Origin of the sequence: Clostridium sp. (assembly GCF_047718555.1) — a bacterium.
Classification (GTDB): domain Bacteria; phylum Bacillota; class Clostridia; order Clostridiales; family Clostridiaceae; genus Clostridium_I.
This window is the reverse complement of the sequence record NZ_JBDNRK010000022.1, coordinates 1-56,820: the sequence shown is the minus strand read 5'-3', so window position 1 is coordinate 56,820 and position 56,820 is coordinate 1. Positions and strand designations below refer to the sequence as shown.

71 protein-coding genes and 1 pseudogene (1 of these 72 only partly in view) are annotated in these 56,820 nt (G+C 28.6%); 63 read left to right on the top strand and 9 right to left on the bottom strand.

Features of this window, described 5'->3' with window-relative positions; genetic code table 11:
- The 9 genes from ABF633_RS10715 to pyrR all read left to right on the top strand — a co-directional run.
- Positions 1 to 367, top strand: the 3' portion of a protein-coding gene (locus ABF633_RS10715; RefSeq protein WP_415523699.1) for a YggS family pyridoxal phosphate-dependent enzyme. Its footprint begins 296 nt before the window's first position; only the last 367 of its 663 coding nucleotides appear in the window; its start codon lies off the left edge, out of view; it ends in the stop codon at positions 365 to 367.
- A gap of 19 nt (positions 368 to 386) precedes the next feature.
- Positions 387 to 845 (top strand): cell division protein SepF, encoded by a 459-nt coding sequence (locus ABF633_RS10710; RefSeq protein ID WP_415523698.1) that lies wholly within the window; start codon positions 387 to 389, stop codon positions 843 to 845.
- A gap of 77 nt (positions 846 to 922) precedes the next feature.
- Positions 923 to 1,693, top strand: a complete 771-nt coding sequence (locus ABF633_RS10705) for an RNA-binding protein (protein ID WP_415523697.1) — start codon at positions 923 to 925, stop codon at positions 1,691 to 1,693.
- 14 nt (positions 1,694 to 1,707) lie between these two features.
- Complete coding sequence (locus ABF633_RS10700; RefSeq protein ID WP_415523696.1) at positions 1,708 to 2,319, top strand: DivIVA domain-containing protein; 612 nt, start codon at positions 1,708 to 1,710, stop codon at positions 2,317 to 2,319.
- Positions 2,320 to 2,372: 53 nt separating this feature from the next.
- Positions 2,373 to 3,062: a 5'-methylthioadenosine/adenosylhomocysteine nucleosidase gene (locus ABF633_RS10695; RefSeq protein WP_415523695.1), complete on the top strand. Its 690-nt coding sequence runs from the start codon at positions 2,373 to 2,375 to the stop codon at positions 3,060 to 3,062.
- A 150-nt stretch (positions 3,063 to 3,212) separates the two neighbouring features.
- Entirely contained in the window at positions 3,213 to 3,824 is a 612-nt protein-coding gene (locus ABF633_RS10690; protein WP_415523694.1) for a TraR/DksA C4-type zinc finger protein, read from the top strand.
- A 142-nt stretch (positions 3,825 to 3,966) separates the two neighbouring features.
- The gene (gene lspA, locus ABF633_RS10685; RefSeq protein ID WP_415523693.1) at positions 3,967 to 4,425 is read left to right on the top strand and encodes a signal peptidase II; all 459 of its coding nucleotides are present in this window, start codon (positions 3,967 to 3,969) and stop codon (positions 4,423 to 4,425) included.
- Positions 4,412 to 5,329 (top strand): RluA family pseudouridine synthase, encoded by a 918-nt coding sequence (locus tag ABF633_RS10680; RefSeq protein ID WP_415523692.1) that lies wholly within the window; start codon positions 4,412 to 4,414, stop codon positions 5,327 to 5,329. Before lspA ends, ABF633_RS10680 begins: the two co-directional genes overlap by 14 nt.
- Positions 5,330 to 5,563: 234 nt before the next feature.
- Entirely contained in the window at positions 5,564 to 6,097 is a 534-nt protein-coding gene (pyrR, locus tag ABF633_RS10675) for a bifunctional pyr operon transcriptional regulator/uracil phosphoribosyltransferase PyrR (protein ID WP_415523691.1), read from the top strand.
- 176 nt (positions 6,098 to 6,273) lie between these two features.
- Here the strand turns inward: pyrR and ABF633_RS10670 are convergent, their stop codons facing one another.
- Positions 6,274 to 8,004: an Rqc2 family fibronectin-binding protein gene (locus ABF633_RS10670; RefSeq protein WP_415523708.1), complete on the bottom strand. Its 1,731-nt coding sequence runs from the start codon at positions 8,002 to 8,004 to the stop codon at positions 6,274 to 6,276.
- 479 nt (positions 8,005 to 8,483) lie between these two features.
- Here ABF633_RS10670 and ABF633_RS10665 point away from each other — a divergent pair, with 479 nt between their 5' ends.
- The 8 genes from ABF633_RS10665 (at position 8,484) to ABF633_RS10630 (ending at position 16,186) form a co-directional block, all read left to right on the top strand.
- Positions 8,484 to 9,569 (top strand): hypothetical protein, encoded by a 1,086-nt coding sequence (locus ABF633_RS10665; protein WP_415523690.1) that lies wholly within the window; start codon positions 8,484 to 8,486, stop codon positions 9,567 to 9,569.
- A gap of 146 nt (positions 9,570 to 9,715) precedes the next feature.
- Positions 9,716 to 10,297 carry an anthranilate synthase component II gene (locus ABF633_RS10660; protein ID WP_415523688.1) on the top strand — a complete coding sequence of 194 codons (582 nt, stop codon included), beginning with the start codon at positions 9,716 to 9,718 and terminating at the stop codon, positions 10,295 to 10,297.
- A 9-nt stretch (positions 10,298 to 10,306) separates the two neighbouring features.
- The gene (pabB, locus tag ABF633_RS10655) at positions 10,307 to 11,665 is read left to right on the top strand and encodes an aminodeoxychorismate synthase component I (protein WP_415523687.1); all 1,359 of its coding nucleotides are present in this window, start codon (positions 10,307 to 10,309) and stop codon (positions 11,663 to 11,665) included.
- Between the two features lie 88 nt (positions 11,666 to 11,753).
- A complete protein-coding gene (locus tag ABF633_RS10650; protein ID WP_415523686.1) occupies positions 11,754 to 12,539 on the top strand; it encodes an aminotransferase class IV in 786 nt (261 codons plus the stop codon).
- A 145-nt stretch (positions 12,540 to 12,684) separates the two neighbouring features.
- Positions 12,685 to 13,497 carry an ABC transporter permease gene (locus ABF633_RS10645; RefSeq protein WP_415523685.1) on the top strand — a complete coding sequence of 271 codons (813 nt, stop codon included), beginning with the start codon at positions 12,685 to 12,687 and terminating at the stop codon, positions 13,495 to 13,497.
- A 14-nt stretch (positions 13,498 to 13,511) separates the two neighbouring features.
- Complete coding sequence (locus ABF633_RS10640; RefSeq protein ID WP_415523683.1) at positions 13,512 to 14,348, top strand: ABC transporter ATP-binding protein; 837 nt, start codon at positions 13,512 to 13,514, stop codon at positions 14,346 to 14,348.
- Positions 14,320 to 15,030 (top strand): ABC transporter permease, encoded by a 711-nt coding sequence (locus tag ABF633_RS10635; protein WP_415523682.1) that lies wholly within the window; start codon positions 14,320 to 14,322, stop codon positions 15,028 to 15,030. The genes ABF633_RS10640 and ABF633_RS10635 overlap by 29 nt, the downstream gene beginning before the upstream one ends.
- Before the next feature lie 187 nt (positions 15,031 to 15,217).
- A complete protein-coding gene (locus ABF633_RS10630; protein WP_415523681.1) occupies positions 15,218 to 16,186 on the top strand; it encodes a metalloregulator ArsR/SmtB family transcription factor in 969 nt (322 codons plus the stop codon).
- Between the two features lie 256 nt (positions 16,187 to 16,442).
- On the opposite strand, the gene ABF633_RS10625 is transcribed toward ABF633_RS10630, so the two are convergent.
- Complete coding sequence (locus tag ABF633_RS10625) at positions 16,443 to 17,606, bottom strand: iron-containing alcohol dehydrogenase (RefSeq protein ID WP_415523680.1); 1,164 nt, start codon at positions 17,604 to 17,606, stop codon at positions 16,443 to 16,445.
- A 315-nt stretch (positions 17,607 to 17,921) separates the two neighbouring features.
- Here ABF633_RS10625 and ABF633_RS10620 point away from each other — a divergent pair, with 315 nt between their 5' ends.
- From ABF633_RS10620 to ABF633_RS10430, 39 genes and pseudogenes are all read left to right on the top strand, one after another.
- Positions 17,922 to 19,412 carry a GspE/PulE family protein gene (locus ABF633_RS10620; RefSeq protein WP_415523679.1) on the top strand — a complete coding sequence of 497 codons (1,491 nt, stop codon included), beginning with the start codon at positions 17,922 to 17,924 and terminating at the stop codon, positions 19,410 to 19,412.
- The gene (locus ABF633_RS10615) at positions 19,399 to 20,595 is read left to right on the top strand and encodes a type II secretion system F family protein (RefSeq protein ID WP_415523678.1); all 1,197 of its coding nucleotides are present in this window, start codon (positions 19,399 to 19,401) and stop codon (positions 20,593 to 20,595) included. Before ABF633_RS10620 ends, ABF633_RS10615 begins: the two co-directional genes overlap by 14 nt.
- A 182-nt stretch (positions 20,596 to 20,777) precedes the next feature.
- Entirely contained in the window at positions 20,778 to 21,155 is a 378-nt protein-coding gene (locus ABF633_RS10610; RefSeq protein WP_415523677.1) for a prepilin-type N-terminal cleavage/methylation domain-containing protein, read from the top strand.
- A gap of 82 nt (positions 21,156 to 21,237) precedes the next feature.
- A complete protein-coding gene (locus ABF633_RS10605; protein WP_415523676.1) occupies positions 21,238 to 21,699 on the top strand; it encodes a prepilin-type N-terminal cleavage/methylation domain-containing protein in 462 nt (153 codons plus the stop codon).
- Positions 21,680 to 22,129: a type II secretion system protein J gene (locus ABF633_RS10600; protein ID WP_415523675.1), complete on the top strand. Its 450-nt coding sequence runs from the start codon at positions 21,680 to 21,682 to the stop codon at positions 22,127 to 22,129. The genes ABF633_RS10605 and ABF633_RS10600 overlap by 20 nt, the downstream gene beginning before the upstream one ends.
- A 100-nt stretch (positions 22,130 to 22,229) precedes the next feature.
- A complete protein-coding gene (locus ABF633_RS10595) occupies positions 22,230 to 22,688 on the top strand; it encodes a type II secretion system protein (protein ID WP_415523707.1) in 459 nt (152 codons plus the stop codon).
- Positions 22,661 to 23,104, top strand: a complete 444-nt coding sequence (locus ABF633_RS10590; RefSeq protein WP_415523674.1) for a hypothetical protein — start codon at positions 22,661 to 22,663, stop codon at positions 23,102 to 23,104. Before ABF633_RS10595 ends, ABF633_RS10590 begins: the two co-directional genes overlap by 28 nt.
- A 28-nt stretch (positions 23,105 to 23,132) precedes the next feature.
- Entirely contained in the window at positions 23,133 to 23,870 is a 738-nt protein-coding gene (locus ABF633_RS10585) for a hypothetical protein (protein ID WP_415523673.1), read from the top strand.
- A gap of 44 nt (positions 23,871 to 23,914) precedes the next feature.
- Positions 23,915 to 24,376 (top strand): hypothetical protein, encoded by a 462-nt coding sequence (locus tag ABF633_RS10580; protein ID WP_415523671.1) that lies wholly within the window; start codon positions 23,915 to 23,917, stop codon positions 24,374 to 24,376.
- On the top strand, positions 24,373 to 24,795 hold the full coding sequence (locus ABF633_RS10575) for a hypothetical protein (RefSeq protein WP_415523669.1): 423 nt from the start codon (positions 24,373 to 24,375) through the stop codon (positions 24,793 to 24,795). The genes ABF633_RS10580 and ABF633_RS10575 overlap by 4 nt, the downstream gene beginning before the upstream one ends.
- A 137-nt stretch (positions 24,796 to 24,932) precedes the next feature.
- Positions 24,933 to 26,000, top strand: coding sequence for a M24 family metallopeptidase (locus ABF633_RS10570; protein WP_415523668.1), 1,068 nt, complete (start codon positions 24,933 to 24,935; stop codon positions 25,998 to 26,000).
- Between the two features lie 76 nt (positions 26,001 to 26,076).
- Complete coding sequence (gene efp, locus ABF633_RS10565) at positions 26,077 to 26,637, top strand: elongation factor P (protein WP_415523667.1); 561 nt, start codon at positions 26,077 to 26,079, stop codon at positions 26,635 to 26,637.
- Positions 26,638 to 26,763: 126 nt separating this feature from the next.
- Positions 26,764 to 27,693 carry a stage III sporulation protein AA gene (spoIIIAA, locus tag ABF633_RS10560; RefSeq protein WP_415523666.1) on the top strand — a complete coding sequence of 310 codons (930 nt, stop codon included), beginning with the start codon at positions 26,764 to 26,766 and terminating at the stop codon, positions 27,691 to 27,693.
- On the top strand, positions 27,686 to 28,201 hold the full coding sequence (gene spoIIIAB, locus ABF633_RS10555; RefSeq protein WP_415523664.1) for a stage III sporulation protein SpoIIIAB: 516 nt from the start codon (positions 27,686 to 27,688) through the stop codon (positions 28,199 to 28,201). The genes spoIIIAA and spoIIIAB overlap by 8 nt, the downstream gene beginning before the upstream one ends.
- A 12-nt stretch (positions 28,202 to 28,213) precedes the next feature.
- Positions 28,214 to 28,411 (top strand): stage III sporulation protein AC, encoded by a 198-nt coding sequence (gene spoIIIAC / locus ABF633_RS10550; protein ID WP_415523663.1) that lies wholly within the window; start codon positions 28,214 to 28,216, stop codon positions 28,409 to 28,411.
- Positions 28,412 to 28,420: 9 nt separating this feature from the next.
- Complete coding sequence (spoIIIAD, locus tag ABF633_RS10545) at positions 28,421 to 28,804, top strand: stage III sporulation protein AD (RefSeq protein WP_415523662.1); 384 nt, start codon at positions 28,421 to 28,423, stop codon at positions 28,802 to 28,804.
- A 12-nt stretch (positions 28,805 to 28,816) separates the two neighbouring features.
- Positions 28,817 to 29,965, top strand: coding sequence for a stage III sporulation protein AE (gene spoIIIAE, locus ABF633_RS10540; RefSeq protein WP_415523706.1), 1,149 nt, complete (start codon positions 28,817 to 28,819; stop codon positions 29,963 to 29,965).
- A gap of 15 nt (positions 29,966 to 29,980) precedes the next feature.
- The gene (gene spoIIIAF, locus ABF633_RS10535) at positions 29,981 to 30,574 is read left to right on the top strand and encodes a stage III sporulation protein AF (RefSeq protein WP_415523661.1); all 594 of its coding nucleotides are present in this window, start codon (positions 29,981 to 29,983) and stop codon (positions 30,572 to 30,574) included.
- Positions 30,575 to 30,731: 157 nt separating this feature from the next.
- Positions 30,732 to 31,355 (top strand): stage III sporulation protein AG, encoded by a 624-nt coding sequence (spoIIIAG, locus tag ABF633_RS10530; protein WP_415523660.1) that lies wholly within the window; start codon positions 30,732 to 30,734, stop codon positions 31,353 to 31,355.
- A 215-nt stretch (positions 31,356 to 31,570) separates the two neighbouring features.
- Positions 31,571 to 32,116, top strand: a complete 546-nt coding sequence (locus ABF633_RS10525; RefSeq protein ID WP_415523659.1) for a SpoIIIAH-like family protein — start codon at positions 31,571 to 31,573, stop codon at positions 32,114 to 32,116.
- Between the two features lie 143 nt (positions 32,117 to 32,259).
- The gene (locus ABF633_RS10520) at positions 32,260 to 32,649 is read left to right on the top strand and encodes an Asp23/Gls24 family envelope stress response protein (protein ID WP_415523658.1); all 390 of its coding nucleotides are present in this window, start codon (positions 32,260 to 32,262) and stop codon (positions 32,647 to 32,649) included.
- A 151-nt stretch (positions 32,650 to 32,800) separates the two neighbouring features.
- On the top strand, positions 32,801 to 33,202 hold the full coding sequence (gene nusB / locus ABF633_RS10515; protein WP_415523657.1) for a transcription antitermination factor NusB: 402 nt from the start codon (positions 32,801 to 32,803) through the stop codon (positions 33,200 to 33,202).
- A gap of 245 nt (positions 33,203 to 33,447) precedes the next feature.
- Entirely contained in the window at positions 33,448 to 34,296 is an 849-nt protein-coding gene (locus ABF633_RS10510; RefSeq protein ID WP_415523656.1) for a bifunctional 5,10-methylenetetrahydrofolate dehydrogenase/5,10-methenyltetrahydrofolate cyclohydrolase, read from the top strand.
- Complete coding sequence (gene xseA, locus ABF633_RS10505; protein WP_415523655.1) at positions 34,286 to 35,491, top strand: exodeoxyribonuclease VII large subunit; 1,206 nt, start codon at positions 34,286 to 34,288, stop codon at positions 35,489 to 35,491. The genes ABF633_RS10510 and xseA overlap by 11 nt, the downstream gene beginning before the upstream one ends.
- Positions 35,492 to 35,554: 63 nt before the next feature.
- A complete protein-coding gene (locus ABF633_RS10500; protein WP_415523654.1) occupies positions 35,555 to 35,776 on the top strand; it encodes an exodeoxyribonuclease VII small subunit in 222 nt (73 codons plus the stop codon).
- 2 nt (positions 35,777 to 35,778) lie between these two features.
- The gene (locus ABF633_RS10495) at positions 35,779 to 36,648 is read left to right on the top strand and encodes a polyprenyl synthetase family protein (protein WP_415523653.1); all 870 of its coding nucleotides are present in this window, start codon (positions 35,779 to 35,781) and stop codon (positions 36,646 to 36,648) included.
- Positions 36,649 to 37,478: 830 nt separating this feature from the next.
- Positions 37,479 to 38,036 carry a CNNM domain-containing protein gene (locus ABF633_RS10490; protein WP_415523652.1) on the top strand — a complete coding sequence of 186 codons (558 nt, stop codon included), beginning with the start codon at positions 37,479 to 37,481 and terminating at the stop codon, positions 38,034 to 38,036.
- A 2-nt stretch (positions 38,037 to 38,038) separates the two neighbouring features.
- Positions 38,039 to 39,901 carry a 1-deoxy-D-xylulose-5-phosphate synthase gene (gene dxs / locus ABF633_RS10485; protein WP_415523651.1) on the top strand — a complete coding sequence of 621 codons (1,863 nt, stop codon included), beginning with the start codon at positions 38,039 to 38,041 and terminating at the stop codon, positions 39,899 to 39,901.
- Positions 39,902 to 39,915: 14 nt separating this feature from the next.
- A complete protein-coding gene (locus ABF633_RS10480) occupies positions 39,916 to 40,728 on the top strand; it encodes a TlyA family RNA methyltransferase (RefSeq protein ID WP_415523650.1) in 813 nt (270 codons plus the stop codon).
- Between the two features lie 12 nt (positions 40,729 to 40,740).
- Positions 40,741 to 41,595: an NAD(+)/NADH kinase gene (locus ABF633_RS10475; RefSeq protein WP_415523649.1), complete on the top strand. Its 855-nt coding sequence runs from the start codon at positions 40,741 to 40,743 to the stop codon at positions 41,593 to 41,595.
- A complete protein-coding gene (locus ABF633_RS10470; protein ID WP_015615956.1) occupies positions 41,592 to 42,050 on the top strand; it encodes an arginine repressor in 459 nt (152 codons plus the stop codon). Before ABF633_RS10475 ends, ABF633_RS10470 begins: the two co-directional genes overlap by 4 nt.
- A gap of 11 nt (positions 42,051 to 42,061) precedes the next feature.
- Positions 42,062 to 43,768 (top strand): DNA repair protein RecN, encoded by a 1,707-nt coding sequence (gene recN, locus ABF633_RS10465; RefSeq protein ID WP_415523648.1) that lies wholly within the window; start codon positions 42,062 to 42,064, stop codon positions 43,766 to 43,768.
- Positions 43,769 to 43,930: 162 nt separating this feature from the next.
- Positions 43,931 to 45,154, top strand: coding sequence for a SpoIVB peptidase (spoIVB, locus tag ABF633_RS10460; RefSeq protein ID WP_415523647.1), 1,224 nt, complete (start codon positions 43,931 to 43,933; stop codon positions 45,152 to 45,154).
- Positions 45,155 to 45,560: 406 nt separating this feature from the next.
- A complete protein-coding gene (gene spo0A / locus ABF633_RS10455) occupies positions 45,561 to 46,385 on the top strand; it encodes a sporulation transcription factor Spo0A (protein ID WP_415523646.1) in 825 nt (274 codons plus the stop codon).
- A gap of 104 nt (positions 46,386 to 46,489) precedes the next feature.
- Entirely contained in the window at positions 46,490 to 46,645 is a 156-nt protein-coding gene (locus ABF633_RS10450; RefSeq protein WP_415523645.1) for a site-specific integrase, read from the top strand.
- A pseudogene (locus tag ABF633_RS10445) lies at positions 46,609 to 46,824 on the top strand (site-specific integrase); the annotation flags it as partial. The gene ABF633_RS10450 and the pseudogene ABF633_RS10445, both read left to right, overlap by 37 nt.
- Before the next feature lie 114 nt (positions 46,825 to 46,938).
- Positions 46,939 to 47,472 carry a MarR family winged helix-turn-helix transcriptional regulator gene (locus tag ABF633_RS10440; RefSeq protein ID WP_415523644.1) on the top strand — a complete coding sequence of 178 codons (534 nt, stop codon included), beginning with the start codon at positions 46,939 to 46,941 and terminating at the stop codon, positions 47,470 to 47,472.
- 143 nt (positions 47,473 to 47,615) lie between these two features.
- A complete protein-coding gene (locus ABF633_RS10435; protein WP_415523643.1) occupies positions 47,616 to 48,434 on the top strand; it encodes an alpha/beta fold hydrolase in 819 nt (272 codons plus the stop codon).
- A gap of 134 nt (positions 48,435 to 48,568) precedes the next feature.
- Entirely contained in the window at positions 48,569 to 48,988 is a 420-nt protein-coding gene (locus tag ABF633_RS10430) for a hypothetical protein (RefSeq protein ID WP_415523642.1), read from the top strand.
- Between the two features lie 156 nt (positions 48,989 to 49,144).
- Here ABF633_RS10430 and ABF633_RS10425 read toward each other — a convergent pair whose 3' ends face one another.
- From ABF633_RS10425 to ABF633_RS10405, 5 genes are all read right to left on the bottom strand, one after another.
- A complete protein-coding gene (locus ABF633_RS10425) occupies positions 49,145 to 49,537 on the bottom strand; it encodes a hypothetical protein (RefSeq protein WP_415523641.1) in 393 nt (130 codons plus the stop codon).
- 280 nt (positions 49,538 to 49,817) lie between these two features.
- A complete protein-coding gene (locus ABF633_RS10420; RefSeq protein ID WP_415523640.1) occupies positions 49,818 to 50,237 on the bottom strand; it encodes a hypothetical protein in 420 nt (139 codons plus the stop codon).
- 4 nt (positions 50,238 to 50,241) lie between these two features.
- Positions 50,242 to 50,439, bottom strand: coding sequence for a helix-turn-helix transcriptional regulator (locus ABF633_RS10415; RefSeq protein ID WP_415523639.1), 198 nt, complete (start codon positions 50,437 to 50,439; stop codon positions 50,242 to 50,244).
- A 324-nt stretch (positions 50,440 to 50,763) separates the two neighbouring features.
- Positions 50,764 to 51,333 carry a DJ-1/PfpI family protein gene (locus ABF633_RS10410; RefSeq protein WP_415523638.1) on the bottom strand — a complete coding sequence of 190 codons (570 nt, stop codon included), beginning with the start codon at positions 51,331 to 51,333 and terminating at the stop codon, positions 50,764 to 50,766.
- Positions 51,334 to 51,441: 108 nt separating this feature from the next.
- Positions 51,442 to 52,032, bottom strand: coding sequence for a YdcF family protein (locus ABF633_RS10405; RefSeq protein WP_415523637.1), 591 nt, complete (start codon positions 52,030 to 52,032; stop codon positions 51,442 to 51,444).
- Between the two features lie 224 nt (positions 52,033 to 52,256).
- On the opposite strand from ABF633_RS10405, the gene ABF633_RS10400 reads away from it, so the two are divergent.
- The 3 genes from ABF633_RS10400 to ABF633_RS10390 are packed head-to-tail and all read left to right on the top strand — an operon-like array spanning position 52,257 to position 53,126.
- Positions 52,257 to 52,535: a site-specific integrase gene (locus ABF633_RS10400; protein ID WP_415523636.1), complete on the top strand. Its 279-nt coding sequence runs from the start codon at positions 52,257 to 52,259 to the stop codon at positions 52,533 to 52,535.
- Positions 52,532 to 52,963, top strand: a complete 432-nt coding sequence (locus ABF633_RS10395) for a tyrosine-type recombinase/integrase (protein WP_415523705.1) — start codon at positions 52,532 to 52,534, stop codon at positions 52,961 to 52,963. Before ABF633_RS10400 ends, ABF633_RS10395 begins: the two co-directional genes overlap by 4 nt.
- Before the next feature lie 19 nt (positions 52,964 to 52,982).
- Positions 52,983 to 53,126: a hypothetical protein gene (locus ABF633_RS10390; RefSeq protein WP_415523635.1), complete on the top strand. Its 144-nt coding sequence runs from the start codon at positions 52,983 to 52,985 to the stop codon at positions 53,124 to 53,126.
- 698 nt (positions 53,127 to 53,824) lie between these two features.
- Here the strand turns inward: ABF633_RS10390 and ABF633_RS10385 are convergent.
- On the bottom strand, positions 53,825 to 53,995 hold the full coding sequence (locus ABF633_RS10385; protein ID WP_415523634.1) for a hypothetical protein: 171 nt from the start codon (positions 53,993 to 53,995) through the stop codon (positions 53,825 to 53,827).
- 278 nt (positions 53,996 to 54,273) lie between these two features.
- On the opposite strand from ABF633_RS10385, the gene ABF633_RS10380 reads away from it, so the two are divergent.
- The 3 genes from ABF633_RS10380 to ABF633_RS10370 all read left to right on the top strand — a co-directional run bounded on the left by ABF633_RS10380 (position 54,274) and on the right by ABF633_RS10370 (position 55,392).
- On the top strand, positions 54,274 to 54,504 hold the full coding sequence (locus ABF633_RS10380; RefSeq protein ID WP_415523633.1) for a hypothetical protein: 231 nt from the start codon (positions 54,274 to 54,276) through the stop codon (positions 54,502 to 54,504).
- A gap of 79 nt (positions 54,505 to 54,583) precedes the next feature.
- Positions 54,584 to 54,778 (top strand): helix-turn-helix transcriptional regulator, encoded by a 195-nt coding sequence (locus ABF633_RS10375; protein WP_415523632.1) that lies wholly within the window; start codon positions 54,584 to 54,586, stop codon positions 54,776 to 54,778.
- Between the two features lie 131 nt (positions 54,779 to 54,909).
- Positions 54,910 to 55,392 (top strand): hypothetical protein, encoded by a 483-nt coding sequence (locus ABF633_RS10370; protein WP_415523631.1) that lies wholly within the window; start codon positions 54,910 to 54,912, stop codon positions 55,390 to 55,392.
- A gap of 334 nt (positions 55,393 to 55,726) precedes the next feature.
- Here ABF633_RS10370 and ABF633_RS10365 read toward each other — a convergent pair whose 3' ends face one another.
- Positions 55,727 to 56,221 (bottom strand): hypothetical protein, encoded by a 495-nt coding sequence (locus ABF633_RS10365; protein WP_415523630.1) that lies wholly within the window; start codon positions 56,219 to 56,221, stop codon positions 55,727 to 55,729.
- A 178-nt stretch (positions 56,222 to 56,399) separates the two neighbouring features.
- Between ABF633_RS10365 and ABF633_RS10360 the strand changes: the two genes are divergently transcribed.
- Positions 56,400 to 56,702: a hypothetical protein gene (locus tag ABF633_RS10360; RefSeq protein ID WP_415523629.1), complete on the top strand. Its 303-nt coding sequence runs from the start codon at positions 56,400 to 56,402 to the stop codon at positions 56,700 to 56,702.
- Positions 56,703 to 56,820: the final 118 nt, after the last annotated feature.

Below are 56,820 nucleotides of genomic sequence, written 5' to 3'. Positions count from 1 at the left end.
AAGATATGCAGCTGGTAATTTAATAGCAAATGTACTGGTTCAGATAAATATTGGAAGGGAAACATCAAAAACCGGTATATTTAAAGAGGATTTACCTGAAATTTTAGAGGAATGCGAGAAATGCAATAATTTAAGAGTTAAAGGTCTTATGGCTGTAATTCCAAAAGGATCAGAAGAAGAATGCAGAAGGTATTTTACTGAAATGAGACATATATGGAATAGCTTAAAGGAAAAGAATTATAATAATATTTCCATGGAGTATCTGTCTATGGGAATGACTCATGATTATAAAATTGCTTTAGAAGAAGGAGCCAATGTGATTAGAGTTGGTGAAGGCATATTTGGTAAAAGAAACTATAATAAATAATAAATAGGAGGAGAACAAAATGGCAAAAATGTTTAATAAAATTATGGGTATTATTGGTCTTGATGATGGAAGCATAGAAGAGGAATTTGAGGATCAGGAGGATATGAAGCTTCCGAGAGAAGAGGATGAAGAAGTGAATGAGCCAATACTAAGTAGTAAGAAAAGTAATAAAGTTGTAAACATTCATACAGCTTCTTCTGTAAGAGTTGTTATTTCAAGACCTAAGGATTATGATGAAGCAACCTCTATATGTGATGAATTGAAAAATAGAAGGATTATAGTGGTGAATGTCAGTGATTTAGAGCCTAAAACAGCTCAAAGACTACTTGATTTTATGGGTGGTGCTAGTTACGTACTTAGTGGTGAATTGCAGGAAGTAGAAAAAAATGTATACATATTATCACCTTCAAATGTGGAAGTTTCTAATGAATTACAAACTGAACTTTCAGGAAAAAGTATGTTCATGTGGAATAAATAAGGCATATGATTTAAAATAGACTAGCATACTGACTAGTTATTTATTTGAATGTGCCGAATGTAGATTGAAGAGAGAAAATGAATAAAAATGAATTTTTAAATAATATTTTCAGCGAAGATAAATTAACTTTGTCCAATATTTTTGACAAAATTAATCTTGCAATTAAAATAAGAAAAACAGTATATACCAACGAATTTTATACTCCTGATATTTGCAATGGTGTGTGCAGATTAGCAGGTTCTTTAGGTTTGCAAATTACACAATATGGTATTTTTGAAGATTGTGAAAGAAATATGTTGGCCTTTTCTGAACAAGAAGTTGATTATTTTCCATTAGAACTTATTAAGATAGAAAATAAATCAAAATTTAATAATTTAAGCCACAGAGACTATTTGGGAGCCATAATGTCCATAGGTATTAATAGAAATAAGTTTGGAGATTTAATTGTAGTAGATAATTCCTGCTTTGTTGCAGTTAGCAAGGATATATCAAGTTATATGATAAATAATCTGTCTTCCATAGGAAAATGTTCTTGTGATATTTATGAGTTAGAATCTGTAGGTTCTAATATACCAAAGATAAAATTTGAGGAATTTACTGTTATAGTCTCTTCTCTCAGATTGGATTGCTTAGTAAGTTCCATATGCAATATATCTCGAAGTAAAGCAGTTGAGCTAATAAGTAGAGGTAATATATTACTGAATTATGCATTAGAAAAAGAAAAAGATTATGATATTGCTTTTGGGACTACTATAACTATAAGAGGATATGGTAAATATAAATTAGTGAACGATATTGGTGTTACTGCTAAAAATAGAATAAAAGTCCTTATAAAAAAATTTGTTTAATCGGGGTGGTAAAGATGAGATTAACTTCAATGGATATAAACAATAAAGAATTTAAAAAGGTATTAAGAGGATATGATCAGGATGAAGTGGATGAATTTTTGGATAAAATAGGAGATAACTATGAAGAAATATATAAGGAAAATTCTTCACTAAAAGAAAAAGTATCTATTCTCAATGAAAAAATTGATCATTATTTAAAAATCGAGGATACTATTCAAAATACCCTTCTTTTGGCACAAAATGCTGCGGAACAAGCTAAGCAGTCTGCAAAAAAAGAGGCGGACTTAGTGGTGAGAAATGCAAATGACACCGCACAGAGAATAATAGATAAAGCCAATAGTGAAGTACTTAGAATAAGTGATGATTACGAAACTATTAAACAAGAATTTATAAAGTTCAGAGCAAAATATAGGAATTTTATGAACACTCAACTGGATATGTTTAATGATTTAGAAATGGATTTTGAAAAAAATTATAATGTAATCAATACAGAGCAGGTTAAAGAAAAGGAAATAGAAGAGTATGATGATAAACATTTATCCACTGAATTAAAGGCTTTAGATGACAAAGAAGAAAATTTTAATGATGATTTGAATGAAATAAAGAGTTTTTTTGTAAAAGAGTAAAAAAATCTCACCTATAAAGTGGGATTTTTGTTGATTAGTTTAGGAGGTTTACTATGACAATTGGAATAATTGGAGCAATGGATGAAGAAGTGGAATTACTTTTAAAAAAGATAAAGCTTAAGAGAAAAGAAAATAAAGCATCTATGGAATTTAATTTTGGCGAACTGTATCAGAAAGATTTAGTAATAGTAAGATGTGGCATTGGAAAGGTTAATGCTGCTGTATGCAGTCAAATACTAATTGATGATTTTAATGTAGATGCTGTAATAAATGTTGGAATAGCTGGAGGAATAGGAAAAGATATTTTCCCAGGAGATATAGTTATTGCAGAAAATCTAGTGCAATATGATATGGATACTTCTGCTTTTGGTGATAAGATAGGTCAAATACCTAGACTTGATACCTATGATTTTAAATGTGATAGTAAGCTTATTGAGCTGGCTAAAAAGGCTTGTGAAAGCTTTGAAAAAAACTTTTTTACAGGAAGAATAGCTACAGGAGATCAATTTGTGGCAGATATAGAAAAAATTAAATGGTTAAATGAGGATTTTGGTGCAGTTGCCTGTGAAATGGAAGGCGGAAGTATTGCACAAGTTTGCTATTTAAATAAGGTACCTTTTGTAGTGATAAGGTCTATATCAGATAATGCAAATAATGGTGCACATATGGATTTTGAAAAATTTACACCTATAGCAGTGAAAAATTCTACATATATACTAGAAAATATGATAAAAATAATGTAATAAAATGTTTTTCATTTGGCAGAATAACTTATAGGAGAACTTAAAAACCTATTGATTTTGAGTTTTCTTAATATCAGGCATCTTTAAGAAAATATTGCAAGATATTTAATCTGTTACTTATTTTGAGATGACTTAAAGGGAGTTGTTATTATGCAAATGGAGGAACTTCAGCATTTTAGAAAAAAGCTTATAAATGAAAGGGAAAAGGTTAATGATCTTTTGGAGTTAATGGTTAAAAATGAGACTATAGATTCAAAAAGTGAAATCTCTTCTGAATTGTCCTATTATGATAATCATCCATCGGATATAGCAACTGAAATTCAGGATATAGAAAAGGGTATGGCTTTTAGAGAAAATGAAAAATCTATAATCAGAAGAATAGATGATGCACTGACAAGAATTGAAGATGGAAGCTATGGAAGATGTAAATCCTGTGGCAAAGTCATAGATACGGGGAGACTTGAATTTATGCCCTATGCAGAAAATTGTGTAAAATGCGAAAGCAAAATTAATAGTTTAAAACAAAGGGAAATACATGATAGACCTGTGGAAGAGAAGGTTATAGGGCATCCTTTTGGAAAAGGCCATGGGCATAAATTTCATAGTTCAGAATTTGATTTAGAAGACAGCTATGAAAGTGTGGAAGTATTTAATAAAATGGAAAACATAGTGGAATTTTATGATTACGAAGATCAGCAAGGATACGTGGAAGCTATAGAAAAAATAAGTAATAATCAGTATAAAAGTCAACTACCAGATTAATAAGTTTATAAGTATGATTCATTGATGGCGGGAATAATTCCCGCCTAATTTAGGCAGTTAAGGAGAGAAATAACTAGTAAATGTATGGAAAGCTGTTATTTTTTTATATGCCTTATTAGAGTAGAGATAAGGTGGGATAAATGTGGAGATAATTATAATTATAATAGTAAATATAATTGATAGATTAAGTAAGATCTGGGCATTAAAAACTCTAAAAGACAACAATGATGTAGTTATCATTAAAAATATATTTAGCTTGTCTTATTTAGAAAACAGGGGTGCCGCCTGGGGTATATTCCAGGGAAAAACTAATTTTTTATTAGTAATAACTGTAGCTGTAGTTATAGGAATAATATATTTTATATTTAAATACAAACCTAAAAATAAGCTTATGAGAATAAGTTTAAGTTTTATAATTGGCGGTGCTCTTGGCAATATGTATGACAGATTGGTGAATAAATACGTAGTGGATTTTATATATTTTCACTACAAGGATGTTTACAGTTTTCCAACTTTTAATGTAGCTGATATGTCTGTGGTAGTAGGAACTATACTGCTTGCATTATGTCTATTTAAGGATGATAATAATGGAATACTTTAATTTTAAAGTAGAAGAGGATGAAGAGAATACAAGATTAGATGTATTTGTTAGTACAAAGTTTCAAGACAAGTCAAGAAGTTATATACAGGGGATAATTGAAGAGGGCGGCGTTCAGGTAAATAGCAAATGCAAAAAGAGCAATTACAAATTGAAAATTAATGATGAGGTATGTATTAACATTCCTGAAAATAAAGAACTAGACGTAGCAGCAGAAAATATAGAGCTTGATATATTGTATGAAGATAGTGATGTGATAGTTATAAATAAGCCTCAGGGGATGGTAGTACACCCAGCGCCAGGTAATTATACAGGTACTTTGGTTAATGCTTTATTATATCATTGTAAGGACTTATCGGGAATAAATGGAGTAAACAGACCAGGAATAGTTCATAGAATAGATAAGGACACCTCAGGGGTATTGGTGGTGGCTAAAAATGATAGAGCTCATAAATTTTTAGCAGAACAATTAAAAGAACATACAATGACAAGAATATATTTAGCATTAGTAGAAGGATTAATAAAAGTTGATGAAGGTACTGTGGATTTACCTCTTGGCAGGCATCCGGTGGAACGAATTAAAATCAGTGTAGTGAAGGATGGGAGAAATGCAGTTACCCATTATAAAGTTATAGAAAGATTTAAAAATAATACATTAATTCAGTGCAGGTTAGAAACCGGAAGAACTCATCAAATTAGAGTACATATGGCACATATTGGTCATCCTCTTGTGGGAGATGCTGTCTATGGATATAAAAAACAAAGATTTAATCTAAAAGGACAAATGCTTCATGCAAAGGAATTAGGATTTATTCATCCTTCTAATGGAAAATATATGGAATTTGAAAGTGCTTTACCTATTTATTTTACTAGAATTATAGATATTTTAAAAAATGAATTGAAATAAAAAATATTGTATGATATTATGTCTTTATTCTCAATCAATGAATAGCCTTTAAATGTACCCGAGAGGTCATAAGGATATTATTAGTTCCATTTAATTGATAATTTTCCTTAACCGTTTTTTGGTTAAGGTTTTTTAATTTTAACAGTAGAATTCATAAATTACAGATATGAGTATAATATTTCTATATTTGTTTATAAAAATATTTTATTGATAATCCAAAGGGGAGAATAATGTATGAAGCTTAAGGCCGTATTATTAGATGAAAAAGCTATTAAGAGAACTTTAACTAGAATTTCTCATGAAATTATTGAAAAAAATAAAGGTACCGCAGATATGATTTTAATTGGTATAAAGAGAAGAGGAGTTCCCTTAGCAGAAAGAATTGCAGAGATTATAGAAGGAATAGAGGGTAACGCTATACCTGTAGCTAGTGTGGATATAACTTTATACAGAGATGACCTTAAGAATGATAATAAAACTGTGGTTAATACAGAGGAATTAAAATTAGACATAAAAAATAAAAAGATTATATTGGTAGATGATGTACTTCATACAGGAAGAACTGCTAGGGCAGCCATAGATGCTATTATAGATTGTGGAAGACCTAAGATGATTCAGCTTGCTGCATTAATAGACAGGGGACATAGGGAATTACCAATAAGAGCGGATTATGTAGGAAAGAATGTTCCAACCTCTAATAGCGAAGTTATAGCAGTTAGAGTTTCAGAATTAGATGGTAAAGATTCTGTAGGCATATACGAACTGTAAATTTAAGTGGAATTGAAACATTATTATATATTATCTGCACAAATGCAAAATTAAATGAACATATTGGATTTTTTTAGATAGCAAAAATGGATAAAATGAAAAAGAATTTGTAATAATAAGGACACTATGAAAATAATCCCAATTCATAGTGTCCTTATTATTTTATTATCAACAACTTACTTGTGTTGATCAAGTTTTTTAGGCATAATATTGATAGTTTTATTTGTCAGATATATAACCATACCAGGTTTAGCACCTGAAGGCTTTTTTACATTTTTAACCTCTGTATAGTCTACAGCTACATTATTAGAATGCTTTGCTTTACTGTAATAAGCGGCAAGTCCAGCAGCTTCCTCTAGAGTTTTATCAGATATAGGACCATAATTTTTAATAATTACATGAGAACCAGGTATATTTTTAGTGTGCATCCAAATATCTCTCTTATCTGCAAATTTTAATGTAAGATAGTCATTTTGAAAATTATTTTTTCCAACATAAATGTCTATACCATCACTGGATACAAAATGATAAGGTTTTGAAGCCTTTGGCGATTTCTTGTTATTTTTTTTATTGAATTTTATATATCCTGTTTCAATAAGTTCTTTTTTTATTTCTTCAATTTCATTATAGTCCTCACAGTTTTTAATATTAGTAAATACAGATTGAAGATATTCAATTTCCTTAGAATTTGCTTCTAATTGTATTTTTGCCATTTTTTCTGTGGTTTTAAGCTTATTGTATTTTTTAAAGTAAATTTGAATATTTTCGGAGGGACTTTTATTTTCATTTAATTTTATAGTTATGTTTTCAAGTGCCTCACTGTAATAATTTTGCAAAGTTATATTTTTATCTCCCTTTTTTATAGCATATATGTTAGCAGTAAGTAATTCTCCATATAATTTATATTTGTCCTTACTTTCACATTCTATTAATTTCTGATTTAGTATTTCATCCTTTTTTAGACATCTATCTAAATTGGTGTTAACAATTCTTTGAAGGTCTATACTGTGGTTATTTAGTCTATCAGCTCTATCCTTTTCAAAATAAAAGTTTTCTAATAATTCCGATGAAGAGAAGTATTCTGTCTCATCCATAGCATTTAAATTGGTTAACTTTACACAGGAAAATTCTTTTATAATATCGTTTTGAGAATAAGTATTATAGGAAAATTTACAGTTCTTTAGATCTGTAAAAAAATTATTTATGCATTCATAAGCTTTATTAGAGGTAATATTGTCTAGTTCTATATTTGAGTGAAATCTAAACATAATCTCTCTTGAAAGAGGCTTGCTTACGCCAATAAAGACTTTAGAACACATATTTTCGTCAATAGAAATATTATTATTAGATAGATAAGCTAAAAAGTCCTCCTTTGAGAAATTAAAGGGATTCAGTCTTTCACTTTTAGGAGGATATATATACTCAATTCCAGGATAAAGGGATCTAAATCTGTTTATCTCAGGAGTGATATGTTTTATACTGTCCATGATAATATTGTCTCTTGCCCTTACTAAAGTTATATTACTGTGCCTGCCCATTATTTCTACAATTAAGGAATATATGCTATTAAAACCTAAATCATCAACGCTTTCAAAGTCAAAAATTAGTATTCTATCTGTTGATATCTGTCTTATATCAACTATTCTTGCATTCAAAAGATATTTTCTAAGTACCATACAAAACATAGGGGGAGTAAGAGGGTTTTGTTTACTGTTTTTAGTAATATGTATTTTAGGGTAGCTGGAGCTAGCACTTATTAAAAGTCTATAATTTTTATTATCAATTCCTCTTATAAGAAAATTTAATTCATCCTTTTCTGGTTGATTTATTTTGCTTATTCTACTGCCAATAAACTTGTTCTTAAGTTCGCATAGAATGCTATATATGTATATTCCATCTAGTGCCATTAAAATCATTCCTTCCATGTAAGGCATATTCGAATAAATAATCAATAAGTATACCAGTCTATCTTGTATCATACTGCATTAACAGAATGCTGTAATATATCACTATCATTATACAAAATATACGTCCTATTTTGTACTTGCTATTTATTCTCACATGTCTAGATATAGTAAAATTCTTTATTTCAGTAAAATATTATAAAAAATTGTATACATTAAGCATAAAATTTATTATTATTATTTTGTGAAAAAGAAAATTAATTATTAGTTTAAGATTAATTTAATTAATCTTAACCTTTTTAGTATAGCATTAATGTTGAGCATATTCAAATAAAACAAAGTGTTCTTTTTGCTGATGTTTAGTAATGTAAATTAAATAAAATAAATATAATGTGAGGGAGTGATATTTTAATTTGTAAAGATAAAGAATGAAGATAATATGATCTTATATTAATTATTTTTGAAGGAGCAACTGAGGTTACATGAAAATTTTAAAAAAATCTATAATGTTTGTTTTTATTGCAATTTTTATGTTGGAATTTACTGCTTGTGATGGCGGGAATAAAAAAGGTAATACAGAGAGAAGTGGTAATACAGAAGAGAGTATAAAATTTAGTGAAATAATGGCGCTATCTAAAGAAGAAACAGGAGAAAAAATTTATAGTATAAATGATAAAGCTCTTAAAGAAGCAGGAGTTATAAATAATATTTCAAATATTATTTATAATACAAATGATAACGTGACAATGTATACTAATATTATTTCTCAGGGAACTAATATTACAAAAAATTATATTAGTATTGTTTTCAAAGGAAAGAAAGATAATATGAAAGATGAGTACTCATATGCGGATTTACGTTTGTCACCTGATGGTAAAAGAGTTGCTCTTAGAAGTTTTTCACAGGATTCTCCTTTTGCTGCTGAGGGTTTAAGTGTTTACAGTACTTCTACAGGGAAGAAAATTGATTTCGATAAGGATGTAATAGTATCTGGAGACTTATATAGATGGGACTCTGAAAATAATTTATTATATTATGGAGTTCAATCAGGAGAAAAGGATTATGGTAAAATTTATAGCTATGATTTTCAAAACTCTACAAGAAAGATAGTATTTGATAAATTTAATGGATACTGTACTTTTTTTGCTCCGACAGTTAATGGAAGTTTTATTTATATAGAGAACAATATAGATACAAATAATATGTATTATTATGACAGTAACCTTAATAAGTCAATATTAATTGGCAATACTATAGATAAAATTGAAGATTATGTTATAGATAGTAAAAACGATATAGTTTATTTTATTGGAAAAGAGAATAATAAGAATGGCAGTTCTGTGTATAAATTGACTTTAGGCGATAAATCTTTAAAAAGAATAACCTATGATTTCCCTAAATTAGTGGATGAAACTGGAGGAATGGCAATAGATAATTCAGGAAAACTCTATTTCTGCGGATTAGATACTAATGGTAATAATATATACATGTACTTAAGTGATAATAATTCAGTTAATCTAATAACAAACAAAATTGGAGCATATCATATAATTCAAAATTTAAGATGAAAAATTAGCGAGAAGAGCAGAAGTTGTTTTTTCTTGCTAATTTTATTTTTTTAGTCTGACAAATTCAGTACTGTGTACTTTTGTGATAGAATAGATCTATGAAAACAGCCATGATGAGGGCATTATATTTATATGGGAGAAATAAAATGTTTTTAATGATTGATAACTATGATTCTTTTACCTACAATTTGGTAAGATATCTTGAAAATTTAAAGGAATATACACAAATCTATAGAAATGATAAAATTACTATAGATGATATAATAAATATAAAACCACAGGGTATAATAATATCTCCTGGACCAAAGAGACCGGAGGATTCAGGCATATGTGTTGAAATAATAAAAAAATTCAGTGGGAAAATACCTATTTTAGGTATATGTCTTGGTCACCAGACTATTGCCTATGCCTTTGGAGGGAAAACAATAAAGGGTGAAAAACCTATGCACGGAAAGATATCTGAAATATATCATAATGGAAAAGGTGTTTTTAAAAATATAAAAAATCCAGTAAAAGTTACCAGATATCATTCTCTTGTGGTAAGTAAAGAAAATCTTCCCACTTGTTTAAATATAACTGCTGAAACTAGAGATGGAGTAATAATGGGGATTAGACATAAAGAATTTTTAGTAGAGGGAGTCCAATTCCATCCTGAAGCAGAGCTCACTGAAGATGGATATAAAATGTTGCAAAATTTTCTACAGGAAGCTAAAAATTATATAGTATAAGAGGGAATTATGAATTTTTTAATGGAAGAAATAAACACCAATTTAGATGCTTTTGATATATATTCACTGTTTAAGGAAGATAAGACAGTGACTTTTCTGGATAGTGGTATAGACCATAATAATCTAGGAAGATACTCTTTTATAGGAATAAATGTCTTTAGCAGTTTCAAATACGAAGATAATAAATGTTTTATAGATGGTAAAGTGGAAGATACTCACGAGCCATTTGAAGTTGTAAAAAGGATAATGAAAAATTATAAAATAAATAATAATACTGGACTTCCCTATATAGGAGGGGCTATGGGGTATTTTTCTTATGATTTAGGAAGAAGCTTTGAAAAGATGCCAGAAATAGCAGTAAACAACATGAAAATACCAGAGGTCTATTTGTATTTTTATGATAATACTATAATCAAGGATAATTTGGAAAATAAAATCTATATAACTGCTTTGGGTATATTAAAAGATTCAAAAGAAAGCATTAAGTACATAAAGGAAAGAATAAGAAATGGAAATAAAATTATATGTACATATTTAGAAGGAAAAGAAAATAAATTTGAAGCTAATTTTACAAAGGAAGATTATTTAGTTTCCATAGATAAATTAAGAGAGTACATAAAAAATGGAGATGTGTATATAGCAAATTTAACTCAAAGCTTTTCTTGTGAAACAAATAAAGATCCCTATGAGGTATATAAAGAATTACGATATATAAATCCTGCTCCCTTTGCGTCTTTTTTAAATATAGAAGATTTTAGTGTAATATCCTCTTCACCAGAAAGATTTTTAAAAATTAAAGATAAAATAGTAGAAACTAGACCTATTAAAGGCACAAGACCTAGAGGAAGAAATGCCAGTGAGGATTTTGAAAATGCAAAGGCACTTCTAGAAAGTGAAAAGGATAAGTCTGAATTACTTATGATTGTAGATCTTGAGAGAAATGATTTAAGCAAAGTGTGCAAGGCTGATTCTGTAAAGGTTACAGAATTATTTAAATTAGAGAAATACAGCACTGTATTTCATCTTGTATCTACTATAACTGGTGTATTGAAGGATGAATTTACAGCCTTAGATTGTCTTAAGGCTTGTTTCCCCGGTGGATCTATTACAGGAGCACCGAAGATAAGAGCTATGGAAATTATAGAGGAGTTAGAGCCTACAAGAAGAAATTTATATACAGGATGTATTGGATATTTAGGGTTTGATGGAAATATGGATCTAAATATAGCTATAAGAACTATAGTTATGAAAGATAAAAAAGCCTATTTTGGAGTAGGTGGAGGAATCACTTGGGAATCAATAAGAGAAGATGAATATCAGGAAACTTTAGATAAAGCAAAGGCTCTTATGAGATGCTTATCTAATTAATATGAATATACGTTGTTTATCTCCTGACTATGGAGGACAGGAGAATCCTGCACATTAAGCTAAAGTTATTTCTATAAAAGATCAATCTATGAAAATTGGTAATAGGGAAAGAAGGAGTTTTATGGTTATAAATAATGAATTAAAGGAAAATAAAATATACATAGACAATGGCTTTTATTTTGGAGAAGGTCTTTTTGAAACTATGTTGATTTACAATAATAGAATTCTATTTTTAAAGGAGCATATAGACAGAATAAATGAAGGATTAAAAACTATTGGAATAGATAAAAAAATAGAAGAAAAAGAAGTAATAAATGCACTGAAAGAATCAAAATTTAAGGATGGAGTTTTAAAATTAGTTGTCAGTGAAAAAAACAATATTTTTACATGGAGAAAAAATAATTATACAGAAGATATGTATAATAAAGGATTTAAATTAAAAGTAAGCAACCTTAGAAGAAATAAGGACTCTGTTATTACTTATTTGAAATCCTTAAACTATCTTGATAACATATTAGAACATAGAAAATGTAAAGAAGAAGGTTATGATGAAGTTTTGTTTTTAAATTCAGACAATGAAATTGCAGAGGGAAGTGTATCCAATATATTTTTTATAAAAAATAATAATATATATACACCTGATGTAAATTGCGGACTGCTTAATGGAACTATAAGAAAGTATATATTAAAAAATTATTCTGTAGTAGAAGGCAAATTTAGTAAGAATGAATTGCTAAAATCCGATGAAATATTTTTAACTAATAGTGTTATGGGAATTATGCCAGTTTCTAAATTTGAAAACAGGACTTTTAAAGAAAAAGAGGTCTATAATATTATAAATGATTACAAGTCTTATATTGGTCACGCAAAGTAAATTTACTCTGTGTGCCTTTTTTATCTTTATTGCAGTAAAATAATAATTCTATTGACAAAACATTAAATCCTCTCTATAATCTATTCACCTTAAGGAAACCTTGATAATAATTAGCTAATTAGTTAATCAGATTGGAGTATAGATTATGAAACTAAAAACACTATATGCTACCTTTGTCAGAAATTTTATTGTTCAACTCAGAGCATATCCAAAAGAATTTTTTATAGGCAATCTTTTAACGGGAATTTATACGTCAATTTCTGCGTTTTTTATGTATAATTTACTTTTTAAAGGCGGCATGAACTCTTCTTTTAGGAGTTATGCTGGAACTGGAGATTATGTAAGTTATGTAATAGTAGGTACGGCAGTCTATTTATATGTGGTTAGGACATGCTTAAATGTAAGTAGAAGTCTAATGACAGAACTTAGGGAAGGAACCTTAGAAAGCCTAATGGTTACACCTTTTAATAGAATCCAGTATTTTATTGGAAATATGCTTCAGCAAACTATTACCACCAGTGTTGAAATAAGCATAGCTGTAATAATAAGTACAGTGTTTGGATTAAAGTTTTTAAATTTTAATCTTCTTTCCTTTGTAGTGGTAGCTATGATTAGTTTATTTTCCTTTTTCTCTGTTTCTATGATACTTGCATCCATAATGCTTTATTTTAGAGATACATACATTTCTCAGAATACTCTCTTTTTAGCATTGTTTTTATTATGCGGCATAAGCTTTCCCATGGAATACCTGCCTAAAGGTGTTCAGGTAATATCTAAGTTTATACCAATAACTGATTCGGTTACCTTGATAAGATGCTCCACCTTATTGGGACTTGGTATAAGGGAACAGTTAGGTAAAATTATCTATGTGTTTATATTAAGTTCAGTATATTGTATTGTAGGATTTAAATTAATAAAGAGAATTGAATATATTGCACTTGAAAAAATCCATTCCTAGGAGGTATCAGTATAATGATTAAAGTAGAAAATCTAAGGAAAGTATATGAAATAAAGCGTAGAAAAGGTTTTTTAAAATCAGAGAAAATATATTTAGAGGCTGTTAAAGATATTAATATGGAAATAGAAAAAGGCAAGATAATAGGTCTACTTGGTATAAATGGGGCAGGTAAAACTACTACTATTAAGATGTTATCTACCTTATTATTACCAACCTCAGGTAAGATAACTATAGATGATATAGATGTAGTAAAAAAACCTTTAGAGGTTAAAAAGATAATAAACATGGTAGCTGGCGGAGAAAGAATGATATATTGGCGACTCACAGGAAAAGAAAATCTTTGGTATTATGGACAGATTTATGGTATTGAGGATAGGCTTCTTTCAGAAAAAATTGATGAATTGCTTGACTTAGTAGGGATCACTGAAAAGAAGGATACTCCTGTAGAAAATTATTCAAAAGGTATGAAGCAAAGACTTCAAATTGCCAGAGGTCTTATAAATAATCCTAATTATATATTTATGGATGAACCTACCCTTGGATTAGATGCTGTAATTGCAAAGGAGCTGAGAGCGCATATTAAAAGAATTGCTCATGAAGAAGCCAAAGGAATTCTTTTAACCTCCCATTATATGGATGAGATTGAGGAACTTTGTGATTATATTTACATTTTAAATAAAGGAGAAATTATTGAAAAAGGAACGACAAAAGAGTTAGCTATGCTTGGATTAAAAAGCAGAACTTTAAATTTAAAAATTAATACTATAGATTCAGATATACATAATAGAATATATAATTTATGTTTCGCTTTTTATCTGGCCAATGCTTGGATTTATAGCTTCTTATTTTAGCTTTAAACCTTTTAATTTAAACAGCAGTACTATAGGATATTTAAATGAAAAAAATCTATTGATATTTATACTTTTGGGATATATATGCATGAGTTTTTTTAGATCACTTGTGCAATCAGCATGGAATTTTTCCTTTGAAAGGATGTATGGAACTTTAGAATTTATATATCTGTCACCAGCAAATAGATTTGGAATAATTTTGGGAAATGCACTTTCTTCACTATTTGAAAGTGTATGGGTTATGGCAGTATTTTCATTAATAGTGTTTTTAACAAAGCGGCAATATTTTAATATTAATTTTTTAGCTGCTTGTATAGTCTTTGTAATTATGATAATTTTAGCTATAATGTGGGGAATGTTTTTAAATTCTATGTTTCTATTTTCAAGGGATTCAGCATTTCTATTTACAATATTAGAAGAGCCCATGGAAATATTTTCAGGAGTCAAAGTGCCTACTATGGTATTTCCCTTTTGGGCCAAGCTCCTAAGCTTCATATTTCCATTAACTTATGCTTTGGATGCCATAAGAAAAGTATTTCTAAATGGTGAAAGCTTATATGAAGTTAGAGGGTTCATTGGAATAAGTGTATTTATAATTATATTATTATTTGTAATTATAGAGACTTGCCTAATTCAAGGGGAGAAGCACGCTAAAATAACGGGTAATATGACTTTGTTTTAGAATATGTTACAATTTAGCAAATGGCTAGCAATTTATACTATATTCTCCTAAAGAGAGTGTGAATATAGTATAAATTTTGTCTTGTTTGTTTTTCTAAATTGGTATAAGTATAATTTGGCTAACCTTAGTATGAATATAAATATAGTTAGATAAAATTGGTTAGTAAAATAGTTTACACGGAGGAAATATGAAAATTAATTGTGTGAAAGAAAAAAATTGGAATATCGAATTTGTTTATTCACCACTTTTTGAGATGTTGTGCAGCCTCCATGTACTTTTTAAGCCAGAACATCATTTGGAAAGAGTATCTTGGGCAGAAGAAATAAAAAATCAATTGCCAGATAAATTGTATGAAGATCTAATGGAATACGAAGAAAAAACCTGCGAATGGTGTGCTATCATGGACTTTTGCAACATCTATGAACAATGCAATGAGTTCAATATTATGGCTTCTATAAATTTTTTGGAGGATTTAGATATAAAAGCCTTTAATAGCATATTCTCAAAATATAATGATTATAGGCAGGATACTTTTAATGATATTTCAAGAAAGCAAATGTTAAGAAGTATGAAAGAATATTATATAAATTATTTTGAAAAGGAGCTTAGATTTATTGAACCCTTATTAATACGTTCTTTGAAAAGAAATGCAGAAATGTGTCTAAAGAAAGGAATACTTTATTATATAAATGAATTGCACAGCAGGATTGAAGTTACAGATAAAGCCTTTATATTTCATAAATATAAATTATTTACAGTATGTTTTGATGCTCTAAAAACAGTAATCATAAGGATAAGCAGCTTTATTAATCCTCATTTATTAATGGATTTTGATGATCATATGGTTCAATTTACTGCCTTTGCACATTTACAGGAGGAAGTAGTTAATGTACCTATGGATTTGATTAAGTTAATGAAGGCTTTATCAGATAAGACAAGATTAAAGATAGTGAGAAAACTCTATGGAACCAAGCATTCAACACAGAGTTTAGCAAAAGAATTAAAATTGACAGAAGCGTGCATTTCAAAACATTTAAAGATTTTATACGAAGCTGAAATTCTACATAAAGAGAGAAATGGTAATTATATTTATTATTATTTAGATACATTTTTTATAGATAGAATACCTTTATCTATATATGAATATTTAGATTGATAATTTAAATATATATGCTGAAATAAATTATATTCATCATTTATTTCATTTAAATAGCTGATATCTAAATGTTATTTGTTAAATGAACAATTCTAATGCAACATGTATAAGAAAATTAAGCTTTATTAATTTAGTGATGGACTACTTAAGGAATTGAGTTTTAATTAAGTATGAATATTAAAAATAGTGCAGCAAACAATAGTTATAACAATAAAGTATGACTTTAATGGAAAGCCATACTTTATTATATATAGACTTATAGAGCAGCTTTAAAGATATTAAGAACATCTTTATCATCTATTGGCTTTAAACTTCCTATTTTACCCTTTCTTACAGCCTGCTTTGCCATTTCTTCAAGTTTGTCTTCTCCGATGCCAACTTCACTTAGTCTTGATGGAATTCCAAGTAAATCAAAATATTCTCTAGTTTTATTGATAGAAGTATTTGCTATATCGTATTTATCTTTATTTGGATCGATATCCCAAACGTTTATGCCAAATTCTACAAATTTATCTACAGTACTGTCATCTAGAATATATTTCATCCAGTAAGGAGTTAAAATTGCAAGGCCAACGCCGTGAGTAATATCATAATAGGCGCTGAGTTCATGTTCCATAGGATGTACACACCAATTTTTGTGCTTGCCATAGCTTAATAGCCCATTTATAGCAAGGCTGGAAGCCCACATTAGATTTGCTCGTGCTTCATAGTTTTCAGGTTCATCAATTGCCTTTTTCCCATAATTTATGCAGGTTTTAAGAAGTGCTTCAGCCATCCTGTCTTGCAAAAATGCACCTTTAGTATTGCTGAAATATGCTTCGAAAATATGGCTCATAATATCAGCTGTTCCGGCTGCTGTCTGATTAGCAGGTACAGTAAAGGTATAGGTAGGATCTAATATTGAAAATTTAGGAACCATGTCCTCATGTCCGGTTCCTAATTTTTCGTTAGTATCCATGTTTGTAATAACTGCAAAGATATCCATTTCGGAACCCGTTGCAGCTAAGGTCAATACGCTTGCAATAGGAAGTACTTTAGAAATCTTACTTGGATTTTTAACAATGTCCCAGGTATCTCCTTCATAATAATATCCAGCAGCTACAACCTTGGCGCAGTCAATAGAACTGCCTCCACCCACTGCTAGTACAATGTCTATTTTATTTTCTCTGCAAATTTCAACACCTTTTCTTACAGTTGTTATTCTTGGATTTGGCTCAACACCGGAAAGTTCCCAGAAATCAATAGAATTTTCCTTCAATTTATTCACTATATCATTATAGAGACCATTTCTTTTTATACTACCGCCACCATATACAAGAAGTATTTTTGAACCGTATTTTTGTATTTGGTTAGGCAAAGCACTTATTTCACCTTTACCAAAAAAAATTTTAGTTGGAATAGAATAATTAAAATTTAACATTAAAACACCTCTAGTCTTTTAGTTTTAGAATTTGATTTTTTTAGTCCATATATAAATTTTACTATTGTAATATATGTAAAACAAGAGTTTATTTTCATTAACAGTGATCTGTAATTTAACTTAAGCTTTAAAAGAAATTCACATAAGAGTATATAATAAAATTTATTTGTCAAAAAAATTTTATTTTCATTGATTAGGAAAATAAAATATGGTAAATAATAGAAGAAAATATGAAGTTTAAAGGAGAAGATAATTATAGAAAATAAGTTTAAAAAATCAACAGAAATTTATAATGGCTCAGATGAATTTATAGATTTGGATAATTTTCAGATATCCACTGATCCAATAAAATTTATAAATAAATCCATAGCTTGTAAGCACTGTGTTTTCCCATATAAAGAAAATGAGAGCGAATTATTTGTAGCAATGGAAAATCCATTAGATTCAGCAGCGTTAAATGATTTAAGATTCATTACACAAAAGAATATAGTCCCTTTTAAAGCTAGTAAAGATCAGATACTTTACTATATAAAGCTTTTCTATGAAATGAAAGATAGTAAAAAAGCTATAAGAGAAATGGAAAAAGATATTGAAGTTAAAAGTTTAAATGACAATATTGATGATAGTGAAGTAAGTGATTCACCTTCTGTAAGATTGATAGATTCAATTATTACTCAAGCTATTGCCAGAAAAGCCAGTGACATACATATTGAACCATTTAAAAATTATTTATATATAAGAATAAGAGTGGATGGCAGGTTACAGGAATTGATGAAGTTGCCGAAGGCTGCTTATAAAAGTATCAGCATAAGGATAAAAATTATGGCTAAAATGAATATAACTCTCAGAATGATACCTCAAGATGGTAAAATAGACTATATTAAAGATGAGTCAGGCTATGATTTCAGGGTATCTTCCATTCCAACTATATATGGAGAAAAATTTGTTATAAGAGTTCTCTACAAAACCATAAAAAATATTTCCTTGAATGAATTGGCTTACAGCAGTTCTTCTATTATAAGGGATATTATATCCAAGCCTAATGGAATAATTTTATTATGTGGACCTACAGGAAGCGGCAAATCCAGTACAGTTTATTCTATTCTAAAAGAATTAAACAAAGAAGAAAAAAACATAGTAACTATTGAAGATCCCGTTGAATTTACCATTGACAATATAAATCAAATAAATGTAAATAAAGCAGCAGGACTTACTTTCCCATCGGGACTTAGAAGCTTGCTTCGTCAGGACCCTGATATTATATCTGTAGGTGAAATACGTGATGAGGAAACCGCTAAAGTTGCCGTTAGAGCAGCAATAACAGGTCATTTAGTAATAAGTACTCTGCATACAAAGGATGCACCAGGTACTGTGCTGAGACTTATGGATATGGGAGTTCAGCGCTACTTGTTGGCAGATGCATTAATAGCAGTTATTGCACAGCGTTTAGTAAGGAAAATATGTCCACATTGCAAGGAAAAATATGTGCCTGATGCTGTAGAAAGAGAAATATGCAATTTAAAAGAAAAACAATATTTATTTAAAGGTAAAGGGTGCCCAAAATGCAACGATACAGGTTACCTGGGAAGAATTGCAATATTTGAAATAATGAAAATAGACAATGAAATGAAGAAATTTATATATGAAGGTGTAAGTACGGAAAAATTAAGAGAATATAGTATGAGAATAGGAATGAAAACCTTAAGACAAAATTGCATGACTTTAATTAAAAATGGAATTACTACTATCCATGAGTACAGGAATACCATATATAGCAATGAGGAGTATTCTAATGAAGTTATTTAAGTTTAGAGCAATTAATAATAGCGGAAAAAGTTTTAAGGGATTAAATTATTATAAAAATGAAGATGATTTATCCTTTCAATTACGAGAACAGGGTTATTACCTTCTTCAGTGCAAAAGCATTCATAAATCAACGTATTTAAAGCATTTTTCAAAAATAAATCTTAAAGACATCTCTGTTTTTTCAAGACAATTATCCTCTATGTTGTCAGCTGGTTTTAACATATCAGAAGCATTAAATATTTTTTCAGAAGAAACCTATAGTAGAGCACTTAAAAAAAATATAAAAGATATAAAAGAAGATTTGGAGAAGGGAAATAGTTTTTACGATAGTATATCTAAATATAAAAACAGTTATCCAAACTTTTATATGGAGATGATAAATCTAGGTGAACAATCTGGAAATTTGGATACCATATTAAAAAGTATGTCTAAATATTATCTTAAAGAATTTAAAATTAAAAGAAGTTTTAAATCTGCAATGGTGTATCCAATAATATTACTAATTACATCTGTGACAATATTTTTTTATTTGGAAATTAACGTTATTCCAATGTTTAGGGATACATTTAAGAGTCTTGGACAGGACCTTCCTATATATTCAATGATGCTTATGAATTTTAGTAAATTTTTAATTGAAAATAGGGTAGGCATTATATTTATAATAATATTTTTCATATTTCTAATATATAAAGCACTCAATATTGAAAAGGTAAAGATATATTTTGATAAGGTGAAAATATCAATACCTATATTGGGAAATTTCTATAAAAAAATTCTGGGTTCCAGATTTACTAGATGTTTTGGAATATTACAACAAAGTGGGATTAATTTAATAAATTCTATAGATATAATAAGCAGGGTTGTAGATAATGCATATGTGGAAAAAGAACTAAAAAAAGCAATGGTAGATATACGAAAGGGAAATAGTATTGCAGAAACTATGGATAAATTAAATGTATTTCCTAAGTTTACTATTTCTATGATGGCATTAGGAGAACAGGCTGGAAATTTAGAGGATATGATGCTGCTTGCAGCAGATATTTACGATGATGATATAGAAGATATTTTAGGAAAGATTATAAGCAGTATAGAACCGGCTATGATAATAATATTATCTTTTATAGTTGGTATAGTTGTAATTTCAGTAATGCTGCCAATGCTAAAAATAATGCAGGCAGTTTAAGAATCTGAAAATAAATATAGAATACTGATTAGCTATTTATCTTTTCCTGACTGAAAGGTTCAGACCTCCACCTCTAAGCGAAGCGAAGGTGGGATTTTTCAATCAGGTGGGGTAGACTCCCCACATGATTTACCGATGTTTCAGCTTGCTGAAACGAGTTCACTTGCATGTCTTTAGGAGGAATGATTAGAATTAACAGTATAAAAAGAGGTTTTACCCTCATAGAAGTAATTGTAGTTATAGCTATCATAGCTATTTTAAGTGGAGTTTTAATTCCCAAATATGCAACCTATATAAAAAAAGCAAATTCTACAAAGGCAGAACAAATTTCCAGAATGATTTTTGTATCGGCTATGAGAGTATATACGGACAGTGGGAGATTTACAAAGGAAGAGGTTACCTCTGCAATAGATGAGGATATTAATATTAATAATTTCAATATTAATGTCAAAAATCCATCTCCTGATGGCAATATCATAACTACAGATTTTAATGCTGGTGATGACAAATATACAGTGACTATAAAAGGTGATAATAGTACCTTTACTTTAAATAAATAACAAGTAAGAATGTCAGTCTATTTTTCATCCTACTGCGTCAACAGAACTATATAAAAATTCAATATTAAGAGAGAATTGAAATATGTATGATAAAAATTTGATATTTAAAGGTTTTACTTTAATTGAGATATTAGTTGTAATGGCGATTATATCTATAATTACAAGCATTATGCTTATAGAGGTTAAAAATTATAAAGCTTTAAAAAATGATATAGAAGTTAAGCGGTTTAACTCTGAGATGATTTCTTTTATTAATAATATCAGAGTGCAATGCATACTTAATGAGTCCTTTGCAGAGTTTTCCTTTCAAAAGGGCAGTGATGAAGTCAAGGTTTACGAAGGACCTAATATAAGAGATAGATTAAAATTGCCTTCAAGTTTCACAATAAAAGAAAATAATGTTATAACGTCAGATAAATTAATTTATATTGACAGTAGAGGTATGATAACTACACCTTGCAGTTTAAAGTATTTAGATAGAAAGGGTAAAGAACATACTATTACAATAGGGGTTGGTACAGCTTATGCAGAAATTAAAGAGTAGTAAAGCAGGTTTTACAATTATTGAAGTCATGTGCGCTCTTTCTATATTTACATTAATGTTTGTAACTGGAGTTTCCATAAGACTTTCTACAGTTAAAATGAAAGCTTATAATGACCAAATGGAAAAATATACGGGATATATAAATCAGGTAAGAAGTGAAATCTTATCAAATACCTCCGATGAGGAAATAAAATCAATGTTAAGCTTAGGTGAAGTATATATAGAAGAGGGGAAGCTTGAAAGTGAAGCTATTAATCAGAATAAAATATCAGAAATTGCTACCACAACAGTACCGCAGAAAAAACAATATATGAAAATTTCATTTTATAACGGAAATTTAATAACTGTTAATTTGAATTTGTATATGAATATACTTGGAAAAGAAGAAAGTATAAGCTGTAAATTTTACAAATCTATTGAAAAGAAATAATCAGTGAAAGTGGTTAAAATCTTTGATGAAGAAAATTAAGTATTACTAAAGTTTTGGTGGCTTAAATTCCTAAATTTAAGTCTGAGTTAAGAAGGAGAGGATAGAAATCAAAAAAGGATTTACGCTAATAGAACTTATAGTTGCCATGGCAATTGCCTCAATGATGCTGTCTTTTCAGTGTATTATTTTTGTAAAACACTTAAGCACATATAATAGAGATATTAAGATTATTAGAGATAGAGCCTATTGTAACCAAAGTTTTATTATAATTGAAAATTTAATTTATGATGGAATGAAAGAAGTAAATGTAGAAAATAATGATATAAAAATTGTTTGCAGTAATGGTGAAAATAAAAAGATACGTTTTGCAAGTACTACAAAAAAAATTCTTGTAGATTATTATGATAAATATGGAAATACTATTAAAGCATCTAATGTAGTAGCTACTAACATAAATAAAATTGAAGCAAGAAAAAAAGATAATGTACTTTATTTATCAATAACAAATAAAGAAGGAGAAACTATTAACAGATGTTTTGGTGTAAAAAAAGTTTATTAAAAAAGGGTTTTGTAATGATTTACACTCTCATCATAGGGTTAATTATTATACTTATTACCAGCTATGCTTTTATGCTGGAAGCAAGAAAAAAAGCTTATATACTAGATATTAAAAAGAATATAACTGAGAAACCATATAGCAGAGAAACAACCGAGTATCTATTTTTAGAAATGAATAATTACATCTTAAGCAGTATCAGTAGTGTAAATAGAACAGAGTTGTATAAATTATTTTCCACAAACACTGACAAGAATAAAGTTGGAAATGATAACTATTTTATTTATTATGATATACCAACAGATAAATTTATTGTAATACAAGATTATAGGCAAAAGCAAATTAAAAAAGATATATATGATTATAATTTCATTGATGGAAAAATAAAGTATATTTATTTTTATTCAAAGTATGATTAATTAGTAGTAAGGAGGGATTTTTAATTTAATGTTTATCAATAAAAATAATATTTTTACAATAGATGGTAATACTATTGCGAAATTTTCCTATAAAAAAAGCTTAGTTACAGGAAAGCTTAATATTTCCTATGAAAAAAACTTAGATTATAAATTTATAAATAAGGAATTTACAAAGAATTCAACTATCATAATGGAGAATGAAGAAATTTATATTAAATATATTACCATACCAAAGATTAATAAAGACAAAATAGAAAAAATAGTAAGGGATGAACTGAGATTTTATTATAGAACTGATGCTGATATAACATTTTCCTATTCTGTTTTAAAAAAGAACAAAACCAGCTTTGATTTAATAGTATTTTATATAAATAGCAACATTTTAAATGACATAGATTTAAAGGATACAAGAAATGTAAAGGCTATATATTTAATTCAATTTTGCTATGCTAAGTACTTAAAGGACATAAGTAAATATAATAATTATATTATTGCATTTATTCATAACCAGAGGCTTTACTTTGTATTTTGTGAGAAGAAATTAATAAAATGCAGTTATATATTTAGAAATTTTAAGGAGTCAGCTGTTGAATTTGAAAAGTGCTTGGAATACTTTATAAATTTAGACAAAAATATAGAAGATAATTTTGAGATGATTTATATTTTAGGCTTTAAGGAAGAAACAGTAGCTGATATTAAAATTTCATATTGTATTGAAAATTTAGGTAGTATAAATCAAAGTAAATTATTATGTAAAGTTATATAGGGGTATATTAAAAAAATCAAAGATTATAGAGGGAGGAGTGTAGTATGGAGTATAATTTTTTACCTTATTGGTATAAGGTAAAATGCAATAAGAAAAAGACTTATTTTATCAAGATTGTTGTAGCATTTTTTATATTTATTAGCTTTATTTCTATCTATAGATTTATTAATATATTCAATAAGACAAGTGCCTTAGAGGATTTCATTAAAAATAGCTATTATGCCAGCAGTGCTGAGAATAAAGTTAATTCTGTAAATAATAATGTAACTTTGAAAAATTTCAGAAATTTTTTCAATCATGTAGATAAAAAACTTAAATTTGAAAATATAACCACAGAAAATAAAATTGTAAATGCCAGTATAGTATTAGGTGACAAAAATGAATATGAGGATGCCGTGAAATATATAGAAGATAATACATCTTTTAAAATAATCAGATTATCACCACCACAAAAGGAATCGGATAATATTTTTAAATTTGAAATAAGTATAGAGGTAAATAAATGAAAAAAAATATATTGTACAGTATATTAATTTTATCATTGTTGATTTCGGTGATTTTTGTAAATATACTATATATGAGAACGGATTTGAAATATAATCAGTATAAGAATAAATTAAGTTTATTACAACAAAAGAACAAAAATAATCGTAAAAATATTAATACATCTATTAAATATAATAATATAATTCATATAGTGAGCAAATATAATGGTGAAATAAAGGAATTTAAGAACATAAACAAAAATATAAATGCAGTTATAAGAATGAATGTCAATGTAAATTCTATACAAAAATTTCTAGATGAACTAAAAGAAGAAAAAGCTCTATATAGAATAAATTCTATAACTTTAGACAATAAGAATTATAATTTGGATAGCTTTATAATAGAGATAAATGCCGAATTTGTAAGTAATGATTTATAACTTAATTTAATTTGCAAATATCTCTAACTTTTGATAGAATAAATGTGTTCGACATTTTTTAGAAAAGTTAAACATAATATAGTAAATAAATACAACTTAATTAATTTGTATATTTATATATGTAAAGGGTGAGGTTAATGTTCGAAGACAGAATTAAAAAGTTAAGGAAGACAATGGAGTTAAAAGGACTAGATGCTGTTTTGGTTATTGGAGATCCAAACAGAAATTACCTAAGTGGTTTTACAGGAGATGAAAGTTTTTCAATAATAACTGAAAATAAAGCACTATTTATAACAGATTCAAGGTACACTCAGCAAGCTAAGAATGAAGTTAAAGATTATGAAATATTAGAGTATAAAGGAACATTTCCAGATTTTTTTTCTGATACTATAAAAAAACTCAATGTAAAAAAAGTAGGATTTGAGGATAATGTTGTTTCCTATGAATTATATAGTAAATTTGCTAGTAAAACACAGGCACAGCTGGTACCGCTGGAAGGTATAATTGAAGAGATAAGGCTTATTAAAGATAGAAGAGAAATTGAATCTATACGAAAAGCCGCAGCCATTGCAGATGAAGCTTTTTCTCATATGCTAAAATTTATTAAAAGCGGAATGAGTGAAAGAGAAATAGGACTTGAGCTGGAGTTTACAATGAAAAGATTAGGAGCTAAGGATTTATCCTTCCCATCAATTGTAGCTAGTGGAGTAAGATCATCACTACCTCACGGAAGAGCTACTGATAAAATTGTAAACAAGGGTGAATTTTTAACACTGGATTTTGGGTGTATATTTGAAGAATACTGTTCTGATATGACTAGAACAGTAGCTATTGGTGAGCCTGATGATAAGCTTAAGGATATATACAATGTAGTTCTTCAGGCACAGGAAGATGTTTTAAAATTTATTAAACCAGGTGTAAACACAAAGAAAGTTGACAGCGTAGCTAGAGATTATATAGCTCAAAAAGGCTACGGCAGTTATTTTGGTCATGGCTTAGGTCATGGAGTAGGAAGAGAAATACACGAGGCGCCAAGATTAAGTCCAATGTCTGACACTATACTTAAGGAAGGTATGATTGTAACTGATGAACCAGGAATTTATATTCCTGACTTTGGTGGAGTTAGAATAGAAGACTTAGTACTTGTAACTGAAAATGGCTGTGAAGCTTTGTCAAAATCACCTAAAAATTTAATTTGCTTGTAATTTTGTAATATGGTATTAATTTTACCTAAAAAGGTTATAATATATAATGATTAAGAGATTTTTGGAGGGATACTAAATGATATCAGCAGGAGAACTTAGAAAAGGAACTACTTTTGAAACAGATGGACAAGTATATACAGTTATTGATTTTTTACACGTTAAACCAGGAAAAGGTGCTGCATTTGTAAGAACAAAATTGAGAAATGTAATATCTGGAGGAGTTACAGAAACAACCTTCAATCCAACTGCTAAACTGCAGGAAGTTACTATTGAAAGAAAAGAAATGCAGTATTTATATAATGATGCTGACCTATATTACTTTATGGACCAAGAAACATATGAGCAGGTTCCACTAAGTTTTGATCAAGTTGAAGGTGCAATTAAATTCTTAAAGGAAAACATGTTTGCAGTAATAAAATTCTATAAAGGTGAAGCTTTTTCTGTTGAAGCTCCAAACTTTGTTGAATTACAAATAACAGCTACAGAACCTGGGGCTAAAGGAAATACAGCAACTAATACTTTAAAACCAGCAACTGTTGAAACTGGAGCTGTTGTTCAAGTACCTATTTTTGTTAATGAAGGCGAAGTAATAAGAATTGATACAAGAACTGGAGAATATATGGAAAGAGTTAAATAGATTTTTAGATTTGTTTTTAATAGAATTGATTAAAAGAAATTTCTGAACTCAGAAATTTCTTTTTTATTTTTTTGGAATAATTTCAAAGTAAATTAAATATGATTGAATTAAGAGAGGAGGATACAAATGGTTAACATAAAAGATATTCTAGATGTATTGCCCCAGAATATAAGAAATATAATTACTAAAGTAAAAGAATTAGAAAGGCTTCAGGAGATACGATTGAAAGTAAATAAGCCTCTTATATTGAAACTTGGAGAAAAAGAAATTATAGAGGATTACAAAGTATCTTATGAAGATATAAATAATATATTAAAGAGAATGAGCAATTACTCTATATATTCCATAGAAGATGAGATGAAACAAGGATATATAACAATAAAAGGTGGACATAGAGTGGGCATATGTGGAAATTGTATTATTGAAAATAATATAGTGAAGACAATAAAAAATGTTTCATCATTAAATATTAGAATTTGTAGAGAAATAATAGGCTGTTCAGATAAGATAATGTCACGGATTTTAAAAGACAATAATGTTTTAAATACAATAATAATTTCACCACCTAAATGTGGTAAAACTACTTTAATTAGAGATATTACAAGAAATATATCAAATGGAATCAATGGTTCTGGATTAAAGGGAAAAAATGTTTGTGTAATTGATGAGAGAAGTGAAATATGTGCTTCTTCCAATGGAATTCCTCAGCTTAATGTGGGAATAAGAACCGATGTTATGGATAACTGTCCTAAGAGTCAGGGAATAATGATGGCTATAAGAAGTATGGCACCGGATGTAATTGTATGTGATGAAATTGGTACTTATGAAGATGTGAAAAGTATATTATCTGCCCTTAATTGCGGAGTTAATCTAATAACAACTATTCACGGCTTTGGAATAGAAGATTTAAAGAGCAGAGATGTATTTAAAGATGTGATTAATAATCGTATTTTCCAAAAAGCAATAGTTTTAAGCTGCAGAAAGGGAATAGGAACTGTGGAATATATATATGACTTCTTTAGTGAGACAACCATAAGGGGGAGTCAAAATGCTTAAATTAATTGGCAGCATAGTTATAATAGCAGCCTCTACTCTGGGAGGATTTATATATGCCCAATCCTTTATAAACAGAGTGAAGGAATTAAACGAAATGGAAAGGTGCATATATCAACTTCAAAATGAAATTGTATATACCCATACTCCACTGCCAGAGGCATTAACTAATGTAGCTGTTAAAGCCAAAGAGCCAATAGCGGGTATTTTTAATAAAACTTCACAAGAATTAGAAACTAATATATATGACAATGTTTATGAGGCCTTTAAAAATGCTTTTAAGGAAAATAATAATTTAAATTTGAAAAATGAAGATATTAATTTAATATTGGATTTGTCCAAGTCTTTGGGAGAATCCGATATCACAGGGCAAATTAATATTTTTTCACTAACTATGGAGAATTTAAAAAAGATTATTGCACAAGCAGAAATAACTATGAAAAAAAACGTTAAAATGTACAGATACCTTGGATTTGGAATTGGTGCAATGATAGTTATCATGCTTATTTAGGGGGTGCATTTTTTGTTAGATGTAAGTTTAATATTTAAAATTGCTGCTGTAGGAATATTGATAATTATCATAGATAAAATATTAAAATCCAGTGGTAAAGATGATTATGCAGTTATGGTAAATTTAGCGGGTATAGTTATAGTGCTAATGATGGTAATAAGTCTCATAAGTAAATTATTTGACACAGTAAGAACCATGTTTCAACTGTAGGTGATTAAAATGGAAATAATTAAAATAGTAGCTTTTGCTTTTATAAGTTTGTTTTTAGTACTTATATTAAGAGGTAGAAGAGATGAGTTAGCAGTACAACTTAGTATTGCAGCAGGAGCCTTAATCTTTTTATTTATGGTTACCAAAATTACTGCGGTAATGGAATTGTTACAACAATTGGCTTTAAAGGCTAATATTGATTTTGTATATTTAAATACCGTGTTTAAGATACTTGGAATTGCTTATTTAGCATCCTTTTGCAGTGAAATATGTAAAGATGCGGGAGAAAGTAGTTTGGCCTCCAAAGTTGAGTTTGCAGGAAAAATATTGATTTTAGTACTGGCAATTCCAATATTAATGGGGGTTTTAAATTCTATTCTAAAGATTATGTAGAGGTAAGCTATGATGAAAAAAATAGTTATAATACTTGTGTTATTTATTCTAATTACAAATCAAACCATAGTACAAGCATCTACAATTGATGATAATACCCAAAAGGATACTAAGGAAGTGGAACAATTATATACTTATATTACAAATATGAAGACAAAATATGAACTACTTAAGGATTTAGATATTAAGTCATATATTCAAGATTTTATGAAAACTGGAGATGGCAAATTTTCTTTTCAAAAATTATGTAAAGCGCTGGTAGGTTATTTTTTTAGTGAAGTTATAGCTTCCTTTAAATTGATGATTATGCTTTTGATCATATGTGTAATATGTGCACTGCTTACAAATCTTCAGCGGGCATTTAGTAATGAAAGTTTGTCTAATATAGCATATTTTGCTTGTTATTCACTTATCATAATTATTGTTGCTAAAAGTTTTTATATAGGTGTAGATGAAATTAAAACTGCAACTAATAGCCTGACAGATTTTATGGCTGCACTGGTACCGGTGCTGTTAACTCTTCTTGCAGCTGGTGGAGGAATAGTTCAGTCTACAATAATGGATCCCATTATAATACTTGCAATTAATGTGGCAGCTAGAATATTTATGGATGTGCTTTTGCCTCTTATATTAATAAGTTTTGTTTTACAATTTGTAAATAATATATCTGAGGAGTACAAGGTTGATAGATTAGCTAAGCTTTTAAGTCAAATAGTACTCTGGATACAGGGTCTAGTTATGACTGTATTTATAGGAATAGTAACTATAAGGGGGATAAACGCAAAGTCCATAGATGAAGTTACTGCTAAAACTGCTAAATTTGCTGTAGATAATTTTGTACCGATAGTCGGTAAAGCTTTGTCTGATGCCATATCCACTGTAGTAGGTTATTCTGTGGTGCTTAAAAATGCCATAAGCAGTATTGGATTAATAGTATTAGTTGCCATAGTAGTTTTCCCAATTATAAAAGTTTTAGCCTTAGCGCTTATTCATAAGTTAACAGCAGCCTTAGTACAACCTATAAGTGATAAGAGAATAGTAAATTGCATAAATGCAGCTGGAGATACTCTTATATTATTGATGTCTTGTCTTATATCTATTTCGGTAATGTTTTTTATTATGATAGCAATAATTGCCTCCAGCGGAAATGTTATTTCCTAGGGAGGTGATTATAATATGCTAGATTGGGTAAGAGGTTGGGTAATGAGCATTTGTGTAGCTGTGATTTTTATAACAGCTGTGGAACTTATAATGCCAGGAGATAAATTTAAAAAATATGTTAAGTTTGTAATGGGTCTCATATTAATTGCTGTCATATTAAATCCCATAGTAAAAATTTTTAATAGTGAGACCAACATAACCAGTTATATAGATCAGGCGGATAAATATGTAAATAGTGGTTCTTATGAAAACAATTTTCAAAAATATAAACAACAGGATGAGAAAGATACAATAAATACCTTTAAGACAAATATACAAAACTCCTGTGCTAAAATGCTTAAAGATAAATTCCCTGATAATGATTATGATGTTAAGGCTGAAGTTAAATTAGATACCAAAACCAATCAAATAGATATAACCGGCCTTGACATTGGTGTCAAAAATAATAGTGTAACCAAAATAGATAACATACACATAGATAGCAAAAGTGTCAGCACAAATCAGGGAGAGCAGGTGGATCCACAGGTGGGTAATGAGATTAAAAACTATCTAAATGACCAATTAAAAATATCCAAAAATAACATAGCCGTATATAAACAGTCTTCTTAGTTTCAGAGAACGCTTTCTCTCTGAAAGTTAGAAGACGTTATCTAGGGGCGTGATACTGTTATCGAAACTGAAAGTTGAGATATTACAGTATCTAGCCATCAGGCAAACAGTCTTCTTAAAATCGTTTTTGCATTTTGTAAGACTAGGGGGTGAAGAAATGAATTTTAAAAAATTATTAGAAATGCTTAAAAAGGGGGAGGGTAAAAATAAACAGCTAAACAATATTATTATAATAATACTAATGGGTATACTTTTAATTATAGCAGCTAGCTTTTTTAAAGGTAATACATCTACAGCTACTATTGCTAATAATAACAATAGCAATGGAAATGGGACTACAGCTAGTAATACATCATCTGACAATTCAAGTGCTGAGGTGGATACCGCTTATGAAAATGATCAGGAAAATAAGTTAAAGGTATTGCTTCAAAGCATACAGGGAGTTGGAAATACCAGTGTTATGATTTATTTTGACACCGGGGAGGAGCAAGTACCTGCTTATAATGAAAATAATTCTTCTTCTGTAATTAATGAAACTGACAATTCTGGCGGAAAGAGAACTACTACTCAAAATAATTCTAGCAGCAGTGTAGTTCTTGAAAATAATGGAGATAAAACGAATCCATTAATTCTAAAAAAATATAAGCCTAAGGTAACAGGGGTTTTAATTGCAGCAGAAGGAGCAGATAACTCAGATATAAAGCTCAATATAACTAATGCAGTATCAAGCTTTTTTAATATTTCAGTGGATAAAGTAAATGTTTATCCTATGAAAAAATAACATATAATTATTCGAACAAGCATATAAATTTGTATAAGGCATATGAGAAGAAATGATAAGGTAAGTGTGCACAGGATATTTTGTAAGTATAATTTATTATTTACTAATGATCACAATATAGAAGATTTAAGTAATAAGCATTATACAAAGTAGACTAGCATACTCACTGACAATTTCTTTGAGGATGACTAAAGGTTAAAATGGAGGGGAATTAAATGAATAGGAAACAAGCAGTTATTATTGTCACTTTACTAGTACTTATAGTTTGCGCCGGAGTATTGGCTACAAAGGTTAACAGCCCATTATATGTTAGTGATACAGATCTTGTTAATAGTAATAATAGTACAAGTAATAGTTCACCTACTAATAGCAGCGATAATAATGCAGCTAATGCAACTACAAGTAGTAGTTCAAATTATTTTGCTGATGCTAGACTTACTCGAGAGAAAACCAATGCACAGACAATTGCTACATTGAAATCTATAATTGATGATAAGAATGCATCTCAGGCAAATAAAGACAGTGCCACACAGCAATCTATAAATATTTCTACTGCCAGTACAAATGCTACAAAGGTTGAAAATATGCTTAAGGGTAAAGGTTATAAAGAAGCATTATGCACTATTAATGGTGATAAAGTAAGTGTTGTGGTAAAAAGTGATGCTCAGAAATTATCAGACATACAGCAAAGGGAAATAAGAGATGTGGTGTTAAGTGTAACTAATCTTAGAAATATAGAAATAGAGCCTCCTGTTCATTAGGTTATATAAAAAGAAATAGGAAGATTCACTGATTATTTCTTTAAGATGCCTAACATTGTAAAATTCTATTAGTTTTGATATAATGTACATAATAAGATTAATAGAATTATGCGATGTTGCAAAACTAAGGGGGTAAAGAGAAAATGGATAACGAGCTAAGAGATGACGTAGAAGTAGGTATTGTAAAAATATCTGACGAAGTAGTAGAAGTTATTGCAGGACTTGCCGCAGCTGAAATAAAAGGTGTTATGGGTATGAGTGCAAGCTTAGTAGGTGGAATTTCGCAAATGTTAAGTGGAAAAAAGAACCTTTCAAAAGGTGTTAAGGTAAACTTAGGAGAAGATAATGCCTCAATTGATTTATATTTAGTTGTACAGTATGGAATTAAAATACCAGAAGTAGCAGCTTCTGTACAGAAAAATGTAAAAAAAGCTGTTGAGTCAATGACAGGACTTAATGTTTCAGGGGTTAATGTATATGTTCAAAATGTAATTCTTCCAAAGGAAGAGGCAGTTATTGAAGAAGAAGAGTAATGAGTAAACACCCTCTAAATTTTTAGAGGGTGTTTCTATGTCAATAATATTTTTATATTTTATAATTAAAATTATAGAAGTTTGGGGTAATATATAGTAATATAAACTCATTATACAGTATATGAAAATGACTTAGGAGGGTACAATTTTAATGAATAGAAGGAAAAGCAGGGAAATAGCAATGAAATTGCTATTTGAGATATCCATAAATACAAAGGAAGTAAATGAAGCAATAGAAACTTATAAAGATAATAATGAAAAATTAGAAGATGTAGATTTTCAATATATTGAAAATCTATTAGAAGGAGTATCTAAAAATACAGAATTTTTAAATAAGACTATTGAAGCTAATTCAAATAATTGGAGGCTTAGCAGAATTTCTAAAATAAACATGTCTATTTTGAAGATTGCTGTTTATGAAATATATTTTGATGATGAAATTCCAGAAAAGGTTTCGGCTAATGAAGCTGTCAATTTGGCAAAAAAATATTCTGATGAAAAATCCCCAGCATTTATAAATGGAGTACTGGGAAACATAATAAAATCAAAATAAGATTATTTCACCTGACTAACTTGGCGTAAGACTCCCACGCACATAGCGAAAGCGATTCACACAAAATCTAACATTTTGGTTCTCTGCTTTTCTTCAAGTGGGAGTTTAACGCCAAGTAAGCCATGCATTTGCAGTTCTAAGATTCAGATGGGGTAAAAGAATCCCCACCTGAATTAAGAACTTGCTTCAAATAGTAATAAAAAACGGTTACGTGTATATATAAATTAAACAGTTGAGGTGTAGAAATGGGAAACATAATACAAGGAAAATTAGTTGCAGAAGATTTTAGAAATAAAATCAAAGATTTTATAAAATTTAGAATTGATAATGATTTAAGGGTTCCTGGATTGGCAATAATATTGGTAGGCAGTGATGGAGGATCACAGTATTATGTGAAAAATGCAAAAAAATTATGTGATAGCTTAGGTGTACAGTGTGAAATATTTAATTTTGAAGAAGATGAATCAGAAAAGAATATTATAGATGTTATTGAAAGTCTAAATAATAGAAAAGAAATAGATGGAATAATGCTTCAACTTCCATTACCAGATAAATTTAATGAAAAGACCATAATAGATAAAATTCATTATAAAAAGGATGTAGACGGACTTACTCACATTAATATAGGTAAATTTTACAGTGGTGAAGAATGTTTTATACCATGTACACCTAAAGGAATAATAGAACTCATAAAAAGTACTGGCGAAGATATAAATGGTAAAAATGCTGTAGTTATTGGAAGAAGTAATATTGTTGGTAAGCCTGTGGCACAACTTCTTTTGAATAATAATGCTACAGTTACTATTTGTCATTCTAAAACAAAAAATATAAAAGAAATATGCAGTGAGGCTGATATTTTAATCGCAGCTATAGGAAAACCGGATTTTGTAGATGAGTCTTTTATAAAAGAAGGCGCCATTGTAATTGATGTAGGAACTACTATGGTAGATGGAAAATTAAGAGGCGATGTTTTGTTTGACAGTGTGATACATAAGGCTTCCTTTTTAACTCCAGTACCTGGTGGGGTAGGAGCTATGACAACCACAATGTTATTAATGAATACCTGTGAGGCGCTTAGAAATAATGTATATTAAAACTTTAACGGTTTCAGAAGTTAGTAATTATATTAAAAAGATATTAGATAGTGATTTTATATTAAATAATACCCTTATAAAAGGTGAAATATCCAATTTTAAAATTCATAGCAGTGGTCATGCCTATTTCTCTTTAAAAGATGATTATGGAAAAATAAACTGTATAATGTTTAAAAGTAAAACAGAAAATTTGAAATTCATGCCTGAAAATGGCATGAGTGTTGTTATAAAGGGAAAAGTTTCTGTATATGCTAAAGATGGCGTATACCAAATTTATTGTGAGGAAATAAAATTAGAGGGTATAGGAGAGCTAAGTGAGGCTTTTAATAAGCTTAAAAAGAAGCTGGAGGTCGAGGGCCTATTTGATGCTTCACATAAAAAGACTATACCAGCATTTTGTAAAAAAATAGGGGTTATAACTTCACCTACAGGGGCGGCTATAAGGGATATTATAAATGTTACTAAAAGAAGAAACAGAGGAACTAATATAACTATTTATCCTGCATTAGTTCAGGGAGCTAATTCACCGGCTGATATTATAAAAGGTATAGATTATTTCAATCAATTGGAGGATATAGATGTTATATTGCTCTCTCGTGGAGGTGGCTCCATTGAGGAATTGTGGTCCTTTAATGATGAAAAATTGGCTTATGCTGTTTTTAATTCAAAAAAGCCTATAGTAACTGCGGTGGGACATGAAACTGATTTTACTATTGTGGATTTTGTAAGTGATCTTAGAGCTCCTACTCCATCAGCAGGAGCAGAGATACTTTCCTTTAATTTGGAAGAGGCAAATGAAAAAATAAAAAATTATAAGTATACTATAGATAAACATGTAAAAATCTATCTGGAAAATAAATTAAATACTTTAGACATGTATAGGAAAACCCTTGAACACAATAGTCCTATGGCTGCTATAGCCAATTCCTATAATTATATAGACAGGATGAATGAGATTTTAAATGAAAAAATTAAAAATAAATTAGAAGCTGAAAAACAAAAACTTAGTAAACTAAATGCTTTGCTGAATGCACACAATCCCTTAAATGTTTTAGACAGAGGTTATGCTATAATGGAGGACGAAGGTAGTAACTTGATTGCAGAGATAAATACACTTTGCCATACTAGTAAAGTAAAAATTACATTAAAAGATGGCAGTTCATTTTTTGATATTATGGTATCTTCAAAGTCATAATTTATATTTTTATTTAGCAGTTATTACAAAGTTTCTAAAATAATATTAAAAGTTGGTGATAATATGGCAGCTAAAAGCGAATCCTATGAAAACATGATAAAGAAATTAGAGGATATTGTTTCTTCTATGGAAAATAAAGAACTTACTTTACAGGAAACCATGAAAAGTTATGAACAGGGAATTAAACTCTGTAATAAATTATACAAATACTTAAATGAAGCTGAAGGAAAGGTAAAAATACTGTCTAATGGACAAGAAGAAGACTTTTTGGGAAATGGGGAGTAGTTGTGAATATTGAAACCTTAAAAAACGAAGTAAATGAGTGGCTAAATAATTATTTTGAGAATAAAGGAACTTATAATAAGAAAATATATGAAGCTATGAAGTACAGCGTAGACATTGGCGGGAAGAGGGTAAGACCAATATTACATTGCATAACCTATGATATGTATAAAGAAAATTATAGGGAAATAATATCTGTGGCCTGTGCTATAGAAATGATTCATACATATTCCTTGATACATGATGATTTGCCTTGTATGGATGATGACGATCTTAGAAGAGGGCATCCTACAAATCATAAAGTTTTTGGTGAAGCATTAGCAGTATTAGCAGGAGATGGACTGCTAAATGAAGCAATGAGCATTATGTTTGATTTCTGCAAAGATAGAGGGAGAGAGGAAATAGCTGCTTGTAAGATTATATCCGATAGTGCTGGTGCTAATGGAATGATTGGTGGACAGGTAGTAGACATTCTCAGTGAAGGTAAAAAAATATCTTATGACATTTTACAGTATATGCATAAAAAAAAGACTGGAGCACTAATTAAAGCTTCCATATTGTCTGGTGCTATACTTGGAAAAGCTTCAGATAGTGAATTAGATAAGCTGTCTAGCTTTGGGAGTAAGCTTGGTCTTGCCTTTCAAATAAAGGATGATGTACTGGATATTACTGGTGATGAAAATATCATAGGTAAACCTGTAAATAGTGATATAGATAACAATAAAACAACTTTTGTAACTACCTTTGGATTAGAGGAGTGTAAAAATAAATGCAAAGAGCTCACTAGAGGATGTTTAGATATTTTGAATAGCTTACCTAGAGATACATCCAATCTTCAGGAAATAACTAAATATTTGTTATATAGGGATAACTAAAAGTGTAATATTTCAGATAAATCCTTAATTCGTAATAGTGAGAAAGTACGAACTAACTATCAAGTTAATTCGCATTTTTCCAATTTTAGTTTGCAATCTTCTTATATTACGAATATAGATATATGAAACATTTTGAATATTTAACTTGTCTATGGTATAATTGCTTTTGATATAATACTTGATAGTGGTGCAGTATTCTAGTCAGGTAAGCTTTTTTTAAAGGCGGGGCTAAAAATCCGTTACAGGGCATATCGATGAAGTTCTTGGTGCTTGCCTATGACGCCCAGTCATGGGTTTGTGCTGGGAGTAAGGAGGCTGGGGCAACCGCAATGGCATGCGCAACTGACCCTACCTTCGTGGAGACCATTATCTGTGATCTAGGTTAGATACCTAGTTTACGGCAATGGGTTAAACCTGCATTGTGGTACAAAAGCTATGTGCAGTGTAGCCTGCCTTGAGTGAAGTTGGTAGAGGACAGGAAAAGTAAAATTTTTAGGCCAAAAATTTTACTCAGATGCCTTCTGAAACCTATTTTGCAAAAGAGGCTAAGAAAGAGCCTAACTGTTGAGGAAAACTCCTAGACTGTTCGAAAGAGGTATGATAGGGATTGCAATGCGGACTTAGTGGTAATCTAGTCCTAATTATGGTGACGTGTTAGGTGAGTTATTAAAAGGAAACTGCCGTTACGGCGACGTTTCGGTTGACTCATGGGAAATCCTACTGGACCTATGCCGCAAGATTTACTTAACATACTGCCACTTCTTTTGTAATGCATTTTTAAATAAATACTAAATGTTTATTTTGGGATGCAAATGGGGGAATGAATAACAGTGTCAAAAAAGAACAATAGAAAGAGCACTGCAAAGAGTAGAAGAAAATGGATTTTAACAATTTTAATCTGGTCAGTTTTGATAAGCAGTGGTATTTCTCTTTTATCCGATTCGCTACTAAGTAAGGTTAACATGCTAGTAGCTTTTATTATATTGGCTTTTATTATAATTGTAGGTATAATTTTTGATATAATAGGTATAGCTGTTACAGCAGCAGATGAAACACCTTTTCATGCTATGGCTTCAAAAAAGATAAATGGTGCGAAAATTGCTATAAAGCTTATAAGAAATGCCGATAAAGTTTCTACATTTTGTAATGATGTAGTGGGAGATATTTCAGGAATAGTTAGTGGTTCTGTAGGATTTTTTATTGCACAAAGGCTTATACATGAGTTTACAAGATTAAATTCTACTAGTGTAAATGTGGCAATTGGGGCAATAGTTGCTTCAATTACAATATGTGGTAAATCCATTGGAAAAACTTATGCTTTAGAAAATAATAATATAATAGTTTCTAAGGTTTCTAAGCTATTGTATCTAATAGTAAAGGATAGATGATAATGACATATATACTTGATAAATACAAGGATATAGATGAAATTAAAAATATGAGTTTACAAGAACTTAATATATTTTCAGAGGAAATAAGACAATTTTTAATAGAAAGTGTATCAAAAACTGGTGGGCATCTAGCATCAAATCTTGGTGTAGTAGAATTGACCCTAAGTTTATACAAAGTATTTAATTTTAAAAAGGATAAACTTATTTGGGATGTAGGACATCAAGCATACGTACATAAAATATTAACAGGAAGAGTAAAGGATTTTTCACAGCTTAGAAAGTATGGAGGAATAAGTGGCTTTCCAAAGCGTGAAGAGAGTTCTTTTGATATATTTGATACTGGACATAGCAGCACTTCTATATCAGCAGGTCTTGGAATTGCAAGAGCAAGAGATTTAAATGAAGATAATTATGAGGTGGTATCGGTTATTGGAGATGGTGCACTTACTGGTGGAATGGCTTATGAGGCACTTAATGATTTAGGTTATAGTAAGACTAAAATGATAGTAATCTTAAATGATAATCAAATGTCAATTTCAAGAAATGTAGGTGGCATGTCTAAATATTTAAATAAAATTAGAATAGATCCAACTTATAATAGATTTAAAGAAGAGGTAAATAATAAGCTGAGAAAAACCAATATAGGAGTAGGACTTGCTAATTCACTACAAAAGATAAAAGGTGGTTTTAAGCAGCTCTTTATCCCAGGAATGTTGTTTGAGGATATGGGAATTAAGTATTTAGGACCTATAGATGGCCATAATATAAATGAATTAATACAAGTAATAACCTTGGCTAAAAATATAAAGGGTCCTGTTTTAGTACACATTATTACTAAAAAGGGTAAGGGATATGATTTTGCTGAAAAAAATCCAAATAAATTTCATGGTATAGGACCCTTTGACTGCGATAGTGGTGAAATATGTTCTATAAAAGGATTGACATATTCAAAGGTATTTGGAAGTGAAATGATAAATTTAGCAAAGGAAAATAAAAAAATAGTGGCAGTTACTGCTGCTATGCCTGATGGAACAGGATTAAATAATTTTGCTGAAAAATTTCCTAAAAGGTTTTTTGATGTTGGTATAGCTGAACAACATGCAGTTACATTGTGTGCCGGAATGGCTACACAGGGAATAAAACCTGTTTTTGCTGTATACTCTACATTTTTACAAAGGGCATATGATCAGGTTCTTCATGATGTATGCATCCAAAGATTGCCTGTTATCTTTGCTATAGATAGGGCTGGAATAGTTGGAGAAGATGGGGAAACTCATCAAGGAATATTTGATTTATCCTATTTAACTCAAATGCCTAACATGACAGTTATGAGTCCAAAATGTACTGAAGAACTTATATATATGCTAAGGTGGGCAGCTAATGATGATTGTGGACCAATTGCCATAAGATATCCAAGGGGAACGGATAGTCCTAAAGTTAAATTAAATCCGTTAAAAGATTTTTTTAGAGGAAAATGGGAGATTATTATAGAAGAAGGTAATATTGCAATAATAGCTTGTGGTAAAATGGTTCAGACAGCCATCATGGTTAGAGAAAAGCTTTTAAAATCAAATATTAAAACTACCATTATAAATGCAGAATTTATTAAACCTATAGACAAAGATATAATTAAAAAATTAGTTCATAATGATTATAAAATAATTACTGTAGAAGATAATATTTTACATGGTGGATTGGGAACTTCAATTTTAGAATATGCAAATAGTTTGGAATATAAAAATGATATTTTAACACTGGGATACAAAGATAAATTTGTTACTCAAGGAAATGTGGATTTATTATATAAATTACATGGCTTAGATGTAGATGGGATTTTCCATAGTGTTTTAAAATTTATCTAGTTAAGGAGTTAAGCATGGCTGAAGCAAAAGAAAGATTAGATGTTTTATTGGTTAAAAAAGGTCTTTTTCAATCGAGAGAGAGGGCAAGAGCCAGTATAATGGCTGGAGAAATTTTTATAGATAATATAAGATATGATAAATGCGGTGAAAAGGTAAAGGAAACCTCAAATATAGTATTTAAAGGAGAAACTATGCCCTATGTAAGCAGGGGTGGATATAAACTTGAAAAAGCTATTAAATCCTTTATAATAGATCTAAAAGACAAAATATGTTTTGATATAGGAGCCTCTACAGGAGGCTTTACAGACTGTATGCTCCAAAATGGGGCTAAAAAGGTATTTTCTATAGATGTAGGTTATGGTCAATTTGCATGGAAACTGAGACAGGATCCACGAGTTGTCTGTATGGAAAGGACTAATGTAAGATATCTGAAAGAAGAAGACATAGGTGAAAGAGGAAACTTTGCAAGTATAGATGTCTCTTTTATATCCTTAAAAAAAGTAATTCCAGCGGTTTTGGATTTGTTACTGGATAATGGAGAAATTGTAGCCCTAATTAAACCACAATTTGAAGCTGGAAGAGAAAAGGTTGGTAAGAAGGGTGTTGTAAGAGATCCGGAAGTTCATAAAGAAGTTATTGAAGGAATAGTAAGTTTTCTCATTGAGAAAAATTTAAATATAATAGGTTTAGATTATTCACCTATAAAGGGACCTGAAGGAAATATAGAATACCTTATATATTTTAATAAAAATGAAAGTGTTCATAGTGACTTTTTGTTAAAAAATATAGAGCAGATTGTAAAAAAAGCTCATGGTCAGTTGGATTAGGAGAAAAAATTTATGAAAAATATAGGTATCAATATTAATATCAATAAAGATAAGGATAGAACTATAACTAGAAAGATAGCTGATCTTATAGTTGAGAATATAAAAAATGTAAAAATAAAAATATTTGATGACCTTAGAAATTTTACCCAAGAGGATGCCAAAAAAATAGATATAATGATATCTTTAGGTGGTGATGGCACCATTTTAAGTACTGCCAGAAGAGTATGTAAATATAATATACCTATACTAGGCATTAATTTAGGACATTTGGGATTTTTAGCCAGTGCAGAGTTATCAGAGCTAAAAGAATGTATTATAAAGCTGTCAAAATCAGAGTATGAAATAGAAGAGAGGATTATGCTTCAGTGTAAAATCAAAAGAAATGAAGATGAAAAAATATATTACGCACTGAATGAAGTTGTTATATCTAAAGGAACTTTGGCAAGAATATTAGAATATAGTATAAAAGTTGATGATAAATTTTATACAAAATTTATGTCAGATGGAATAATTGTTTCTACTCCTACAGGATCTACTGCTTATTCTCTTTCTGCCGGAGGACCAATAATATCTCCTACATTAAATTTAATTTCTATTACACCTATATGCCCTTTATCTCTTGGTGTGAGAACTATGGTTATAGATAGCAAAAATGAGGTCAATGTGGTTTTAAATAAAGTATATCAGCCTGTGTACTTAACTCTGGATGGTCAAGATTCTCAGCAAATTAGTAATATACATAGGGTTTATATTAAAGAGGCTCCATTTAAATGTAAGATAATTAGAATTAAAGGATATGATTATTTTAAAATACTACGAAAAAAAATAATATCCAGAACAATAGAGTGTGAAGGTGATGAGCAATGAAAATATCGAGGCATGCTAAAATTTTAGAAATAATAAACTCAAAGGATATAGAAACTCAAGAAGAATTAGCAGATGAACTAAAAAAAGAAGATATTATGGTAACACAAGCTACAGTCTCAAGAGATATAAAGGAATTGAAATTAATTAAAGTTTTGTCTACTAGTGGAAAGTACAAATATGCTTCAATAACTTCAACTGAAAGCTTTCTGTCAAATAAATTGATTAGTATATTTACTCAAACAGTTTTACATGTGGAACATGTAAAAAATTTTGTGGTAGTCAAAACTATTTCTGGATCTGCACCAGGTGCAGCAGAGGCAATTGACACTCTTAATTTTGATGAAATAGCAGGTACTATAGCAGGAGATAATACTATATTTATACTTGTACGCAATGAGGAGAAGGCCTTTGAAATAGTACAGAAATTAAAAAGACTGCTTAATGAAAATGAATAGGAGGATTTAACATGCTCCTTCAGTTAAATATCACTAATTTTGCCCTCATAGAGTCCTTAACTATTTCCTTTGAAAATGGATTTAATGTGTTATCAGGTGAAACTGGCGCAGGTAAATCTATATTAATTGATGCTATAAACTATGTACTTGGTGTAAAATTTACAAAGAGTTCTATTAGAACTGGTGAAAAAAAGACTTTTGTAGAAGCTGTTTTTACTATTAAAAACAGCAAAACCGTAGATATACTAAAAAGTTTAGAAATTGATTATAATGACATTTTAATTATTTCGAGGGAAGCATTTCAATCAGGTAAAAATATAACTAAAATAAACGGTAAGACAGTTTTACTTGCTCAATTGAGAAAAATTAGTGAAACCTTAATGGATATACATGGACAGCATGAAAATCAGACTCTTATGAATTCAGAAAATCACATTGTTTTTTTGGATTCTTTTGGATATAGTTCTCTAAAAAAAGAAAAAGAACAATATAACATATATTATAATGATTTAAAAAATATTGATGCAAAAATAAATGAATTTTCTAAAAAAACAGGGGACAAAGATAAAATTGTAGATTTTTTAAAATATCAAATTGATGAAATAGAAAAGGCAAAATTAAAAGAGGGCGAAGATATTGAGTTGGAAGAAAGATACACTATTATATCAAATAGTGAAGCCATAAATAAGGTCTTATGTAATAATTATCAAAGATTGTATACTGGAAAGGAAGAATTTTCATCTATATTTGACAATTTAGGAGTTGTTATTAAAGAACTTAAATCCATAGAAGAACATTCTGATGAAATAAAGTCTGTGGTAGATTCTTTAGAAGAATGTTATTATAACATAGAGGAAAATATATCAGTTATCAGAGATATTAAGGATAAAATTGAATTCGATGATAAAGAACTTGAATATATAAATAATAGATTATACACAATTGATGGATTAAAAAAGAAATATGGAAAAACTATTAAGGATATAATTAATTATAAGAATAAGATAATGAGTCAGTATGAAGAACTTGTCCACTTTTCTGAAATTATAGAACAATTATCAATTGATAAAAAAGAAATTTATGTAAAAGTAATTAATCAAGGTAAAAAAATTCATAGTATAAGGGAAGAAGTTGCAAAGGTCTTAGAAGAAAAAATTCTAAATGAATTGAAGTATATAGGTCTTGATAAAAGTGTATTCAAAATAAAAATAGAATTTAATGAAAATAGCATAAATGAAAATGGTGGAGATAAGGTACAATTTTTTATAACTACTAATCCTGGAGAACCATTGAGAGAGCTAGAAAAAGTTGTTTCTGGCGGTGAATTATCTAGGATTATGTTAGCATTTAAAACTGCTTTTGTTGATAAGGACAATATACCTTCCGTAATTTTTGATGAAATTGATACCGGAATAAGTGGTAGAGTTGCTCAAAGTGTGGCAGAAAAGATGTATGCCATATCAAATAATCATCAGGTTTTTTGTATAACACATTTGCCACAAATTGCATGTATGTCAGATGTACATTATCTTATTGAAAAAAAGATATTAAATAATAAAACTTTTACTTTTGTAAATAGACTTACCTTAGAAGAAAAAGAAAAAGCTGTTGGTAAAATGATTAGTGGCAGTGAGCTTACACATTTAACTTTAGAAAATGCTAAAGAAATGATTAGATTAGCCGATGATAAAAAGAAAATTTTAAGGAAAAAATTATAATAAATATCAATAAAAAAAACCATAATATAAATTATGGCTTTTTTTATTGATATTTTTCGTATATTCAAAGTATTAACTAATAATGCATTGTTCTAATAGCATAATAAAAATTCATAAGGGTAACTTAAAGTTATAATCTTAGGAAAACAGGAGGTTAAAAGCATGAAAAATAAAAAGTTAAAAATAATATGCTCTATTTTAACTCCTATTATTATTTTAACTTTAGTTACCTTTATGAGCTTAAGAGATATACCTGAAACCATATATGTGAGGCAGGGTGAAAATATAAATTATGGCTCATTGTTAAAGGTAAATAATAATGATATTTCAGTACTAAAGCAAAATGTAAATAAAGGCTATAGCACAACAATAAGGAAAACTGTAGATTTATTAGGTATTTTTCCAATTAAAACTGTAAATTTAGAAATAGTATCTCCTATAAAAGTTTATCCTGGAGGTCAGCCAGTAGGCATAAAATTAAATACTCAGGGAGTTTTAGTAGTAGGACTATCTGATATTGATTCACAAAATGGAAAAATTAGTAGCCCGGCTGCACAAGCAGGTGTACAAATTGGTGATAGTATAATAAAAATTGATGGAGAAAATGTAAATAATTCTAAAAGTGTCTCAGAAAAACTAAATAAATATAAGAATTCAATTATGAAAGTCACTATAGTAAGAGAGGGAAAAAATATTGATAAGGAGATTAAACCAGTAAAAAGTGATGCAGATAATGGTTATAAATTAGGACTTTGGGTGAGAGATTCCACTGCGGGTGTAGGAACCTTAACCTTTTACCATGAAAAATCAGGAAAATTTGCAGCACTAGGTCATCCTATAACGGATGTAGATACTGGTACAATGTTAACAGTAAAAGATGGTAATATAATAAATTCTTCTATTATATCTATAAAAAAGGGAACTAAGGGTAATCCAGGAGAAGTTAGAGGGATTTTTGTAAATGAAGGAAATCCTCTTGGAAATATAAAGACTAATACTGTTTCGGGAATTTATGGAACTTCTGTTAAAGCGTTAAAGAATAATAAATTAAATAAACCTATGGAAGTGGGACTGAGAAATGATATAAAAGAAGGCGATGCTCAGATACTCACTACAGTAGATGGTGAACAGCCTAAATTATATAATATAAAAATTGAAAAGCTTCTTTCACAGGATTCACCAGGACCTAAAAGTATGGTTATAAGAGTTACAGATTCAGAATTATTAGAAAAGACAGGTGGCATTGTTCAAGGAATGAGTGGTAGTCCTATAATACAAAACAATAAAATTGTAGGTGCTGTAACCCACGTTCTTATTAATAAACCTGATGTAGGATATGGCATATATATGGAATGGATGTTAAAGGATGCTGGGATTTTAAATTAAAAATAAAAGGGTTTCTCTCAAATGCATTGATATACGCATTAGAGACGCCCTTTTTCTCTATCAATGATAGAAATATTAGTGCCATCAAAATATTGATTATAAATGTTTTTACAAATTAACACATGTTTATTTATATGTGCCTGGCATAAGGTATTTATTTTGAGACAGTGATTTTTATAATTAATGTTAAAATAAATTATTATAGTAAAATTTTACAAAATATCTTGCTTTTTAGTTGATTTAATAATAAAATAGAACAGAAATATAATTTATTTAATAAAAATATAAATATAAAATAAATTTAATAAAAAAAATTATTTATATAATAAAGAAGGTTTTATTAAAGATTTGTCGAATATTTTAAATTGTAAACATATGGCAATAGAAATATAAAGGGGAGTATAAAATGGAATATTCTAAAATAAGTGTATTGATAGCAGATGATAATAAAGAATTTTGTAACATTCTAAATGATTATTTATTAAACCAAAGTGATATAGTAGTGGTGGGGATCGCTAAAGACGGAATAGAGGCTTTAAAATTAATTGAAGAAAAGAAGCCAGATTTAGTTATATTAGATATAATAATGCCACATTTAGATGGATTGGGAGTTCTGGAAAGACTTGGAAATATGGATATAAATCCTGTACCAAACGTAATTGTATTGTCAGCTGTAGGTCAGGATAAGATTACGCAGAGAGCTATAACTTTAGGTGCAGATTATTATGTTGTAAAGCCTTTTGATATGGATGTATTTACAAAGAGAATAAGGCAAATGTTTAATAATACAATTTTAGATTCAGATACAAAAAAGACCATGCCTACTGAGAAAGCTGCAGAAGTAAAAGTTTCCGAGTCAGAGCCTTTAGATTTAGAAGCTGAAATAACAAGTATAATTCATGAAATAGGAGTACCTGCTCATATTAAAGGTTATATGTATTTAAGAGAAGCTATTACTATGGTGGTAGATAATATAGAACTTTTATCAGCTGTAACTAAAGAACTGTATCCATCTATAGCAAAAAAATATAATACAACTGCCAGTCGTGTTGAACGGGCAATAAGACATGCAATTGAAGTGGCTTGGTCAAGAGGTCAAGTTGATACTATAAATAAGTTATTTGGGTATACAATACATAACGCAAAGGGTAAACCAACTAATTCAGAATTTATAGCTATGATTGCAGATAAGCTTAGACTTAAAAATAAAGTTAAGAATATTGCTCAGTAATGGGTTTGGTGGTAGTTCGCTTTTTATGCTAGAAGCTAAAATGTAAAAATTTGTGTATAAATCTATAAAAAAATACTCATAGACTTTTTTCATTCATTAGGTGAATGGATGAGGTCTATTTTTTTATGAAAAATCTTGAAATTTTATTAGATGAATTTATGATTTACTGTGAATCTAAAAACTTATCTAAAAAAACTATGATGAGTTATGAACAAACACTCAGATTATTTTTCAATTATTTAAACGAAGAAAAAAGATAGTTAATTTATCAAGTATTTCTGAAAAAATAATAAGAGAATATATAATCTATATAAAAGACAGAGGTAAATATACTGTTGTAGGTGATAAGAATAGTTTAAAAATTAATAAACCAGAAATTAGAAATGACTATGGTAAAAAAGTATCTTTGACAACAGTTAATAATTATATTAGAAATATTAAAGTATTTTTCAATTATCTAAAAGATCAAAATTATATCAAAAAAGATATAGTCAAAAATATTAAACAATTCAAAAATGATAGAAAACCAAAAGGTTTTATTTCTGATGAACAAATGTCAGAATTACTTAGGCATATCGATACAACTAAATTTCATGAATATCGTGATTATATTATTATTCAACTATTACTTGACTATACTTTGATATCAAAGTATAGTAATATTATGAATACAGATAATACAATAAGTTTAATTGCCAAAATTAGAGAAAAGGCTGATAAGTTCTTATTGAAGGAAATGGAGAAGTTAGGTCTAAAAAATATTGCACCTTCTCATGGAGACATTTTATCGGCATTATTCAAATGTCAGGAAGCAACAATGACGGAAATAGCAAATACTATCCATAGAGACAGGTCCACTGTGACAGCTTTAGTAAATAAATTAATCAGATTTGAATATGTTTCAAGCAAGAAAGATCTCAATGATAATAGATCAAGTATTATATATCTAACAGAAAAAGGAAAGGAGTTAAAATTAGGTTTTAAAGAAATTTCGGAGAAGCTTTATATGCGTGAATATAAAGGAATTTCTGATGAAGAAAAAGTAATATTTAGAGATATTCTACAGAAAATTTATAACAACTTTTAAGTTTCTCTTTTTTAAATAAATACTTTCATATCAAAATATAATTATAATATAAATTTTATTTGTATTATTGAGAGGGCTAGAATGGATATTAAACTATAAATAGTTCTGGACTGTATAATAAAACAAAAAATGGAGGTAAGAAAATGAAATGTAATTTAAACAATATAGAAGTAAATTATGAGGTATATGGATCTGGAAAGCCAATTCTTATGTTGCATGGTTCTCCTGTAGACCATAGATTAATGACAGGATGTATGGAGCCTGTATTTCACAATAGAAGTGGATATAAGAGAATATATATTGATTTACCAGGGATGGGAAAGACTAAAGGCGAGAGATGGATAGTAAATTTAGATGCAATGCTCGATGTTATAATTGATTTTATTAAAAAAGTTATTCCAAATGAAAATTTCTTACTAGCAGGTCAATCCTTTGGCGGATTCTTAGCAAGAGGAGTAGTATATAAAATGGCAAGTAGAATAGATGGATTATTGCTAATATGTCCAGCTATTATTTTAAATGATGAGAAACGTGATGTCCCACAACATACTATTTTAAAGAGAGATACTAAACTATTATCACAAATTGACTCGGAAGATGTAAAAAGGTTTAGTTCAATACAGGTAGTACAAAGTAAGAGTAATTGGGAGAGATTTAGAGATGAAATACTGCCTGGCATAAAGATAGCAGATATTGATTTTTTAGAAAAGCTTGACGCCAATGAATATGATTTTTCTTTCGATGTAGATAATATGAAGAAAAAGTTTGAGAAACCAACTCTTATATTATTAGGTCGTCAAGATTCATGTGTAGGATATAAAGATGCTTGGAGTATCTTGGAAAATTATCCAAGGGCAACTTTCACTGTATTGGATAGGGCAGGACATAATTTGTACATAGAACAGAAAGAACTATTTGATTCATTAGTTAACGAATGGCTTTTAAGGGTTAATGAGTCGTAATTTTCTAATAAAACGTCATAAATCCCACCAGTTTAGAGCATTAATTGCTCTTTTTTATTTTTTACAATTAATATTTATACTGTTATTTTAATAATTATAATCCTGTATTGACTGCGTATTTATACATTTTTAATTTGCCGAATACACTTGAAAGGATTTATGGGATTTATAATGGAAATCATAAAAATAAGGATGAAAATAATTTCGTTCCTAACAAATCTCAATCTGATTTAGCTACTCAAATAGGAATAGACCAAAGACAACTTCAAAATTATAAAAAGCTTAGCAATCTTATTCCAGAGTTACAATCTTTAGTAGAGAATGAAGATTTAAAAGCAACTACGGCATATAAGATATGGGCTAAGATGTCTGCTGAAGAAGAGCAGAAAAAGTTCTTAAGGGAAATAGGGGAAGATAAGATCTCAGAAATGACTCAAAAACAAACTCAACAGTACATATTAGAGAAGAAGCAGCTTGAAGAAAAAACAAAGACATTGGAAGAATCTAATAAAGTTTTGGAGCAAAGATATAATGAGTTATCTCAGGAACTTTAGGAAGAGAAGAAAAAAACTGTTTGACGACATATATATAAAATAAATAAACCTTATGATATTTATTAACATAAGGTTTATTAGCAATGAACAAAAATTTTAAGTATGTATGACAGGGATATTATATATAATTATCTAATATATGTAAAGAGATTAACTTCATTTTATTGGTGCTGCCTTAATAACAAATCTTCTATTTGGGGTATATGTTAAAGTATATTTTTCACCTTTTTTCAATTTAAAGCTATTTGAGCCGTAAAAAGATTTGCCATTTGCTGAAAAATCATTACCTAGTTTACTAGATAAACCAACTTTTTCAACTGTGTAATTAGATACTAAAAATTGTTTATTCATAACATACTTTATATCCTTAAAATATGGTAATGCATCTTGTACAGCCAGTAATAAGATTAAGGGAATTAATGTAATAACAATTATCCAAAGAGCTTTAGTTTTATTTTCTCTTATATCTTTAATGCATATAATAGTACCAACTATACAAAGTAAAATAATAAGTAAAGTAAATCCTAAATTTATCCAAAAATACGGCATAAGTATATCACCCCATTTATAAAATATGATTTCATATAATTAATTAAGTTATTATTGTTATAGTTAAATAATACACTATCGGTGAAATAAAATCAACCATATAGTTTCCTTTATTTCTCTAAGATTATGTGTTTATTTATATAGACGCTAAGAAATGATAAATTCCCACAAAATATTATTGAAATAGTGGGAAGTGATTATAAAGAGAAGTAATTAGATTTTAATAGTAGATAAAATATACCGATTTACTAATTAGCAATAAATCGGTATATGAAATACATCAGTACTTTTTACTATAGCTACAGAGAAAACCAATGTATAGTAATACTTGAACAGATAAAACAATAGCAATTGTTATAGATGCTTCACGATAACCCAAGAATCCAGTTATTAAGGTTGCTATGGACTCACAATAAAGGACTACAGTGTAAGTAGATGATTTTGATTTTAATCCTATTAATTGCGTACGTTCTTCGGTTTTTGCAATTTCTACTTGTACAGCTTTTTTAGGATTTTTTATTAATTTGAGAGTTATTATAATTCCTAATATTCCAGGAACTATAAATCCACCGGCTATTCCTGATACAATGCCTTGTTTGTAATTATCAGGGAAGTTGTGAAATATAGCAGTTAAAGTTGCAATAATACCAATAGATAAATAAATTGTAAAAAATAAAAGATTTTTTTTAGCGTAATTCATAACATTATTCCTCCTCGAAAATAAATACTTGTTCAATTGATAATTCAAATATTTTAGCTATTTTGTGTGCGAGAAAAATTGACGGATTATATTTGCCATTCTCAAGAGATATTATCGTTTGTCTAGTAACTTTACAGAGTTCTGAAAGTTCTTCCTGTGTCATGCGTTTTTTCTTACGTAACTCTTTAATACGATTTTTCATGATAACCCCCTTAACGTATAGTTAGCTTTACAATTAAAGTGTAGCTAACTTTACATTAAATGTCAAGCTAAGTTTACATTTAAAAAATTTTATAGTTCATTTCGAATATAGTTTCTAAATCTGAATATACAAGAAAGAAAAGAATTTATTTAACGACCGCATGGAATAAACAGACAGATTAAGACAGTGGATAAGATGACCAGCAGAGCGAGAAAATAGATATTATTTGATACTGTAAACAATCAAAATATTTATTGGCTTCCGTAACTTTGTAAAATAGTTTGTTCGGACTATTTGAATATTGTTCACCAGTATAAATGACTATTAGATTAAACCTTTATAATGACTTGCACATTTTTTCTTTTCTGCTTCATCTTTAAAGTTATCAAAATAATGGAGTATTTCTATAGAAAAATCTACAAAGGCATTTCCTACTGCTGTAATTATATTAGTATCTCTTACAACATTTTTATTTACATATGTATCCCTTGGAAATGGGTCTTCTGACACCATTGGAAAATATTCCTTAAGTTTATCTTCAGTTAAAGTAGTTGTATATTTTTTGCCTTTTAATATTCCTGCTCTGGCTAAATACTGTGGGCCTGCACATATTGCAGATAATAGTTTACATTGGTCATTTAGTTTATTTATGAGTTCTGTTAACTCATCCCTCTGCTCATCATTATATCCACCTGGTATAATTAGACCATCAACATCTGCATGTTCCAATGCTTCTTTAACTGTAGACATAGGATAATAGCACATACCTGATTTACTTTTTATAACCTTAATTTCATAGGCAATTGGAACTATTTCTTTATCTACTAAATGACAGGCTAATGTCATTTCAAAATCAACCATACCTTCATAAATAAAACATAAAATTTTTCTCATTAATAGTATTCTCCTTTATTTCAGTGATAATAACTTCAATTAATGAATTTTTTTAAGTTAATTCGCTTTTTTTACTGTTGCGTCTTATAAGAAAATTATGACTTAACTCTATTGTTTGCCTTTATGATAACGCAAGAGGTTTATGAACATCTGAGTATATAAATAAAGGTAAATAATGCCAACTCCTATTATTAGATATTCAAGTGGAAATTTAGATTTTTCCACTGTATGTTTAATTTCAAGTCTAAAAGCATACGAACTGGCTTTTCGTAAATGCCAAGGTGAGGATACAATAACTGCTGTTCTCAATACTCTATCTTTCATAATTTTCTTTGAGTTTACTAAATTTTCATATGTACCCTTTGCAAGTTTTTCACGAATTATACTGCAATCAGGCACTCCTAATTCAATCAAGGTTTGTGCTATGACATCTGCCTCAACATAGTTATTAGCGACAGCCGCACCAGTGCAGATAATTACTTCAGCAATTCCTTCATGATATAGTTTTGCTGCTTTATTTATTCGCTCTCGCAGAATTGGTGAAACGCTTCCGTCTTTTTTTGCGGGATAACCAAGTACAATAATCACATCTTTTTTTTGCCCATTATTATAGGCTGATTTCTTTAAACTGTTACAAAGAACAGCATACTCAATCATAAAACATATTAATATTGCACATAGAATATATAATATTATCATTTATCATATCTCCTCTTACATGTGTCTATTACTATCATCCACCAATATATAACCTATTCTTCGCATTTATTTACCATTACGTATTAATCCATATAACAATTATACATTGGCTTAAGCAGTATTTCTAGGTCTTATTTTAATGTTTTGGGAATTGTTATAGGTATTTACATATTTTGAATTATAAAATGTAAAAAACTATAGAAGATTATTTAACTTCATGTGATATGAAAAATTTAAGTTCTAAAACCATAAAATCTTATGATCAATCCTTAAAACTTTTTACAAGATTCTTATTACAAGAATATAAAATCATATCTATTAAACAATTAAAGAAAATCCATATAGAAGAATATGTTAGATTTACAAAAGAAAAAGGTAAGTATTCTTTTGTAAATAATGAAGATTCAAAATTAAAAAATCAACCACAAAACAGAAAAGATTATGAGAAAAAAGTTAATGTATCCACAGTAAATAATTATTTAAGGAATATAAAAGACTTATAGGAAGCCTAGATACGACCAAATACGTAGAATTTAGAGACTATACGATTATAAATCTCATTATGGACTCTGGTATGAGAGTAGGTGAAACATTAGCGTTACAGATTCATGATGTCGACTTAGTAAGAAGAGCAGTAATGATTAATGCAGATAATGTAAAAAGCAAAAGGGATAGAAAAGTTATGAATTTTGAGAAGAATTTTAAGAAATATATTACTTTGTGTGGAATTAAAAAATATATTACACCACATAGTCTAAGAAACAATTTTGGTAGAAGATTTTTAATGGCTGGTGGAGATATTTTTACATTAAGTAAAATATTAGGGCATAGTTCGGTGGAAGTTACTGAACAGACTTATACAGATTTAAGTGATGAAGATATTCGTAAGAATTACCAGAGGTTTAGTCCTATAGAAAATATGGATAAGTAAAAAATAAGAGGTGATTTAAATGAATCAATATAAATATCTACAAGAATTTTATATCACAGCAGGTGTTCAAGAAAAAAACATAATTATTAAGGATATAAACATCACAGGATATGGCAATGTTTGTATTTATGTAGTTACACAAAATACAATAAGCCAGTATTAGCAGTACCGACTTATTACAATTGAATATTGTTAAATTAAACCTTTAACAAATCCATCTGATGATACTTTGATTATATTGAAAAAAATGGAATTTATCAAGGGCTTGATTTCTTATTGTCTTTTTTAAGGAAGTAGGTTAGTTATCCATAGACTGGAATAACTCTAATATAATAATCATTACTTAATTCAACCTGTTAGGAGATTGTGAATTAAAGATAGAAAATTCATATTACTTAGTTTTCTGTTTGCTTATATACTTTTTAATAAATTCAACAATATATGTAATCAAGACCGAAGTAATTGTTACTAAGAAAATTGCAAAAATACTAATATCAATTCCATTTTTACGGAATGTTATAAGATATAATTCATTAGCTTTTAATAAAAATCCTATACCATAGTAAATGAAACAAGTAAATAATAAAATTATAATAGCCTGCTTTTTATACTTAGAATTAATTAAAATATTATATCACTCCCTTGTATTAGATATTTATACTCTCAATAGTAGCAAAAATTTGTTGTTTTGTTTTAAATTGACAATAAAGATTAATTTAACTTAGATTAATTATAACATGTCCTTTTGCTTTCTTGCCTTTTTTACTTGTTACGTCTTTTAAGAAAACTGTGTACTAAAGTTATTATAAGAATGTTAGAGCTTGTTAGATTAAATTGCTGTATCTGTAAAATTAATAAATATTAAGTTGCTTTTTTGAAAGTAATACTATTAAATACACTCATTATACCAAGGATAATAAATGTACCAAGCCATGTGGGTATATCAATTCCAGTTACTTTCATAAATATAAGAAAAACTACAATGCAGACTATACCCATAGTCATATTTTGCAAAAATACTTTTAGTCTCATTTTATAAATTCGCCTACCTTATATTTTTGTTAAGTACCATACATAAAATTACATCTATGATATCATCATGATACAATATATTACAATTTCGTATTAATCCATATAACAATTATATATTGGCTTAAGCAGTATTTCTAGGTTTTATTTTAATATTTTGGGAATTATTATAGGTATTTACATATTGTGAATTATAAAATGTAAAAAACTATTGACATTTAATTTGAATTATTGATAAAATAAAGATGTAAAAAGAATTTTACATTTTAGGAGATGATTTCATGAAAAAAATGGATGAAATGGAAATGAGCATTAATTTAAAAGCAATTAGGTGCAGTAGCATTTTTACTAATGTAGCTTTACTTGTGTGGTTTATTTATGATTCCATTCATACACATACTTTGACACTTCCTTTTTATATCTTAAGCATAGGAAATGCAATTTATTTCTGTACTACTCAAATTTTAAGATGGAAAATGGATGATATGGGTGGACGAAAATCTTTTACTTGATATTTTATAGGAGTTATATTAGTTGTATTAATTTTGGGCATACTTGCTCATTTTTTTCCAAATTAAAAGAGGTATAAACATGAAAAATAATATAAAAAAGCTAAGAAAACAATTAGGATGTAGACAAGAGGATTTAGCAAATACTTTAGGGGTTACAAGACAAACTATTAATGCTATTGAAAATGAAAAATATAATCCTACACTTGAATTAGCCATGAAACTTGCTAGATTATTAAACACTACAATAGAAGAATTATTTATACTTGATAGTTAAAGGGTATCGCCAAAATTGGTGGTACCTTTTTTCCCACTTTAGATAAAGAATATTGTAGAAATATTTGATACTTGTACATATTAAGGATTACAATGGAAATATGAATTGTTTATTTTATATTTGTAAAGGAAGTGCTTATTATTGAAAAAAGAACTATAATATATATATTTACTTCTATATTTTTAATATTTATATTTACATCATGTAGTAAGAATGTTAAAAACACGGAAGCTTATAATGTAAGTAATGCTAATAAGGTAATTAACAGTGAAGAAGTTTATAATGTAGTGAAAAGAGCATTTTTAATTGAAGATGGATATTCAAATGATATATCAAAGCATATGTCACAAAAAGTATTTAATGAAACAAATATATATAATATATATGATGTAAATGATACAAAATATAAAAGACCATTCGAAGTTAGTTTTAGTTTAAAAGAAGATTCGCAGAAAAAGATTAATGATATAATTTACGTGGATATGACATATTCAGTTAGTATAGTAGATTCACAAAATAAAATCGTAGGTGGCTCTTGGAGAATTCCTATAAAATTTACAATTAAAACAGTAAATAATACTTGGATGATTATTAATAAATATGAAGATCCATAAAAACAAGTTTAAAATGTTACGTAAATATATTTATTGTATATAAAAATTTTTTTAGGTGTTGCAGAAATGTAATACCTTATTTTTTTCATGAGTGGTGGACATTTTGTACACACCTTTATTTTTTAGAGTATTTAATATATGAATAGAAAAATATCTAAATTAAATATTGTAAAAAGTAATAGAAAAAATCTCAAAAAATCTTTACTTCTTATTAACAATGGTTTGGAATAAAAATATCAATAAATTACATTTTTAAAATGTAAGAGTTTTAAAAATAAATAAGCCCTATGCCACTTTAAAACATAAGGTTTATTTTTGTGAAGATAGATTATTTTTAAGAGAAAAAATCTTTATGAGATATATCTATTTTATTTGCAGAATCTATTTTTATATTAAAAGTACCATTTGTATTTTCTCCAGCAATTCTAATAATATATTTCCCATCTTTAGGAGTGGTAAAGTTTATATTTCCTTTATCAATTGATTCATTTTTCTTAACTACAATATTATAATTTGAATCTAGTACTATAATATAGAATTTACCTTTAGTTATTTTTGTATTATCTTCTATAGTTATTTTGTTATTCTTAGAAGAATTAAATTCTATCAATGACCATTTACCATTAAATTTAGTAAAATCAAAACTCTCACTATTAGTTATAATTTTATAATTTTCATTAATGTCGAAGCTCTTTCCTGAATCGTTCTTACTTGATAAATAGCTTGTTGAATCAATATTATAATTATTTTTATATATTATTATGCCAATTCCTGCAACTACTATTATAGCTATTATCCAAGCAATGATTGATTTGTTTGCTGTTTTCACATTATCAACCTCCATTTTAAATCAATATTAGCTTATAATTCCTTATTATAACGTTATAGGTAAATAATACACTCTTGATAAAGTAAAATCAATTAGAAAAAGTAAATTTGTATAATAAGTGGTATAATATAGGTATAATTTATTCTAGTATAAAATTATTGAAGGATGGTGATTACTTATGAGTTCCTCTGAAAATAAATTATGCAGAGTTAAAATAACAGAAAGATGTTATTGTCCTGTACTTGCTTCTGGGGTTGCAGTTGCTATGCCAACTATTGATTCTGTAAAGAAAAATGGCAATGTAGGAACAATACCACCAGGAACTAAAGGTTATATAGTAAAAAAATTTGGAGGAAAATATTTTAGACCAGATGAAGATCAAGATGGAATAGATTTATTTACACCAGCAAATCAACCTATAGTATTGATTCCTTATAGAATTATTGATGGAAAATATGAAGTAATACCTGAAAACGAATAGGTTTTTCAAATTAATATGACAAAGATAATTTTTATATTATATAGTGAAACTAGTTCCAAACTGAAACTAAAAAATTTGTAAGCCTTGATAATACTATATTTGTATCTATTAATTTTAA

Excerpts from the sequence above, each read along its gene's own strand:
- ABF633_RS10390 (WP_415523635.1), top strand. The coding sequence starts at position 52,983 with ATGAATCAATATAAATATCTACAAGAATTTTATATCACAGCAGGTGTT.
- ABF633_RS10605 (WP_415523676.1), top strand. The coding sequence starts at position 21,238 with ATGTATGATAAAAATTTGATATTTAAAGGTTTTACTTTAATTGAGATA.
- ABF633_RS10640 (WP_415523683.1), top strand. The coding sequence starts at position 13,512 with ATGATTAAAGTAGAAAATCTAAGGAAAGTATATGAAATAAAGCGTAGA.
- recN (WP_415523648.1), top strand. The coding sequence starts at position 42,062 with ATGCTCCTTCAGTTAAATATCACTAATTTTGCCCTCATAGAGTCCTTA.
- ABF633_RS10360 (WP_415523629.1), top strand. The coding sequence starts at position 56,400 with ATGAGTTCCTCTGAAAATAAATTATGCAGAGTTAAAATAACAGAAAGA.
- ABF633_RS10705 (WP_415523697.1), top strand. The coding sequence starts at position 923 with ATGAATAAAAATGAATTTTTAAATAATATTTTCAGCGAAGATAAATTA.
- ABF633_RS10695 (WP_415523695.1), top strand. The coding sequence starts at position 2,373 with ATGACAATTGGAATAATTGGAGCAATGGATGAAGAAGTGGAATTACTT.
- pyrR (WP_415523691.1), top strand. The coding sequence starts at position 5,564 with ATGAAGCTTAAGGCCGTATTATTAGATGAAAAAGCTATTAAGAGAACT.
- dxs (WP_415523651.1), top strand. The coding sequence starts at position 38,039 with ATGACATATATACTTGATAAATACAAGGATATAGATGAAATTAAAAAT.
- ABF633_RS10585 (WP_415523673.1), top strand. The coding sequence starts at position 23,133 with ATGTTTATCAATAAAAATAATATTTTTACAATAGATGGTAATACTATT.
- ABF633_RS10415 (WP_415523639.1), bottom strand. The coding sequence starts at position 50,439 with ATGAAAAATCGTATTAAAGAGTTACGTAAGAAAAAACGCATGACACAG.
- xseA (WP_415523655.1), top strand. The coding sequence starts at position 34,286 with ATGTATATTAAAACTTTAACGGTTTCAGAAGTTAGTAATTATATTAAA.
- spo0A (WP_415523646.1), top strand. The coding sequence starts at position 45,561 with ATGGAATATTCTAAAATAAGTGTATTGATAGCAGATGATAATAAAGAA.
- ABF633_RS10690 (WP_415523694.1), top strand. The coding sequence starts at position 3,213 with ATGCAAATGGAGGAACTTCAGCATTTTAGAAAAAAGCTTATAAATGAA.
- ABF633_RS10660 (WP_415523688.1), top strand. The coding sequence starts at position 9,716 with ATGTTTTTAATGATTGATAACTATGATTCTTTTACCTACAATTTGGTA.
- ABF633_RS10680 (WP_415523692.1), top strand. The coding sequence starts at position 4,412 with ATGGAATACTTTAATTTTAAAGTAGAAGAGGATGAAGAGAATACAAGA.
- ABF633_RS10575 (WP_415523669.1), top strand. The coding sequence starts at position 24,373 with ATGAAAAAAAATATATTGTACAGTATATTAATTTTATCATTGTTGATT.
- ABF633_RS10435 (WP_415523643.1), top strand. The coding sequence starts at position 47,616 with ATGAAATGTAATTTAAACAATATAGAAGTAAATTATGAGGTATATGGA.
- ABF633_RS10380 (WP_415523633.1), top strand. The coding sequence starts at position 54,274 with ATGAAAAAAATGGATGAAATGGAAATGAGCATTAATTTAAAAGCAATT.
- ABF633_RS10630 (WP_415523681.1), top strand. The coding sequence starts at position 15,218 with ATGAAAATTAATTGTGTGAAAGAAAAAAATTGGAATATCGAATTTGTT.
- ABF633_RS10625 (WP_415523680.1), bottom strand. The coding sequence starts at position 17,606 with ATGTTAAATTTTAATTATTCTATTCCAACTAAAATTTTTTTTGGTAAA.
- ABF633_RS10590 (WP_415523674.1), top strand. The coding sequence starts at position 22,661 with ATGTTTTGGTGTAAAAAAAGTTTATTAAAAAAGGGTTTTGTAATGATT.
- ABF633_RS10600 (WP_415523675.1), top strand. The coding sequence starts at position 21,680 with ATGCAGAAATTAAAGAGTAGTAAAGCAGGTTTTACAATTATTGAAGTC.
- pabB (WP_415523687.1), top strand. The coding sequence starts at position 10,307 with ATGAATTTTTTAATGGAAGAAATAAACACCAATTTAGATGCTTTTGAT.
- ABF633_RS10635 (WP_415523682.1), top strand. The coding sequence starts at position 14,320 with ATGCTTGGATTTATAGCTTCTTATTTTAGCTTTAAACCTTTTAATTTA.
- spoIIIAB (WP_415523664.1), top strand. The coding sequence starts at position 27,686 with ATGCTTAAATTAATTGGCAGCATAGTTATAATAGCAGCCTCTACTCTG.
- ABF633_RS10400 (WP_415523636.1), top strand. The coding sequence starts at position 52,257 with ATGAAAAATTTAAGTTCTAAAACCATAAAATCTTATGATCAATCCTTA.
- ABF633_RS10425 (WP_415523641.1), bottom strand. The coding sequence starts at position 49,537 with ATGCCGTATTTTTGGATAAATTTAGGATTTACTTTACTTATTATTTTA.
- ABF633_RS10500 (WP_415523654.1), top strand. The coding sequence starts at position 35,555 with ATGGCAGCTAAAAGCGAATCCTATGAAAACATGATAAAGAAATTAGAG.
- ABF633_RS10375 (WP_415523632.1), top strand. The coding sequence starts at position 54,584 with ATGAAAAATAATATAAAAAAGCTAAGAAAACAATTAGGATGTAGACAA.
- ABF633_RS10405 (WP_415523637.1), bottom strand. The coding sequence starts at position 52,032 with ATGATAATATTATATATTCTATGTGCAATATTAATATGTTTTATGATT.
- ABF633_RS10670 (WP_415523708.1), bottom strand. The coding sequence starts at position 8,004 with ATGGCACTAGATGGAATATACATATATAGCATTCTATGCGAACTTAAG.
- ABF633_RS10410 (WP_415523638.1), bottom strand. The coding sequence starts at position 51,333 with ATGAGAAAAATTTTATGTTTTATTTATGAAGGTATGGTTGATTTTGAA.
- spoIIIAD (WP_415523662.1), top strand. The coding sequence starts at position 28,421 with ATGGAAATAATTAAAATAGTAGCTTTTGCTTTTATAAGTTTGTTTTTA.
- ABF633_RS10440 (WP_415523644.1), top strand. The coding sequence starts at position 46,939 with ATGTCAGAATTACTTAGGCATATCGATACAACTAAATTTCATGAATAT.
- spoIVB (WP_415523647.1), top strand. The coding sequence starts at position 43,931 with ATGAAAAATAAAAAGTTAAAAATAATATGCTCTATTTTAACTCCTATT.
- ABF633_RS10645 (WP_415523685.1), top strand. The coding sequence starts at position 12,685 with ATGAAACTAAAAACACTATATGCTACCTTTGTCAGAAATTTTATTGTT.
- ABF633_RS10710 (WP_415523698.1), top strand. The coding sequence starts at position 387 with ATGGCAAAAATGTTTAATAAAATTATGGGTATTATTGGTCTTGATGAT.
- spoIIIAG (WP_415523660.1), top strand. The coding sequence starts at position 30,732 with ATGAATTTTAAAAAATTATTAGAAATGCTTAAAAAGGGGGAGGGTAAA.
- ABF633_RS10700 (WP_415523696.1), top strand. The coding sequence starts at position 1,708 with ATGAGATTAACTTCAATGGATATAAACAATAAAGAATTTAAAAAGGTA.
- ABF633_RS10650 (WP_415523686.1), top strand. The coding sequence starts at position 11,754 with ATGAAAATTGGTAATAGGGAAAGAAGGAGTTTTATGGTTATAAATAAT.
- ABF633_RS10665 (WP_415523690.1), top strand. The coding sequence starts at position 8,484 with ATGAAAATTTTAAAAAAATCTATAATGTTTGTTTTTATTGCAATTTTT.
- ABF633_RS10570 (WP_415523668.1), top strand. The coding sequence starts at position 24,933 with ATGTTCGAAGACAGAATTAAAAAGTTAAGGAAGACAATGGAGTTAAAA.
- ABF633_RS10420 (WP_415523640.1), bottom strand. The coding sequence starts at position 50,237 with ATGAATTACGCTAAAAAAAATCTTTTATTTTTTACAATTTATTTATCT.
- ABF633_RS10520 (WP_415523658.1), top strand. The coding sequence starts at position 32,260 with ATGGATAACGAGCTAAGAGATGACGTAGAAGTAGGTATTGTAAAAATA.
- ABF633_RS10525 (WP_415523659.1), top strand. The coding sequence starts at position 31,571 with ATGAATAGGAAACAAGCAGTTATTATTGTCACTTTACTAGTACTTATA.
- spoIIIAE (WP_415523706.1), top strand. The coding sequence starts at position 28,817 with ATGAAAAAAATAGTTATAATACTTGTGTTATTTATTCTAATTACAAAT.
- ABF633_RS10385 (WP_415523634.1), bottom strand. The coding sequence starts at position 53,995 with ATGAGACTAAAAGTATTTTTGCAAAATATGACTATGGGTATAGTCTGC.
- ABF633_RS10480 (WP_415523650.1), top strand. The coding sequence starts at position 39,916 with ATGGCTGAAGCAAAAGAAAGATTAGATGTTTTATTGGTTAAAAAAGGT.
- nusB (WP_415523657.1), top strand. The coding sequence starts at position 32,801 with ATGAATAGAAGGAAAAGCAGGGAAATAGCAATGAAATTGCTATTTGAG.
- spoIIIAF (WP_415523661.1), top strand. The coding sequence starts at position 29,981 with ATGCTAGATTGGGTAAGAGGTTGGGTAATGAGCATTTGTGTAGCTGTG.
- efp (WP_415523667.1), top strand. The coding sequence starts at position 26,077 with ATGATATCAGCAGGAGAACTTAGAAAAGGAACTACTTTTGAAACAGAT.
- ABF633_RS10580 (WP_415523671.1), top strand. The coding sequence starts at position 23,915 with ATGGAGTATAATTTTTTACCTTATTGGTATAAGGTAAAATGCAATAAG.
- ABF633_RS10510 (WP_415523656.1), top strand. The coding sequence starts at position 33,448 with ATGGGAAACATAATACAAGGAAAATTAGTTGCAGAAGATTTTAGAAAT.
- ABF633_RS10470 (WP_015615956.1), top strand. The coding sequence starts at position 41,592 with ATGAAAATATCGAGGCATGCTAAAATTTTAGAAATAATAAACTCAAAG.
- ABF633_RS10450 (WP_415523645.1), top strand. The coding sequence starts at position 46,490 with ATGGATGAGGTCTATTTTTTTATGAAAAATCTTGAAATTTTATTAGAT.
- ABF633_RS10615 (WP_415523678.1), top strand. The coding sequence starts at position 19,399 with ATGAAGTTATTTAAGTTTAGAGCAATTAATAATAGCGGAAAAAGTTTT.
- spoIIIAA (WP_415523666.1), top strand. The coding sequence starts at position 26,764 with ATGGTTAACATAAAAGATATTCTAGATGTATTGCCCCAGAATATAAGA.
- ABF633_RS10475 (WP_415523649.1), top strand. The coding sequence starts at position 40,741 with ATGAAAAATATAGGTATCAATATTAATATCAATAAAGATAAGGATAGA.
- ABF633_RS10610 (WP_415523677.1), top strand. The coding sequence starts at position 20,778 with ATGATTAGAATTAACAGTATAAAAAGAGGTTTTACCCTCATAGAAGTA.